The organism is Pseudomonas sp. BS-2016 (assembly GCF_001806145.1).
Classification (GTDB): domain Bacteria; phylum Pseudomonadota; class Gammaproteobacteria; order Pseudomonadales; family Pseudomonadaceae; genus Aquipseudomonas; species Aquipseudomonas lundensis.
Genome location: NZ_MLCT01000021.1, coordinates 1 through 57,671, shown reverse-complemented (window position 1 = coordinate 57,671; position 57,671 = coordinate 1). Strand labels below are relative to the sequence as shown.

The following is a 57,671-nucleotide window of genomic DNA, read 5'->3' as shown; positions in this document are numbered from 1 at the left end:
TCAGCCAACCTCGCCTTCACCGGCACCTTGGTTGAGCCTCCGCTGTGCACCATCAATAACGGGAACACCCTGACCATCGACTTCAAGGATGTAGGCGTCAATAAAGTCGATGGCATCAATTATCGGCAACCGGTGAACTACACCATCACCTGTGCGGGCAGCACACTGCCCTGGGAAATGATTTTGACCGTCAAAGGGACCGCCACCTCATTTGAACCCTCAGCGGTGCAAACCAGCGTGACAGACCTTGGTGTGCAACTTCTGCAAAATGGCCAGCCCTTTACACTCAACACGCCCATGGTCATCAATCCTGCTTCACCGCCCGCACTGGAAGCCGTGCCGGTCAAACGCCCCGGCACGACATTGAGCGCAGGCGGCTTCAGCGCAGCGGCCACGTTGCTGGCTGAATACCAGTGAGGGGAAGGAGCATGGTGTTTGTACGCCCGGCCAGCGGTTGGCGGCTGGTTGCTGCTGCATGGGTGTGGGGGCTGTCTATGATGATGGCCGATAAAACGCCCGCGGCGGATAACCTGAACTTCGTTGGCAATCTGGTGGCACAAGCGTGTTCGATTCGGCCCGGAGACGAGGCGATTGAACTGTTGTTCGATGACCAGTCCAGCCACTACCTCTACATCAATACCCGTACCCAAAGCGTGCCGTTTTACATTCACCTTGTCGGCTGTGATACCAGCATTGCCAACACCGTCACTGCCCTTTTTAGCGGGGTTGAAAACACTGAATTACCCGGCCTGCTGGCGCTTGCAACAGGCAGCCGCGCGCGCGGCATTGCAATCGGGCTTGAAAGCGCTGCAGGCCAGTTGTTGCCGTTAAATGTGACCAGCGATCCGTTTGTGTTGGCCGATGGCGATAACGTCATGAGCTTTCAGGCGTATGTGCGCGGCGAGCCCAAAGCGATAGCCAACCACACGATCCGGGCAGGGCGCTACAGCGCTGTTTCAACCTTTATGCTGGTTTACCCTTAACTTTCTAATCACGCATGCTGTTGGTTCAAATGAAGATAAATAACGTCACGATCCGGTGTTTGGGGGCTGTGTGCTTGCTGGGCATAACACCGTTCTCGAATGCCTGGAACTTGGTGAGCAAAGCCAATTCCGATCCGCATCCTATTGCATGGGATTTCATCAGCATTTCAGGCTCCGCCAGCGTCTTTGATAATGGCGTGCCCAATCAATATGTGGGCAATGTGAACTGTGGCTCAGGTTATTCGCAGTGCAGGTTTGGGCCAATGATCCTCAGTTTGCCGGGTTCTTACTTTCCTTTAGGCTGTGAACCTGTCTCGGGGGGTGGGCCGGCTTGTTATAACAATGCTGACACCGGTGTCATCGTAAAAAATGGCATACCTTGGGACGAGGCAATCAGTGCGTGGAGCAAGCGTTTTGGTTCGACAGTGTCTCGACCAAATGCTTACGCCTACTACACGTTTTCAAAGTCGCTCTGCACGCTGTGGGGCAATTATTCAACGGCGTATATAAATGTCACGTCCGGCTCAATGAGTTGTGGCGGTATCCCCTCACTCCCTAATCAGTGCACGGTCAGCGGTGGTGCCGTGGATTTGAATCATGGGCTTTTAAATACGGGCGAAATTACAGGTAAAAACGTAGAAGTTGCCCGACAAGTTAGCTGCACGCGGCGCACCTCGATTAAATACACGGTTTCGCTCGGTAATCCGGTTGATTTGGGGAATGGCATCAGCAGTTTAATTACCGTCAACGGGGTTGCGGCGGGGCAGTCCATTACGCTGCCCGGGGGATCATCTTCACTGCGGATTGCTTCAACACTGACGGATAAAGGGGCTATCCCCGGTGCGTTTTCCAAAACGGTCGTCTTGATTCAAAGTTTTTTGTAAAGCTGTCATGGCGGGGTTGTCGCACACTCTTTATTTGAAAGCGGGTTGATCTGTTTACTGACGTCAGCAACGTTTATGCCTTGCTCACTGCTTATGTATGAAGTTTCAGACAGATTTATCGGAAGTTTATGCAGCGGGTTGAAAGTGTAGTGCAGGGGTGAGTAAAAATACTTACCGTAATGGTTGGCGCGAGTATCGTGTGCTTCTATAGTCTAAACAGTGCGCTGCGTGGCAATGGTTCGGCACCGACGAGCTATTGTATTCAGACATTTTAAATACAGAAGCCTAAGCAGTTGTTTAGCTTATTAATAAGATCGAGTGGTCTTCACTGCTTTAAAAGAAGCACTGTCTGGATCTTTGGCGCACGACAAATAGAGCGTGTTCAACCAGATGAAACTGAACATTTTTTTAGCGTTTTTGTTAGGCCTGAATGCGCCTTCAATCGGCGCGTGGAACCTTGTCAGCAAGGTCAACGCTGACGCTCGTGGCCTGCCAGGCGCCGAAACCCTTGTCTCGGTAGCATCCGGTACCGCGAGTGCCTATCCGACAGCAGGCAACCCGTATCCGGGAAACGTTATATGCCTGAATGCCACGACGTGTCAGTTCGGGCCAATTTCTGCCAGCAGGCTCTACAACAGTCAGCGAACAATGACGGTGATGGGCTGCACCTCGTATTACAACTGCGGCGGGCAGATTACCGACACCAATGTGACGGTAAACACAGGCATGACCTGGGAAGAGGCAATTAAAGCGTGGGTCGACAAGCATGGAACGAGTGTCACCCGAACTCACGCCTATGCCTACTCAACCGCGACGGGATGGACGACGCAAATTTGCGCCGCTTGGGGCACCTATGGCGCCGCCTATTTCATGATGCCCGGGACAGATTCTTGTGCCACGCCACCCATACAGCCCAATCAGTGCGATGTTCTGGGCGCCAGCGTGGATCTGAATCACGGCGTGTTGAAAGTTGGAGAAATCACCGGCTCTACAGCCCAGGCGACACGACAGGTGACGTGTACGCAATCAGCGAATGTGCGCTATCTCGTGTCTGAAGGCAATCCAGTTGCTGTAGGGCTGGGCGTCAGTACAACGTTGACGGTAAACGGCGTGAAAGCAGGTGACATGATAAAGCTGCCAGCGGGCACTTCGAGCCTGACCATTGCCTCAACGCTGACGGACAACGGCGCACAAGCCGGTGAGTTTTCAAAAACAGTGGTGTTGATTCAAAGTTTTATGTGAGCGGGTTCCGTCGCTCCCTTAGGGCGCGTCACATAATCTGGCGCAATGCTGGATGCTTTCAAAGAAGGGCGCTTATCAAGGTCAGACGTATATCGCTGCTCATAATCTTGATGGGGTCTTTCACGCGGTATTTACGATTTATCTACAGCGGTTCACCTTGGGTGAGCGGCCAGCAGGAGCAACGATGAAATATATAATCGGTGTATGTTTGACGTTTTTCATGCAAACACTCTTGGCCTCGGATTGTCGAGTCGACGGCGGCCGGTGGATATGGATACCGACCCACAAAGTCGTCGACGTGCGCGTGCCCGTTAAAATCACTCCCGGTTCAAGGCGCATTCTGTTGGATGGCTATACTCTGGAGTGCATCTTTTCTTATGACAGTGGTCTTCCCGCTTCGGCCAGGGATTATTGGCATACCACCTTGAATGGCGTTGAGCCGGGCCCAAAACTAATGGGCCATACATTAGGACTTAATATTCATAACGTCGACTACGATGCCCCCGTTCGGCCGGGGATTCATATTGCGACCATGTATAACAATCATGTGCCCGCCAATATGCGCACGTATATGTACATTCTCAACCGGGGTGACCCCTCTAATCCCATTAATATTCGATATAACGATCTCATCGGAACCATACTCTTGAGGCAAACCAATAATACGGGTAAGCCTCCGGTGCCGGTGGTGCGCATTAATTTGATTGCGAACAACAGCCTGATCATTGAGCCCTCAACGTGTACGATCAATGGCAATCGGGCAATTGATGTGAACTTTAATCAAGTGGACCCCGCCGCCATCGGTGAAAGTTCTGCCAGCACATCGGTCACCAGAGTCGTGCGTTTAAATTACTCTTGCCCCAACCCAGGCATAACAATGCCCATCACCATCACATTCAAAGGGGTTTCATCGGCGTTCAATTCCGGGCTGCTGCACATGAGCAACCCGAATCTGGCGACGGGCTTGTTACGGGGCGGCGTGCAAATAGGGCCCAATCAAGCTTTCCGAACCAACCTCTACAACAGTTCAGGCGCGGACGATGTGACCTTCGCCCTGGTGCGTAAAAGTGCCACCACCCCGGCCAGCGGGAACTTCACCGGCAGCGCCACACTGGTGATGGGGTTGCCCTGACAGGCGCCTCAAACCCGATACACCTCGATCACTTCCAGCACCTGGGCCATGGCCTCGTATTGTTCATCCACCCGTTGGGCCAACTGGCTCCATTCAGGGCTGAGGCAGGCCTTTTCCAGCTGCTCGCAGCAGTGGGCCAGGTGGGTGGCCTTGATCATGCGGGCGCCACTTTTAACTTTGTGCGCAATTTCGCTCATGCCCGGCAGATCGTTTTTGGTGAACGCATTCAATAGCCCGCCCATGTCGTCTTCCAGGCTGTCGATCAAAGGCTCAAGCAAGTTTTTCAGGGCGTTGGCATCTCCGCCGGTCAAATGCTCCAGCGCTTCAAGGTCAATGAGCGGTGTAACCCCCGCATCATCCTGCTCGTTCTGCACATTGATGGGCGCCCGCTCAGCGCTGGCCAGACGGGCCTCCAGGCTGTGCAAGCTGATGGGTTTGAACAGGCAGTCATTCATACCCGCCGCCAGACAACGTTCGGCTTCTCCAATCTGGGCGTTGGCGGTGAAGCCGACAATCAAGATGGGAGCGTTATTGGCTGCCGCTTCTTCGGCCCGGATGGAACGGGTCATCTCGTAACCATCCATGACGGGCATGGCGCAGTCGGTCATGATCATGTCGAAATGACGGCTGCGCCAGATTTTCAAGGCTTGCGCGCCGTCTTCGGCTTCTATCGCCGAGTGGCCCAAATACCCCAGTTGTTGGGTCAGTAACTTGCGATTGGGCGGGTAGTCATCGACCACCAAGACGTTGAGCGGCCGCGCATTGCTTGACGGCAAGCGCGGGGCTGGCGCGACAGGTGTTTGCGACAGCAGCGTCACAATGTCGAACTGCATCGTGATGCACGTGCCTTTGCCCACGGTGCTGTTGAGCGACAAGGTGCCGCCCATCAAGTCGCACAGTTGACGGCTGATCATCAGCCCGAGCCCCGACCCGCCCGGTTTTTGCGCGCGGGTGTTGACTTGGGAAAAGGGGCTGAACAGGCGTTTTTGATCGCTGATGGAAATGCCGATGCCAGTGTCTTCAACTTGCACATTGAGTCGCAGCCGCTCGCCGTCCTCCGATCCTCTGGCCCGTACGCTCAGGCGCACCTGACCGGCATCGGTGAACTTGATGGCGTTGCTCAGCAGGTTGGACAGAATCTGTCGGAAACGCAGCGGATCAATCAATACGTCGAGGTTGATTTTGGGGTCCAGCTCGGCACTCATCTGTATCCCTTTTTGTTGCGCCATGCCCTCAAACACGCGCACGGTGGATTGCACCAGCGTCATCAACTGCGTGCGTTGCTGGTTGAGCGACATTCGTCCGGATTCGATTTGAGCGATGTCCAGAATGTCTCCGATCAGCTCAAGCAAGCCGTGTGCGGCTTCGGAAGCCACATTGATGGACGCTTTGTCCGCCACGCCTTGTTCGGCTTTTTTCATGGCCAGCTCCAGCATGCCGATCACGGCGTTCATTGGTGTGCGGATCTCGTGGCTCATGGTGGTCAGAAAATCGCTTTTGGCCAGGTTCGCCTGGTCGGCATGGTTCTTCGCTTCTTTGAGTTGTTCGACCAATTGCTGGCGCTCACTGATGTCGATCCAACCGCCGATGATGCCCATGACCGCACCATCGCTGCCGCGGTAGGGCAACACCCAGTGATAAATGGTCAGCACCTTGCCGTCGGGCAGGGTCAGCGAATGATCACGCAGCACCGGGCGCCCCTCTTGCATCACCTCCAGGTAGTCGGTGTGGTAAACCCGGCGCTGGTCTTCGGGGTTGAAGGTGGACTCCAGCAGGTTTTTGCCGATCACGGCTTCGCGGCTCACACCAAAGGCTTGCAGATACACCTCATTGCAAATCAGCAAGCGTCCCTCGCGGTCGCGCACATAGATCGGGTGCGGGGTGCCGTCGATCAAGGTGCGCATGAACGCCAGTTGGTCATTGAGGGCACGCTCGGCCTGATCGCGTTTTTGCACCAACCCCCGCAAGTAGGCAATCCACACCACCCCCACAGTCAGCACGCCCAACAGCATTAGCGTCACTTTGATCACCGTCGAGCGATTGCGTACCCAGTAGCGATTGTCCAGCACCACAGCGCTTTGCCAGCGGTTGGTCAGGGTGTCCATTTCCTCGGGGGAGATACTGGTCAGTGCTTTGCCCAGAATCGAGTACAGCGCGTGCGCGTCGGGGTGGATGGCCAGGGCGAACTGGGCAGGGGCGACCCCGACGGTGCTGCGGATGCGCAGGCGTCCGCTGTACTGCTGCTTGATCAAATAGCGGGCACTGATCAATGAGTTGATGGCTCCGTCCACCTCACCTTTGGCGGCCATGGCCAGCGCGTGCGCCGAGTTGGGCGCGGACACCAGATTGACCTTGGGAAAATTTTGCTCAAGGTAGGTCTGCATCAGGCTATCGGTCACCAGCGCCACGCGTTTGCCTTGCAGCTCATCGAGGGTGGCAGGGCTCCCGGGTTTCAATGGCGTGACCAATACAAACGGCGTGGTGAGATAGGGTTTGGTAAAGCGCAGCACATCTTGCCGGTTGCTGCTGGGGGTAAAGGCCGGTGTCAGATCGGCTTCACCCCGGCTGATCAGTTCGGTCAACTGGCTGACGGAAGGGCTGCGCACCAGATCAAACTTGAGCCCGGTGCGCACACTGATCTTGGCCAGCAAGTCCGCCGCCAGGCCGCTGAACATGCCATGTTCGTCATAAAAATTAAACGGCAGAAAATCCTCTGTAACGGCGACTTTCAGGCGCGGGTTTTGGTCAATCCAGCGTTGTTCGGCGGGTGAAAAGTGCAGCGGCCCGCGGCCCTCGAATTTCATGCCGCTGACGCCCCAGCGGCTCAGAATCGCGTACTGCTCATCGCTGGGGATGCGCGCCATGGCCGCATTGATCAGCCGCAGCAAACGCGGGTTGGGGTGATGCACGGCAAACGAAAAGGGATGGCCTTCAAGGCTGGAGAAATCCTTGAGGTACACGTTGTTCAAGTAGTTTTTGTTGATCAGGTAATTGGTACTGATCGCGTCCCCCAGATACAGGTCGGCCTGACCAAACGCCACGGCGCCGATGGCGCTGAGGGTTGAGGCGTATAACTGCACGTCGGCTTGCGGGTAAGCGGCTTTGACCTCCTCAACCGGCTGGTAGTGATACAGCATGGCCAGCCGCAGGCCATTGGGCAGCGCTTTGGTCCTCGGGTCATCGCCCATCCGGGTGACCAATACTGGCGTGTCCAGCGCATACGAGGAAGAAAAGACCAGTTGTGGATCAGCCATTTCATACCCGTTGGCGGTCCCCAGCAGGTCGATTTCACCCCGTTTCAACGCCGAGATCACGTCGCCCCGGGACGCGTAGCGACGCACCTTGAACGGGACTTGCAGCAAGTGGCTGAGCAGGCCGGCATAGTCCGCTGTCACCCCTTCAAAGTAATCACTGCCGGTGGAGATATCGAAGGGGGCGTAGTCCGGGGCGGAAGTGCCCAGCGTCAGTGCCGCTTTACCGGTTAACCATTGCCGGTCGCCTTCGCTCAGGTCCAGTGGCAGGACGTCGATGTGCGAGCGGGCCAATAACTGCAAATCAACAGGATCGGCCTGGCAGACAGACGTTATGCACAGCGACAAACAGAAGAAAGCATATCGCCGGGCTGACACGGTTTTCATTCGACCAAGTTATTGCGCTTGGCAAACTCGGCCAGGTACACCACCGATTTAATGTTGAGTTTGTTCAGGACGCGGGTCTTATACGTACTGACCGTTTTTTCGCTCAACAACATGGTTTCAGAGATTTTTTTATTCGAGTAACCCGACACTAAATATTGAAGTGTGCGCAGCTCACGGTCAGACAGTTTTTTTATAAGTTGTAGGTCGCTGGGTTTGTCATTGTCAGCAGTTGCGACATTGGCATCGGGGTCATTTAAATAAATACGGCCACTCATCACATGATTGATGGCCTGGGTCAGCGCATCGACATCTTCTGTTTTTTCAATGAAGCCGATGGCCCCCGCGCGTATACACCGATCTGCGAAAAACGCAGAGCCCTTGGACGTCAGAACCAATACTTTGATGGGCAAGCCGAGAATATTTAATCGCTTCAACACTTCGAGCCCATCGAGCTTGGGCATCGACAGATCAAGCACGATCAAGTGCGGTACATGAGAGCGCGCCAGGTCTAATGCTGTTGCACCATTGTCGGTTTCAGCAGCGATCTGGAAGTTGGCTTTTTCAAGTACCAATCTGACTATTCTTCGAATAAAGGGATGGTCGTCTACGATAAGGGCTTTACGCATGATTTCTCCTACAACTTCTCAAGAGTTCCTTGTAGGCTTTTGTCTTCAATGCTCACAAGTTGTGAAAGCAAAGCGCTTTTTAATGTTGCAAAGTTTAAACGTTATTTCAAATCATAAACATAGTTAATATTCGTGAGATGCCATTTTGAGCGTGCGCTGGCCTGTGGGTGAATGCGTTGGCACGCGAGTTTCCAGTTGTTGTTTTTCCTTTGTGTTTCAGAGAGTTCTTAATGATTTTTTAGAGTTTGCCGTTTGATTGCGCTGTAGTTGGTAGGAATTTTCTGAAATTTAAAATATATTTTTTATTTGCCTCAAGACTGATCTAAAAGACGGTTTAAGGGCGCTAGGTTTGCGCCCGATTACTACGGGCGGGCATAAAAAAACCGCGATCGGTGATCGCGGTTTTCAGGGGTTAACGCTTGGGGTCAGGCTTCGTCCAGCTCGGGCAATGCCGTGTCAATCGCCTTGGCAGGCTGTACTTCGTCATGGCGGCGAATGTACTTCCAGTCGTCCTCATCGATATAAATACCGTTAGGCCCGCTGCCGCCCTCAAGGTCGATGGCCACATGCGCACAGACCTGCGGTTTCACGCTCGCCAGAATCGGTACAAACCCCAACTGCAAGCTGGTTTCGAGCAGCGCGGTCTGGTTCTTTTCATCGATGTCCGCCGCCTCATCCAGGTAGTACGGCAAACGGATGCGCCCGGCCTGCTCGCGGTCCATCAAGTGCAGCAACAAATACATGTTGGTCAGCGCCTTGATGGTCATGGTGGTGCCGTTGGACGCAGCGCCGTCAATGTCGGTATGGATCACCGGCTGGCCGTTGACCTTGGTGATCTCGAACGCCAGTTCGAACAAGTCCTTGAGGCCCAACTGGTTATGGTTGGCGGCCACGAGGCGAGCCAGATACTCCTTGGCTTCCTCGTTTTTTGTGTCCTGTTCGGCGCTTTGGCTGAGGTCGAATACCGAAAGGGTTTCGCCTTCTTCGTACTGGCCAGCGCTGTGGATAATTTGATCGATGTGCTTGAGGGCTTCCTTGTTGGGGGCCAGCACGATGCGGAAACTTTGCAGGTTGGACACCTGACGCTTGTTGATCTCGCGGTTGAACAGCGCCAGTTGATGCTCAAGGCTGTCGTAGTCACTGCGAATGTTGCGCAACGTGCGGGCGATATCGGTCACCGCCGCACGACGCGCTTTGCCCAGGGTCAGGGCTTCTTCGGTACGGTGCGCGTAAGCGTTAATCAACAGTTGCAGGCGGCGCTCCATGTCGTCTTCGCTGTCGAACTTGGCCACGCCCTTCAAGCGCACTTGAGCATAAAGGGCTTCGATCTGGCCATCACAGCGCAGCAGGCCTTGCCACGTGTCCTGGTAGTCGTTGAGCAGCGGCAGCAGGTTGTCCATGGAGTCGTCGACCGGGTCCATGAACGGCGTACCGAACGGCAGGTCGGCGGGCAATAATTGACGGCGGCGCAGGCTGTCATCCAGCGTGCGCTGTTTGGCTTCCATGTCGCCCAGTTGACGGGCGACCAGTTGCAGCTTGGCCGACAGCTGTTGAACGCGCTCGGTGAACGCATCGCTGGAGCGCTTCAACTCGTCCTGGGCGGCTTCTGCCTGAGCCAGTTGTTCCAGTTTCTCGCCTTCCTCGGCACTCAGCGTCTGGCTGCGGCGGAAGTCTTCCAGCGCTTTTTGCGCGTCCAGTACCTGTTGGTAAAGCGACTCGGCTTCACTCTTGCTCGCCGCCCGATCAGACGTCACGGCTTGCTGGGTTTTGAGCTGCTTGAGTTCTTTGTCCAGACGCTCTTTTTGATCGCGTAACGCGGCCCGGTCTGCCAAGGCCTGCAAGGCAGGTGGCTCGATGTGGCTGAGGTCAATCGACAACCCCGGTGCTTCAAAGCGCTCGCCTTTGAAGCCGTCGAGGATCATCTCCAGTGATTTGACCCACGCGTCGCTGTCGTCCAGTGCAATCCCGTGTTCGCCCAGCGGCAGGCTGAACAGGGCGCTGTTGAACAGGCGCATCAGGCGCTCAACATCCTGTTGCGAAAACTCTTCGCGCAGGCGTGCGTAGCTGTTGTTGTCGGCGTGATCGAGTTGCTGCTTGACCGACTTCAGGCGTTTTTCCAGATCCCGGACCCGTTCGTCCAGGTCCTCGGCGCTGAACTGCCGCGATTGCGCCAGAGCACCGGCCAGTTCGTCGTGGGCGTCCTTGGCGGCGAGCAACTGCTGCTCCAGCACCTTCACATCGTCCACCAGGGCAAACCGGTGCTTGAGCACGGACAGCTCGCCCAACCAGCGCTGGATGCCGGAGATTTCACGCTCCAGGCGCATCAATTCCTGAGTGCTGCTGCGCTGATCGTTTTGCAGCGCGTCTTGCTCGTGACGGTAGTGCTCGGACTGGGCCAGCAGCTCTTCTTTGCGGGCCCCCGAATAGTCCTGCCACGTACCGAGCAATGAGTCGAGCAGGGGAGACAGGCGGTGCAACTTGCCGCGCAGCAGATCGCGCTGGCGCACCCCGGCCGCCAGCGACTCAACCAATGGCCCGGCACCGACCAGGGCGTTGTAGTCCTGCTCCATGCGGCGTACGTCGCGGAAGGCCTCTTCACAAGCGGCAATGTAATCCACACTGCCCGAGCGCAGGCTGTGCTCGAAGGCATCGAGGAACAGCTGCTTGAGTTTGGCGGCGGTGATTTCGCGCATGTGCAGCAGGTTGATAAACAGCGCGCGGAAGGTCTTCAGGCTTTGCTCGCTGGTGGAGCGCAGCGGGATCAGCGTCAGGTCCAGCGGGATGGACGTGTGGCCGCCCACCAACAGGCGCCGCAGTTCATCGGGTTTGAGTTCGTAGGCTTTAAGGCCGTTGCGCTCAAGGTTGTTGAACAGCTCTTTTTGCCGCAGGCAGGTGTCGTCTTTTTGGTAATGCGCCAGGTCCAGTTGACCGGCGTAGGCAAAAAACTGGTGCCCGAAACCGCCGCCCGGGCCACGGCCGACCACGCCAATCACGTGCGGGCCATGGGGCAGCGACACTTCGACGAGGATGTAGCTGGTGTCGGAGGCAAAGTAAAAACGCCGCGATTGTTCGAGGCTGTACTTGCCGAAGCTCATGTCCGACATGCGCGCCAGAATCGGGAACTGCAAGGCGTTGATCGAGGCCGATTTGCCCAGGTTGTTGGCCCCGTACACCGACAGCGGGTGTTCCAGCGGGAACAGCCCGAGGCTGTAACCGGCAGTGTTCAACAGGGCAAAACGGCGTATTCCGTAGCGTTCCTGGCTCATGCATCCATCTCCTGTTGCTCGGCGGCAATGGCACGCGCCAGTGCGGCTTCTTCGTCTTCTTCCTCGACCTCGGGGTCGTCACCGGCCAGTACGGGCGTCGGCAGCGGCAAGATGCTGTGCAGGCTGGCGGCCAGATCGCGGTCTTGTTGCACCGACAGGCACACATCCAGAAAACGGTGCATCGGCGGCAGAAAGCGGTAAATGCCGTTTTCTTCACCGGCAAAGCCGAGCTGGGTCATGCGGCGCATGATCTTCTCTTCCAGCTCGTCCTGAGTGGTGACCTCGGCCTGTACGAACAGGTCGCGGTATTTTTCCAGCAGCGCGGGCAGTTCGTCGCGGCCCAGGCTGCCGCCATCGAGCACGGCAATCGGGTCGCGGCCCTGATCGGCCAGGTGCTCGACAATGATGAACGTGAACAGCGCCAGACGCTGTGCGGTCTTGTTCACCTGGGCGGTGGCCGTGTCGGGGACGAAGTAATAAAAACCGCGGGTGTCACACACCAACTCAAAGCCCAGCGCCTTGAACAGCGCGCGGTATTGATCCTGGAAATTCGACAACTGCGCGTACAGCTCGGGGTCGCGCCGGCTGACGTGATAGCCCTTGAACAGTTCGCGAAAAATCGGTGCCAGTTGGGACAGTTCAGACAGATCAAGATGCATGGAGAGGGCTCGCAGTAGGCTCGGTTGCGTCTTCGCTACGTGACAGCAGGGCGAAAGAGCGCAAGCTGACCACGTGTTCGTGGGTGTGATACTCGCGGCGTTCGAGACGCTCGCGCACGAAGCGTTTTTCCCGCGACAGGCGCGAGAACCAGTACAGCAATTCGTCGGTGTCGCCGTCGGGCTCTTGTGCCAGCAACCAGTTCATCAAGTCCGGCATGGGCAGTGCATCGCTGCAGCGGTCGAGCATTTCTTTGACCGTGCGCGGCGCCTTCGGGGCTTCGCCGCCTTTTTGGGTTTTGTGCGCCTTGGGGAACCGCGCAGGTTTTGGCTCGAAGCGCGCCAACGCATACACGTACGCTTCCACTTGGCTGGCGCTGCCCAGAAAGGTGCTTTGCGGGCGGGTGAACATCGGCATCGCCGCTTGTGGCACGGCGTCCAGCCCTTTACGGCGGATCGCGGCCAGTGCCAGCGCCGCGCCGCGGGTCACGGCATTGTGGCGGCGGGCTTCTTCGCGCAACGGCAACAACAGCTCGCGCGCATGGCGCAGGGTGAGTTGAGCGCTGGTTTGCATTTCGAGGATCCGCGCGTGGGTACGCAGCAGCATGTCGTCGTCGACCAGGTGGCCGAGGCGCTGCTGTTCGCTGAGCATGCGCAGCAGCACGTTTTCAACCTTGCGCACACCTTGCTCGAAGGCGCCGTCGGCGTTGACCAATTGAATCATCGGCTCAACGTATTCATCCCATGTCGCCAGCACTTCGGCATACCGCTGGCGCAACGGGATTTGCCGGTCGCTGGTCTTGGCACGTTCTGCCACGGCCACCAGCGCCTGCTCATCGTTGGCCAGTTTTTTCAGTACGTCGCGCACGCGCATGTCCAGCAGACGCAGTTGACGCGCCAGATCGTTGCCGTCGCGGATGTCGAACGCATCCTGGATATACCCCGCCAGACGCTCAAGGTGGCGCAGGTAGGCTTCGATTTCCAGGCACAGGCCGAGGCGGTGTTCGCGCCGCAAATAGGCCAGGAAGTCATGGATTTGCGCATTCAGCTCGAAGCGGTTCGGGCTTTTGGCGACCGGCACCAGAATGTCGAGCCGGATCCAGCTGTCGAGCACGTTGGTGATGTCTTGAGGGGTGCTGTCCAACTGATGCGCCGCCAGTTGCAGGCGCAGTTCGCTGAGGCTCAACGTGCCTTGGTCGAAGTGTTCGCACAAGGGCTCAAGGAGTGCCCAGTGCTCGGCGAGGGCACGTAAAACGCGCTTGGGTTCGATCATGGGAAGGCCGGTCGATTGGCAATGAAAGGCGGCGATTGTACTGCGCACATCTTCCCTTGGCGATCTGCCGCCCGAGCGCCTGCCCACCGTTTAGCGATCAACTGCGGGCGGGAAGGGCAGAAGGGCGGTAGAATCCCCGTTCTTTTGTTATCCACAGATGGCCGACCCTTGTTGAACGAGTCCCGCCGCCGCGCTTATTTGACTGCCATGCAGGTGGTCACCTGGTTACCGCGCACCGAATTGCCGTTCGCCGCCCCGTCGCGGCCTGAACTGCTGGTGGTCCCCGAGCCGCCCGCAGCGCCGGTCATGGCGCCGCCTGTTGCCCAGGTGGCGGCGGTGCCGAGCAAGCCTGCCGAACGCCCGAAGATCGAAGTGCCACGCCCGTCCGTCACCCCGCGTGCAGCGAGCAAACCGGTCGCCGAAGCCGACGCTGCGCCCGTGGTGGCCAAAGTAGTGCCCTTGCCGGCGCCGCGTTTTGCGTTGCAATTGCTGCGCGCCGGTCGCTGCCTGGTGCTGGTGGAGTTACCCACAGGCGGCGCGTTCCAGAGCCGCGACCCGGCTTACCTGTTGCTCAAAGACATGCTGCGCGCTGCCGGACTGCCGGATAGCCCGCAAATCATTGGCGAGCCGATTCGCTGGCCGTTGCTGCGCCGGGGCAATGTCGATCAGGGCCCGGAGGCCGCACGGGAATTTGTACAGGGTTTTTTGATGGCGCGCCTTGAAGACATCGAGTGTGCGTGTTTATGGCTGATCGGGCTGCCTGCCGTGCGTTTTGCGGGCCAAGCCAATGCCGAAGCCTATCACCGCGATCTGGACATTGAAGGGCTGGGCTGCGTCTGGGCGCTGCCGGGTCTTGAATTATTAATGGATGAGCCACACCGCAAAGCGGATGTGTGGCAAGCCATGCGCCGGCTGATGGCGCGCTGGAAACCAATCAATGAGTGACGCTGTAACTTTCCGCCCGATGACCGAGGCGGACCTCGATGCCGTGTTGAAAATTGAATACGCCGCCTTCAGCCACCCCTGGACGCGCGGGATATTCCTCGACGGGCTGGGCAAGTACCACATCTGGTTGATGTTTGAAGGCGAGCAGCAAGTGGGGCACGGTGTGGTGCAAATCATTCTCGATGAAGCGCACCTGCTTAATATCACGGTCAAACCCGAAAGCCAGGGCCGAGGCCTTGGGCTTAAATTGCTGGAGCACTTGATGTCCATTGCTTACCAGCATGACGCCCGCGAGTGTTTCCTTGAGCTGCGCGACAGCAACACCGCCGCGTTCAAGTTGTACGAGCGTTTTGGCTTCAACGAAATCGGCCGCCGCCGGGACTATTACCCGGCCGTGGGCGGGCGCGAAGATGCCGTGGTCATGGCGTGTACGCTGGTTGACTGACGGCATCGCCCTGGCAACAACCCGTTCCATAAAGGCACCCGTACAAGACCCGGCGTCAACCGCCTGTTCACGGGAGCAATGCCCCCTCTCCCTTGGGGAGAGGGTCAGCCGAGGGGCGTTTATTCCTTGCGGCCCACCGGATCAATATCCGCCAGCTCAGCTTCATCCAGGCCACGACCTGCGCCGATCTCGTCTTCATTGACGACGCTCAAATCCCAGTCTGCCGCGCCACCCTCTTCTTCAAGGGCTTCGTAGGCATCCCGGGCACCGTCTTCAGGTATTAGCATGTCGGCGTCCAGATCGTCCGGGCTGGAATCACGCCCCGGCAGCGCCGCGCCACTGATTTCGCGGTTGCGCGGTCGATGCTCGCCCACATGGCGCGTGTACTCTTCATCGGTCACCAGATCGTCCAGTGATTCATGTGTGTCCACAGGGTCGTCAAAGTCGAGCGGTTCCACCGAGCCCATGCGGTCTTCGGTGTCGTCGATGTCCAATGGTTCTTCTGCCCCGAACGGGCGACGTGAATCGGTCATGGTAAATCCTCATACTGTGGGGCCTTGCCAGGGGCTGTTCGCGTTGCATTGCATGCCGCGTTGCTGGGTTACAGATAGCCGGGCAAGGTTCAGAGCAACACCCAAACCCCGTGGGGTTTCATCGCGGCTACTATGAAACGGCAACAGACCCTAGGGTGGACTGTAGTCAAGCGTGAAGATTCCACCCGATTGATCGCCGGATTTGGCATTTGCCCACGTGACGTCGACCGCCGGTCGGCTGTCAAAGCTGAGCATCAACTCTTGAGGCCTTACCGCATGAACGAACTACAAGACCTGATTGATAACAACGCGCGCTGGGCCGATGCGATCAAGCAGGAAGATCCCGAATTTTTCGCCAAGCTGGCCCGCCAGCAAACGCCGGAATACCTATGGATTGGTTGTTCGGATGCCCGTGTACCGGCCAATGAGATCGTCGGCATGTTGCCCGGCGATCTGTTTGTGCACCGCAACGTGGCCAATGTTGTGCTGCACACCGATTTGAACTGTTTGTCGGTGATTCAGTACGCCGTGGATGTATTGAAGGTCAAACACATTCTGGTCACTGGCCACTACGGCTGTGGCGGCGTGCGTGCTTCGATGAAGGACCAGCAGTTGGGGCTGATCGACGGCTGGCTGCGCTCGATCCGCGACCTGTATTACGAAAATCGCGACGTGCTGGCGCTGTTGCCCACCGAAGAAGAACGCGTAGATCGTTTGTGCGAACTCAACGTCATCCAGCAGGTGGCCAACGTGGGTCACACCAACATTGTGCAAAATGCCTGGCACCGCGGGCAGAGCCTGTCGGTTCACGGGTGCATCTACGGGATCAAGGATGGTCGCTGGAAGAGCCTGAACACGACCATCAGCGGGCTTGACCAATTGCCGCCGCAGTACCGTTTGCGGCCGGTCAATCCCGTTTAACGATCGCGGTTCATCCTGCCCCTCTCCCACAGGGAGAAGGGCAGGGCGAGGGGTTAGGGCATCACCGGCGCCACATAAGTCAGCGTCGTGCCCAACGCCCACAGCAAAAACAGCACCAGTGGCGTGTGCACCAGCAATTGCACGAACGAGAAACCGATCAGGTCCCGTGCTTTCAAGCCCAGTACACCTAGCAGCGGCAGCATGTAAAACGGGTTGATCAGGTTCGGCAAGGCTTCAGCCGCGTTGTAAATCTGTACCGCCCACCCCAAGTGATACTCCAGATCATTGGCGACTTGCATCACGTAAGGCGCTTCGATAATCCATTTGCCACCCCCCGACGGGATGAAGAAGCCCAGCACCGCCGAGTACACGCCCATCAACACGGCGTAGGTATCGTGGGACGCAATCTGCACAAAGAACGTGGAGATGTGATGCGCCAGGGTTTCGCCGTTTGTGCCCTTGACCACCGTCATTAGGGCCGCAATCGAGCCGTACAGCGGAAACTGGATCAGCACCCCGGTCGTGGTCGGCACGGCGCTGGCCACGGCATTCAGAAAACTGCGCGGGCGCCAGTGCAGCAATGCACCGAGCATCAGAAACAAAAAGTTGTAGGTGTTGAGGCCTGAAATGGCGCTGATTGCCGGTTTGCTCGAGAACTCGTGGAACAACCAGCCCGCCGCCAGCAACACCAGCAAAAGGGTCAGCACCGGACTGTATTCCAGCCACTCGCCGGGTCGCGTGCGCGCCGGCAGTTTGGGGAGGCTGAAGGCCGGATCAACGCCGCAGGCCGCCGCATCCCGGGCCGATTCCGGCCCCGGCGCCGTGGCGTAGGCAACGATCAGCGACACCACCACCAGCGCCGCCAGCAACACACCGGATTGCCACAGAAAGATGGTTTCAGTGAACGGGATCACCCCGGTGATTGCCAGAATTGAAGGCGGCAGGCTGGCGGGGTTGGCCTGCAACTGCGCGGCCGAGGATGACAGCCCCAGCGCCCACACCGCCCCCAATCCCAGATAGGCGGCTGCACCGGCGGCGCGATAGTCCATGCGCAGGTTCGTGCGGCGGGCCAGCGCCCGCACCAGCAACCCGCCGAACACCAGCGACAACCCCCAGTTGAGCAACGACGCCACCATCGAAATCAGGGCGACCCAGCACACCGCCTGTCGGCCGTTTTTCGGGACGTGTGCCAGTTTGTCGATGAGTTTGACCGCAGGCGGTGAGCTGGCCACCACGTAGCCGCCAATCACCACGAAGCACATTTGCAGGGTGAAGGGGATCAGGCTCCAGAAGCCGTCACCGAACGCCTTCGCGGCATCCGTGGGTTTGGCACCCATCGCCAGGGTGGCCAGTGCCACGGTGATCACGGCGACGGCGGCAAACACCCAGGAGTCAGGGAACCAGCGCTCCGCCCAATTGGAGCAGCGCAGGGCAAAGCGGGCATAACGGCTGGATTCAATCTCAGCGGCCATGGGAAGTACCTCGTTGTTCTTATGATTATGGTGACGCCTGCGCGCAGCCTTTCAGAGCGTCAAGGCATCAGCGGCGGCGGGCCAATACAGTAAATCAATCGACGGGGATTTCCGATGGGCAGTCGCTTTGAACCAACTCGCGAGGTCTACAGTCACTGCCTGTAAGCGGCAATGGTGCCGTTGTGTAACGACCTCACTACAAGGAGTTCACGATGAAAGAGCAAACGTGTGATTGTCCGGACTGCAACTGCAAAGTGGGTGCCCAAGGCGTGGAGCGCGACGGGAAACAGTACTGCTGCAAGGCGTGCGCCGATCATCACCCCGACGGTCAGGGGTGTGCGTCATCCAGCGGTTGCCATTGCGGCGATAAACGCTAAATGAGCTGAGTGCAGACTCGCGCAGTCGTGGACTGCGCGTTTGCGCCACTGCCCTTCATGTTGAAGCCAGGCGCCATTTCACGTTGGCAATGCCTTTTCGTTCCATTTGCGCGCGATCGAGCTTTTTGGCGGCTTCGCGTTCATTGCGGGCAATGCGTTCAACCCCAGCGTCACAACCCGCCCAGTACCAGGCCGTGAGATTGTCCAGCGCGGCGTGGCGGATGATGAATGACTTGGGCTCGCCATGCAGCGTGTAATCAATAATGAATAATTTTGCCGAGTTCATGATTCAGACATTTCTCCCTGTGTTGAGTAAGTGAGTCTGTGGCTTTCAAAAAATTCACTCCAATTGACGGTCGCCGCCATCGGTTCAGGGCTATCTGCCAGTGGACTGATGTGGATCCATTAAAAGGTGAATTTTTTTGATGAGCGGTCGTCTCACCCTCTCTAGAAAATCGGCCTGACGCCGATGTCGTGGTATGCAGCCCCCATTCCCTCAGGTATCCCATGTTTAACAAACGCATGAAGCAAGAGCTAGCGGCTCTTCGTGAAGAATTGTCCAGCCTGCAGCAAGTCAGAGAGAGCCTGGACAGCGAAATGCTGGTGCTCTCGCTGGGAGCGGATGGGCGCATCGAGACGGCGAATCACAACTTCACGCAAGAAATGCAGTATGCAAACAGTGCGCTGGTGGGGCGGCACATTGATGAGCTGGTGCCTGCGCACCTGAAAAACGACGAACATTACCGTCGGTTCAAAACGGCGATGACCCGCAACGAGCATTTCAGCGGCACCGTGCGTTTGTTGCGCGGCAATGGCCAGGAGGCATGGCTGCGCTCGATCATGCAGCCGATTCTGGATTCCAGCGGGCGTGTGCTGCGGATTTCGATTTTCTCCAGCGACCTGACGCGCACCATCGAAACCTCCCGCGACCACGAAAACCTGATGAGTGCCCTGTTGCGTTCCACGGCCGTGATCGAGTTCAACCTCGCTGGCGAAGTGCTGACGGCCAACGATCGTTTTCTGCACGGCATGGGGTACACCCTGGCGCAAATTCAGGGCAAGCATCACAGCCTGTTTTGCACGGCTCAGGAGCAGAACAGCGCTGAATACGAGGCGTTCTGGAAGCGGCTCATTGCCGGTGAATTTGTTGCCGGGCGTTTTCAGCGCGTTGACAGCCATGGCCGTGACGTCTGGCTTGAAGCCTCGTACAACCCTGTGCGTGACGCCAATAACACCCTGTACAAAGTGGTCAAGTTCGCGACGGTGATTACCGATCAGGTCCACCGGGAGCAGGCGGTTTCAGAGGCGGCGGGTATCGCTTACAGCACGTCTTTGCAAACCGATGAAAGCGCCCAGCGCGGCACCAAGGTGGTGACCCAGGCCGTTGAGGTCATGCGGGATCTGGCCAAACACATGCAGCAGGCCGGCGATGGCATCGAAGCCCTTAACGACCAGTCGCAAGTGATTGGGAGCATCGTCAAAACCATCAGCGCGATTGCCGAGCAAACCAACCTGCTGGCGCTCAACGCCGCGATTGAAGCCGCCCGCGCCGGGGAGCAGGGGCGCGGTTTTGCGGTGGTGGCCGACGAAGTGCGGCAATTGGCCTCGCGCACCAGCAAAGCCACGGAAGAGATCATCAACGTGGTGCGTCAAAACCAGGACATGGCGCGTGACGCCGTGACCCTGATGGCCGACGGCAAATTGCAGGCCGAACAGGGGCTGGCATTGGCGGCGGAAGCGGGCACGGTGATTGTCGAAATTCAGGACGGCGCGCAAAAAGTGGTGGATGCGGTCGGGCAATTCGCCAACCAACTGTCGACCTGAGTCGTGATGCACGAGGGTTGCGCATAAGAAAAGTAACCTTCGAGTGACGGAAAAAGAACGTCTGGGAGTAAACTCTGCGCTTTCCAAAGGAGTTTCTATGAGTCTCTACCAGTCGAGCATTCTGGCTAAACCTATCCCTTCGCAAGCGCGTTACCTGTTTTTCGCCCTCAAGTCAGTAGAAGCATTGCCGGCTGCACTCGACGTTCTGTCGCAGTGGGTGGACGGCAAAAGCGTGGTGGCGGGGTTTGGCTCGCCGCTGGTAATGGCGTTGGGGGCTAAGGTTCCAGGCTTGCGCGTCTTTCCGGCACTCAATGCCATGGTTGAAAACCCGTCGACCCAGCACGCCCTGTGGTTGTGGCTGTTGGGTGATGACCGTGGCGAGCTGCTGCATCGCAGCCAAAAAATCGAGACGGCGCTGGCGTCAGCCTTCAACCTGCTGCAAGTGACGGAAGGCTTCCGCTACGGCACCGACCGCGACCTGACCGGCTACGAAGACGGCACGGAAAACCCGGTGGACGATGCAGCGGTTGAGGCCGCCATCGTTGCCCATGCAGGCCCGGGCCTGGACGGCGGCAGCTTTGTTGCGATCCAGCAGTGGCAGCATGATTTGAACGGTTTTGCGGCGCTGCCGTCCGAAGAGCAAGACAACATCATGGGCCGTCGCATGAGCGACAACGAGGAACTGGACGACGCGCCAGCGTCCGCCCACGTCAAGCGCACTGCCCAGGAAAGCTTCACACCTGAGGCCTTTATCGTGCGCCGCTCGATGCCGTGGACTGAAAACGGCAAGTCGGGCCTGATGTTTGTCGCCTTCGGTCGCACCCTCAACGCCTTTGAAGTGCAACTGCGCCGCATGAGCGGCATGGAAGACGGCATCATTGATGGTCTGTACCGCTACAGCCGACCGCTCAATGGCGGCTATTACTGGTGCCCACCGATGAAAGATGGCCGCCTGGACCTCGCAGCGGTGTGCGCGGGCTAACCCGTTTTGGTGTTCTCCCCCTGCCTTGGCTGAACCGTTTTTTTAAGGTTTGTCTGATGTTTCACATGCTGCTGGCTCCCTAGGCTGGCAGCATGAAGCTCAAACAGTTTTTCCGTCCGTTAGATGCCTCGTTCTCGACCTCAATCGCAGCGCGTACGTTGCTGCGTTCTTTTTTCGTGGCGTTGCTGCTTTCGTTGTTCGGCGGGCTCTATGTCTATGTGAATTCCAGCTTTGACCGGGAGATATCCAAGCGTCGCGGCTACATGAGCGGCGCCATTCTCGAAGCCCAGCGCTTTTTTACCGGCCATGAAATTCTCCTCAAGAACTTGAGCTTGTCGGCGGTGCGCAACACCAGACCCGCCCCCCCTGAAGCGCAAGCAGACAGCGACGAGTTCCAGCTGGTGTTGGGGCAGGGCGCCCATTCGTGGAGCCTGTGGCAAACGTCCCGCGAACTGGATTACCTGCGCAGCCAAAAAATAAACCTGCTGTACGTCAAGGCGGGCAACGCTTTGCAGGCCGAGCGCCTGACGCAGGCGGCACTCAACCCCGTGGCAGTGAACCAAGACGTATTGCGTCAGCTCAAGGCGCTTGAGCACTCGCAGGCGACGGTCACCGGTGAGCATTGGTTTAACGCCACGCCGAATCTGGTTATGACAGAAAGCTCGGCGCTGTACCTGTTTACCTTGCTCGACAAGCGTGACCCGGCGTCAGGCTGGCTCGGACTGGAGATCGAAGGCGCGGATATTTCCGCGGCCATGGACCGCAAGCACGCGGGTGACTTTGTCGTGCTCAATGCACGGGGGGAAGAAATCTTCGCCAGTGCCTTGAACCCTGGCCTGCGACAGGCCCTGCAACGGTTTCCCGGTGATCGGCATTTTGGTTTTACCGGCGACGGGCTGTTGCCCGATTACCTGATCATGCGCAACCAATTGGGGTATGCCGACCTGCACGTGGTGTACTCGATGGAGTTCAGCCACTTGCTGCTGGCCATGCGCGAGCCGTTGTTGATTGCCCTGCTGCTGGGGTTTGGCAGTGCGCTCGGGATGGGCTTGCTGGTGCGGCGCATTGAGCGGCAGTTAATCACCCCGGCGATTTACCGCAAACAGGCCCTGATCGAAAGCGAGGCGTTCAGCCGCGCGGTGATCCAGACCGCCCCTGTCGCGTTGTGTGTGCTGCGTCGCGCCAACGGTGCCGTGGTGCTGGAAAACACCCTCGCCCAGCATTGGCTGGGGCGCGGCCGTGAACGCGATGAGCTGTGCCATGAATGGATCGATCACGCGTACAACAACGACGGTATTCATCGCATCGATGAATTTTCGGTGGCGGGGCGTCATCTGCACATCAGTTTTGTCGCCACCCGTTACAAGGGTGAAGACGTGTTGCTGTGTGCATTCAGCGATATCAGTGCGCACAAGGAAGTCGAACTGGCGCTGGAGCAGGCCAAGCGAGAGGCCGACAAGGCCAATGAAGCCAAAACCCTGTTCCTCGCCACCATGAGCCATGAAATCCGCACACCTTTATATGGCGCGCTGGGCACCCTGGAATTGTTGGGCCGCACCCAGCTCAACCCGCGGCAACAGGAATACCTGCACGCCATTCAGAATTCGTCGTCGACCTTGTTGCAGTTGATTTGCGACGTGCTCGACGTGTCGAAAATCGAGGCCGGGCAATTGGCGCTGGAAGTCAATGAATTCGCACCGCTGGACCTGATTCAAGAGGTGGTCAACGGCTATTCGGCCGCTGCGCAAAGCAAGGGGTTACAGTTGTACGCACACATCGACCCGCACTTGCCCGATCAACTGATCGGAGATGGCCCGCGGATCCGGCAGATCCTCAACAACCTGTTGAGCAACGCGGTCAAATTCACCGAAAGCGGGCAGATCGTGGTGCGGGTCAACGTGCAAAGCCGGATCGACGAGCGCGTCACCGTGCTGTGGCAAGTCACGGACACCGGGCAGGGGATCGCGCAGCAAGACCAGCCGTTCCTGTTCGACCCGTTTTACCAGACCGGCAACCGCGCCAATGTGATTACCGGCACCGGGCTGGGCCTGTCGATTTGTCAGCGCTTGACGTACCTGATGAGCGGCAGCATGCGGGTGGTCAGCGAGCCGGGGCTCGGCAGCAGCTTTACCTTGACCTTGCCGCTTGAGCAGAGCAACGCGACGCCCGTGAGTGCACTGGTCGAGTTGTTGCCAGAAACGGTGTTTGTGGTGTCGTCGATGCAGGAAATGGCCGAGAACATCTGTGGCTGGTTGCGCCGCTGGGGCGCGAGGGCGCAAGTGTTGCGGGCGGGCATGGACATCAGCGACAGCAGCGCCGTGCTGGTTGAACTGCACCCCGGCGAATACCAGCAGCACCTTGCGCCCGACTGGCCGGGGCCGGTGATCGTGGCCTGCGGCAATGTCTGCTTTGCCCCGCCCGAGCAAGAAACACCGCAATGGCACGTCAACTTGAGCTACTTGCAAGACCTGCGTCGCGCGGTCAGCCAGGCTCAGGGGTTGAGCCCCTATGCGCGGCCTGTCGGGCCGGGCACCCGTGTCTACAAACCGCTGGGCCTGCATGTACTGGTGGTCGAAGACAACGCCATCAGCCAGTTGATTCTCAAGGATCAGCTTGAAGAGCTGGGCTGCACGGTGGATCTGGCCTCGGACGGGCTGGAGGCGCTGGCGCTGTGGCAACAGTCGACCTTTGACCGGGTGCTGACCGACGTCAACATGCCCCGCATGAACGGCTATGAACTGGCCACGCAATTGCGCCAACGCGATAGCAGCGTGCCGATCATCGGCGCGACCGCCAACGCTCAGCACGAAGAGCGCGAGCGCTGCCTGGCGGTGGGCATGAATGAATGCCTGGTCAAACCCTTTGGCCTCAGTGCCCTATTTACCTGCCTTGAGCAAACCGGGAGAAAGTCTCATGCCGTATAGCGTTCTGATTGTGGAGGACCATCCTTTCCAGCATGAATACTTGCTCAACTTGTTCCGCGACCTGGGCAACATTCGTGTCGAAGCCGCCCGCGACGGCAATGAAGCGTTTGAGTGGCTGCAAAAACAACCGTTTGATCTGGTGCTCACCGACTTGCTGATGCCGGGCATGGACGGCGTGCAATTGATTCAGCGGCTGGCGTCTTTGCCACACAAACCTGCCCTGGCGATCATGAGCGCGGCTTCGCGGCGGATGATTGTCAGCGCCAGTCTGGTGGCGCAAAGCATGGGGTTGAGCGTGGTGGGGCAGTTGTCCAAGCCGGTCGTGCCGCTGGCGGTGCGTACGTTGATGACCACGCTGGATAAATTGATCACCACCGATCAACCCGTCGCCCGCGAGCCACTGGTGCTGGAGCGCGAAACCCTGCGTGAGGCCATGCGCAGCGGGGCGTTACAGGCGTGGTTCCAGCCGAAAAAATCCCTGCACGACGGGCATATCGTGGCCGCCGAGGCGCTGGCGCGTTGGGTCCATCCTGAACTGGGGTTGCTGATGCCGGCTGATTTCCTGCCCTCGCTGGTGAGCCTGGGCCTGGAAAAAGAGCTGTTGCTGCTGTTCATCAAGCAAACGATTGCTGCCCAGGCGAGCTGGACCAGTCAGGGGTACGACATCCCGGTGTCGATCAATTTGCCCACCCATTTGCTCGACGACGATGACCTGGCGGATGCGCTTCATGATTACGTGCGCGCGCAAGGCGGGATCCCGGCGAAACTCGCTTTTGAGCTGATGGAGTGCTCGACCACGCAGGACATCAGCAAGTATTACGCGGGCGCCTGCCGGTTGCGCATGAAAGGGTTCGGGCTGGCACAGGACGACTTTGGCCAGGGATTCAGCTCGTACTTCAACTTGGTGTCCACGCCGTTCACCGAGTTGAAAATCGACCGGGCGCTGGTACACGGGTGTGTGGAAAACGAGAACCTAGCGTCGGCGCTGGCCAGTATCGTTGCGCTGGGGCGGCAATTGGGGCTCGAAGTGGTGGCCGAAGGGGTTGAAAGTCAGGAAGAGCTGGCCTTGTTACGCAAGCTCAACTGTGACCGGGTGCAGGGTTTTCTCATCTCGCGTGCCGTATCATCGGGCCACTTCGGCCACCTGCTGCACGAAGACGCACCGCCGCGACTGCACTGACCTCACCCTCGGCATCCCGTTGTTTCTAAAAGGTGAAGACCGCACGCATCGGCCGGCTTGCGCTCGACTAAGCTTCGAGCCAGCGCCGGTCAGACCCTCACGTAAATTACAGGACGTACCATGACCACCGACAGCACCTCACTGGGCAAACTCGCATTGAGCTCCATGCGCTTGAACCGTGGCGTCCTGATTTTGGTCGGGGTGGCGGTCGTGCTGGTCGGCACCTGTGCGTGGGCGTTGCAGCGTTTGCTGGACGTGGAAGTGAACAAGGTCGATTACCATTTTTCACGGCTGGTCGAGAGCCTGAATGAAAACCGTCTGTTTTTAAGCAACGTCAACAGTGCGGTGAATGACGCCCAGGATGTACTGACCAAGAACATCACCCCGCTGCAAAGCACGTTGGTGTTTCATGGGGCCGGGGTGAACATTTACGAAGGCAAAGAGTTTTCGTTTTCGACCCCCTTCAACCTGGCACAAAGCGACGCGAGCGAGACGGTTAGCCAAACGGCCTTTTCACTGGGCATGCACTTGGCCAACTTCTATAGCGAGTTTTGGTCAGGCTCGGTGGTCACTTCACCACAATTGTTTCTGTTGCCGTCCGGGCATGAATTCACCCTTGCCGTGCCCGCCATCGGCGCCCGTCGCGGGCATGCGGCGATCCTGAGCCTTGAGTCGTATCTGGAAACCAGCAAAGGCCTGTTGCAACTGTTCAAGGAGCGCCAATCCGCGCTGCAAGAAGGGCAGGTGTATTGGGCCAATACGGGCAATGTCAGTGAAGGCAACGCCAAGGTGTTCGGGTTTATAAAAATCAATTTGCCGACCCGGTTTCTGCGGGTTGAAGGTGATGATCGCGAAGTGCTGCTGGCCGCGTTGATCAATGTGCGGCGCCTGTCGGAAACCCCCACCAGTGTGGACACCCCGGCGTTTGATGATTTGACCCTGATTGCACCCTCGGGCGAGGTGTTGCTGGGGCGTCGTGATGAAAACAACACGCGGCCCGACGGCATGCGCTTCACCTCCAGCGGGCTGGAAATGAAAGTCGCCAGCGACGGTGACGAGCGTTGGACGGCGGTGTACCGGATCAGCTATGACAGTTTTTTTCATTACGCAAAATGGCAGTTGTTGAGCATTTTCGGCGTTGCCTTGCTCTGCGTTTACGTGGGCTGGCTGGTGAACCGCTGGTATCGGTTACGCGTGGTGCGCCCGGCCGAGCAGGCGCATCGGCGGGTGATTGAAAGCGAAATCTTCAGCCGCGCGGTGATCGACACCGCGCCCACCGGTTTGTGCGTAGTGCGTCAGTCCGATAACCGGATGTTGCTGGCCAACAAACGGGCGCAAGCATGGCTGGGCAACTCTCAGTACATCTCACGCTTGATCCGCGAGCAGCAAGCCGATATGGGGGAAGCGTGCGTTGAGGTGGGCGGGCGCTACTTGCACGTCAGCTTTAGCAGCACGCGCTACCAGGGGCAGGACGTGATTGTGTGCGCTTTCAGCGATGTGACCGGGCACAAGGACGATGCCGCCGCGTTGACCCGCGCCCGGCAACAGGCCGAAGAGGCCAGCCAGGCCAAGACTACCTTTCTGGCTACCATGAGCCACGAAATCCGCACGCCGCTGTATGGCGTACTGGGCACCCTCGAATTGCTGGAACTGACACCACTGGACAAGCGCCAGCAGGTGTACCTGAACACCATTTCGCGTTCGTCCTCCACCTTGTTGCAGTTGATCAGCGACATCCTGGATGTGTCGAAGATTGAGGCGGGGCAAATGGCGCTGGAGCCGGGGCGGTTCTGCCCGCTCGACATGGTCGAGGACGTGGTGGATGCCTACGCTGCAGCGGCCGAAGGCAAGGGGCTGCAAATCTATGCCTGCATTGACCCCCAGGTGCCCGATCAGTTGGATGGCGACCAGTCGCGCATCCGCCAGATCCTTAATAACCTGCTCAACAACGCGATCAAGTTCACGGACTATGGCCGCGTGGTGCTGCGCCTCAAAGTGGTGCAGCGCGACACCCAGCACGTGACCTTGCAATGGCAAGTCACCGACACCGGCGTGGGGATTTCCGAAGCCCAGCAGCAGCGCTTGTTCGAACCGTTTTATCAAGTGTTCAACGGCCACTCGGCAGGCGGCACAGGGCTTGGACTGTCGATCTGCATGCGCCTGTCCGAGTTGATGGGCGGGCAACTGCGCGTGGTCAGTGAGCCGGGCCTGGGCAGTAGTTTCAGTTTGCTGCTGAGCATGCCGATTCTGGAGGGAACATTACCGGCCGTCAGTGACTTGCAGTTGCGTCCGACGCCGGTGTACGTGCGCGCACCGGTCACCGAGCTGGCCGAAACCACCTGCGGCTGGTTGAACCGCTGGGGCGCACAGGCCTTGGTGGCGTCTGCCGGGCCGATCAACCTGTCGCCGGGCGCGGTGTTAGTGGATTTGCTGCCCGGCCGTCATGGGTCGCTGGAATGGGACGGCCCGCGCGTGATTGGCGTGCCGGGTGCCGGGCAGCCCGAGCACACGCCCCAGGGCTGGCAAGTGGGTGTGCACATGATCCGTGGGCTGGCACGGGCGGTGATGCTGGCCCAACTCGGGCGGGTCGCTGCCGACACCGGGCGGGTGCCTTTGATCCGCGAGAAGCTGGCGCTGCGCGTGCTGGTGGCCGAAGACAACCCGATCAACCAGACCATCCTCAAAGAGCAACTTGAAGAGCTGGGCTGTCGCGTGGTGCTGGCGTCCCACGGGCAGGAAGCGCTCAGCCTGTGGTCACCGGACGCCTTCGACGTGGTGCTGACTGACGTCAACATGCCGATCATGAACGGTTACGAACTGGCCGGTGCCATTCGCCAGCAGGATGCCCACATCCCCATCATCGGGGTGACTGCCAACGCCATGCGCGAGGAAGGCGAGCGGTGTATCGCCGTCGGCATGAACGCACGGATGGTCAAACCCATGACCTTGCAAACGTTATGGACCGAGCTGAACCGCGCGTGCGACATCGGCACGCCAGACGCGTTGCCGGAGGCCAAAACCGTTGCAATGGGTCATGATCACGCGCCCGTCGACGCCCCGATTGTGGTCAGTGCGCGCATGCGTGACTTGTTTATCAACACCATGGGCGCGGACATCACCACCGCGCAGCAAGCGTTGACGGAGCGTGACAGTGACGCACTCAAAGCGCGGCTGCATTGCATCCGTGGTGCGCTGGCCGTGGTTCAGGCCCATGCGCTGGCCGAAGGTTGCGGCGAACTTGAGCGCCGCCTCGAAGGTCATGTACTGGATGAGTCTTTGCACAATCAGATCGAGGTCTTGTTGGCGCGTATCAAGCGCGCCGTCGCCGCTGTCTGATATTTTCGTTTTCCCACGCCACCGATTGAGCCGTTCACCGTGTGATGGCTCTTTTGACAGGATGTACCTGTGCCAAAAATAAAAGTCGTATTAGCAGATGACCATCCGATTGTGCTGATGGGCGTTAGCGAGCTGATCGAGCGCGACGAGCGTTATGAGATCGTGGGCCAGGCTCAGACCTCCACAGAGCTGATCGAGCAGTTGCAGCGCTTGCGGCCCGACATTGTGGTCACCGACTACAGCATGCCGGGGGATGAAACCTACGGTGACGGGGTCAAGCTCATCGAATACCTGATCCGGCACTTTCCCGAGGTCAAGATTCTGGTGCTGACCATGCTCACCAACAACCTGATCCTGTCGCGACTCTATGACTTGGGGGTGGGCGGGATTATTTTGAAAAACGGCGACTTGAACCAGATCCCGCTGGCGCTCGGTGCGTTGGCCAAAGGCGATAAATGGCACAGCAAAGCCGGTCAGGGGGCGGCCAGCGTGGTCGAGCGCTCAGATGCGGTGCAGGCGCGGATTGCCAGTCTGTCAGTCAAGGAGTTTGAGGTGCTGCGCCGGTTTGCCTCGGGCATGAATGTGCGTGATATCGCTCACTCGCTTAACCGCAGCGTGAAGACCGTGAGTTCGCAGAAGGTCTCCGCCATGCGCAAGCTGGATGTGGAAAACGACCACGCCTTGCTGACCTTCTGCATCAGTATGAATCTGATTTGAACCGTGGCGGTTTCAGGGGTGGAGCACCGGGGCGGTGCCGGTGTGGAAGTGGCCGCCGTCATCGACCCAGGTAAAACTGACGTTGAGCCCTTGAGGGTTAATCTGGCTGCCGGAGGCCATGGGGTAACGCTTTTCACCAAAGGGCGGCGCCATCATGTCGAGGGTTTGCGGCACCGCCATTTCTTGGTGGCGGTCGACCAGGCGCAGTGACGCCATCGACGCGTGATACGGGGTCGGATTGCGCAGCACCAGCACCCAGTGTTCGCCCTGCTGCTCCAGCGTGAAGGTCAGCTTGGCGGGCATTTCATCCGGGGTGGAGGGCAAGTTTTTCGGGCGATAAAAAATCTTCATCTGGGTGTTCATGGCCAGCGCTACAGCCGCTTCAGGGGCGGGCGTGGCACCGGATTTCGGGGCGATTTCATAGAGGTTGAGCCAAAACACCGATTCGCGGTCCTTGGGCAACGCATCGCCGTTATAAAGAATGCGCAACCCCTGAACCGCCCCTGGCTGCATGCGAAAGACCGAGGGCAAGGCAATCATCGGAGACGTGCTTTTCTCGGGGGGTTGCTGATCTTCGCCATCATTGACCCAGGTTTGCACCACCACCGGATAGGGGTTGATGTTGGCCAGCATCAGCGAACGTTCGGTTTGCCCTTGTTCGTAAATCACCCGCGTGCGGGACGCCATGACGCCCGCCTGCGCCGGGAGAATGAACACAAACAGCAGGCCGATCAGCATCAGGCGCGTGAGGATGAGGGTTATTTTTTGAGTCATGATTACTGCACCTTAACGAGAACATAGGCGGTGGCATTCACCTTGCCCGGTGTGGCTTTGCGGCCCGGCAGGGTTTTGAGTACCGCGGTCAGTGTCTGTGTGTACGTGGTGTAACCCGAGGCTGCGCTGCCGTTGGCGCTGGCTCCGTCCTTGACCGGGTACCAGCCGCTGGCATTTCCGCCCCCGGCGATCCCGGTGCCCAGAAAATTCATCGCTTTGCCGTCCTTGTTCAGGGCAATGCCTACCCCGGTGGCGATGGTGGGGTCGGTGCCGTAGCCGTTGGAAACCAGATGCGTCACCCCTTGTGTCCCGGTCAGCAACCCCAGCTCCACGGCCTTGGCATACGCAGCTGAAGAGACTTGCACGCCCAGCGCGGTCTGATTGGTGTTGACTCCCGACACCGCCTGATCGCTGCATTCAATCTCGATGCTGAAATCGCTTTCGCGGGTCATGTTGTCGTTCAGTTCCTGGGCCGTGACCGGCGGGAACACCACCAGCGGCGTGACATTGCGCGCGACGCAGGTGGCGGTGTAGCTGATGGAGGCCGCGCTGCGCATGCCAAAGCCGATGCCGTTGTACTGGCCCCAGAAGGAATAATGGGTATTGGAGTCGGTGCCCACGGTGTCGGACTTATAGCCTGGCCCCTGAAATTGCACATAACCATTGGGCTGGGTGCAGGTGTAGCTGTAGGTGCCGCTGCCACTGGCAGCCGCCATGCCGCCGCAATAGTTACTGCCGCTGCCGGATGTGGGCGGCAGGCTGGAGACGCGGGCCAGATCCGCTTGCACCATGCTCAGGTGCTTGGGTTTGATTTGCAGCTTGGTGCCGACCACGTCGTATTGGGTGATTTTGCTTTGCTGCCAGTAGCGGGTGAACACTTTGCCGGAGTTGAGGTGCGTCAGCTTGAGCCCGACATAGGGGAAGTAGGTGGCGTAGTAGCCGGGCAACCCGTCATTGGTCGCGGTACCGGCGCCGTTGCCGATTTCCCAGTAGCCACCGACCCGGTCATCGCCGTTGGTGGCAAACACTTCATACAGCTCGTCCTTGTCCGCCAGGTCGCATTCCCACAGCACCGTCTCGCTGTTGAGGCCCGTGGCGGTGGCGCTGTCCACAATCGTCGTGCCCAGCGGCGTCCCCACCGGTTGCAGGTAGGTGCTGGTGAGGTTGACCCGGCCAAAGTTGATTTGCGCCGAGTAAGGGTCCAGCACGGTGATGCCGTTGTAGACCCGTCGGCACGTGGCCTCAGCCGTGGGAAGCAAGCCGAGTGTCAGCGCCAGCAGCAGTAACTGATTCAATCGTGGGCGTAAGGTGAACATAAGAAAGCCTCGATTTTCGGGGGTGAATTAACGCGATGAATCCACTGGGCGGCAGTCGCTGGTCACACGCAGCAAGGGCTGGTCCAGATCGCGTCCGGAGACGTCGTAGTGCAGGGCGCATTGCTCTTCAGGGCGATCGCCCCAGCGCAAGGTCAAGGCGCCTGCTGGCTTCTCGCTGCGCAAGTAGGCCTGGCTGCCCTGACCCACCATGCCGATTACGCTGCCGGTTTCATCAAGTACATCCGCGCCCATCGGTACGGCCTGGTTGTCGGGCAGCAGGGCCTTGACCAGCAGGGCGTTACCGCTGCGGGTCTTGAACGTGATCTTGACCGCGGCACCGGCGTACGGCGCCACCCGGCGCTGGCCATCGTCGAGTTCGGTTTTCTGGTTCATGCCTTCCGGGGTGATGGCCACGGTGTTGTAGCGGTAAGGCGTGAGGGCTGGCACCAGGGCATAACCCGAATCATCAATGGTCGTGCCTTGGCTGTTCATGACTTTTGCACCGCTGGCGCCTTTGGCTTCAATCAGCGCAAAGGTATCGCCCAGATAAGGGCCGAAGGTCACGCCGCCGCTGTGCAGTGCCACCGCGCCGCGGGCGCTGCCGGACGCCTGCCAGTAGTCTTCACCCTTGGACGCGCTGAGGGCGAGGCTGGTCTTGGGCAGGCGTTTTTGCAGGTTGCCGCTCCAGGTGTTCTGTTTTTGTTCGGCGTCGCGGGACACATCCACGCCGTAGCTCAGGGTCTGCTCGGCCCCGGCGGTGCCGGACATTGAGGTCTGGTACACGTTGCCGTACGTCGAGCTGTGGCTGACGGAACTGCTCAACGTCGGTGTGTTGCTTTTCGACGGGCTGCCCAGCGGGAACGAGACCGAGAGCAACGTGACTGTTTCAGTCGTGCCGGGGGAGGCCGGGTTCCAGCGGCCGCCGTTGACGTTATTGCCCGCGTTGTGGCCGTCATAGCCGCCGTTACGGGTGTTCTCGACACTGCCGGTGGACTGGCGCGAGACCGACAAGTTGAAGCTCACCGAGTTTTGCAGGGTGTTGGCATAACCCAATTGCAGTTGCGTGTCGCGCTCGCGGCCGTTGCGGTAATCCTGAGTCGAGCCCGACACATAAATCGAACCGTAGGATTCCAGGCTCTGGTTCACGGATACTTCGAAGCGCGAGCGTTGCAGGTAGCTGGCCGAGTCCCAGGTCTCACCTTTGTTCAGGGATTCGCGCACACCGAGCACGTCGCCCAGGTCGCGATACCCGGCGGTTGAGTAGCGGTAACCGGCAATCGACAGCGTGGTGTTGGTCGGTGCGAAGGTGCGGCTGTACGACAGGCGTGCCATCCAGCCATCGACCAGCCCTTCTTGCGGCATGTCGGCGCGCGAGTAGGTGGCATCAAGACCGAACGCCCCCAGCCAGTTGGCATAGACGCCACCGAACACCAGCGCCTGGTAGCCGTCCGCGACCCGCAAGCCGGTGTTGGCCGTGAGGGTGTTGGTCAGGCCGCGTTGATAGGTGAATTCGCTGAACAGGTCGTTATCGCCCACGTCGCTGGTCTTGCCCACGGCCGCGCTGTAGCGCGAGGTGCCCGGGCGCAGGGATTCCGGCACTGCCGAGAACGGCACGCTGAAGCGGCTGATGCTGCCGTCGGCTTCCTGCACCGTGACGTCAAGGTCGCCGTTGTAATTGGTGGCGTACAGGTCGCTGATTTCAAACGGCCCCGGCGCGACGGTAGCTTCGTAAATGTCATTGCCATTCTGGCGCACAGTGACCTTGGCGTTGGTCTTGGCAATGCCGCGCACCGTCGGCGCATAGCCGCGTACCGATTCGGGCAACATGCGCTCGTCGGAGGTGAGTTGTACCCCACGAAACCCCAGCCCGGAGAAGAAACGCCCCGAGGTGTAACCTTCGCCCGCCGTCAGTTCACTGCGCAGGCTGGGCAGAGCACGTTGCACATACGTGCGGGTAGCGTTCCAGTCGCTGCCGTTTTTCGAGTCATAGCGCAGGGACGCTTGCTGGCGCAGGCGCCACATGCCCAGGTTCAGGCCACTGTTGAGCGCCACATAGCTGGAGTCCGAGTCCTGGGCATGACTGGCGCTGCGGCTGACGTGGTACTGGTTGGCGCTGTAGTTGATGAACCCGATGGTGTTGCCCGCGTCCAGGTTCTGCGGTGACACATAGCCGCGCGGCACCTGCAGCATCAGGCTTTGCGGCATGCTGATGTCGAGGCGCAACTGAGCGAAATCGAAATGGCTGCTGGCGCCTTTGACCGTGTCCCCGAGCAACGGGCATTGGCTGCCGGGGGTGTCGGTGATCGCCGTGGCCAGCACGCCCGCGCCTTCCAGCAGCGCCCGTGGCAGGCAAGGTTGCACATCGCCCTGCGCCACGGCGACAAACTGCACCGGCACGCGCTCGACAAAACGGTCATTGAGGTACAGGTCGACCGTGTAGTGGCCGGGATCAATGGCGTTGATGGTGTTAAAGCGCGACAGGGAGCCGCCGCCAAACATCATGTTGTCGTCGAACTGGTAGTCGTCGCTGGTGCTGGCTGAATCGGTTTGAGCCTGTGCCGTGCCCGCCGTCAATGCGCCACACAGGATCGACGACGACGCCAGCAACATGGCCCACAACCAGCGGCTATGCGGGGCGCGGGTGCGGATCCGGCAGGGGATGTATTGAGCCACGGACATGTGTAGTTCCCGAGGTTACTGAACAGGCTGGTCGGTGGTGACGTCGGCGCCGTAATCGTTCACCAGCGTCAGGCGCAGTTGATTGCCGGCGCTGGCCCCTTTGACCGGCCATTGCACCTTGGAGAAGGGCGGGACCATCACGGCCTTGGCCACGTTGACCGGCTTGCCGCCCACCAGCAGGTTGGCCTGGCGGATAACCGCGTGATAACCGCTGTTGTTTTCAGCGCTCAGGTGCTGGTTCGAGCCGCTGCCTTGCAGGGTGAAGGTCATCGATCTGGCGATGTCTTCGGGGTTGCCGCGAATGCTTTGCGGGCGATAAAAGATCTTCATCCGGCTGCTCACGGTGAGCATCAGCTTGTTGGCTTCCATGTCGTGAGCCTTGAGCGCGGGCATTTGCATGAAGTTGATGTAGAACACCGACTCACGGTCTTGCGGCAGGTCCTTGCCGGTGTACACCAGACGCACGATTTGCCCGGCCTTGGGGTTCATCCGGAAAATCTGCGGGCTGGCGATAAAAGGGGCGTCAGCGGTTTGTGGGGTCGACGCCGGGTCGCCCTTATCCACCCAGATCTGCACCAGATTGGGGTACGCGTCATGGCTGGTGAGTTGCAGGGCTTTTTCGCGAATGGCGGCGGGGTAGATCACCCGCGTGCCGCTCATGACCACACTGGCCATCGCGCTCTGGGCAAGCGTTACGCCGATCAGCAAACCGACGGACAGGGCTAAGCGTTTCAGGCAGGTCATGGCCAACTCCTTCCGAAAGGCTGGGAAAACAGAAAAGGACAAGCGAGGTGCGGACCCGCCGCTTCGCAAGGCGCGAAGACGGCAGGTCAGGGGGTTACGCTTACAGGTAGTCGAGGGCGTATTGAGCCGACGCTGAAACGGTACCGGCCGTGGCAGCGCCGGTGCTGATGTAACGCGCAGCGAAGTCGTGGCTGGTGGCGGTTTCGTCTTTTTTCAGCACCAGGCCTTCAACCGACGTCATGCCGCTCAGGGTGATCGGCGTGCCACCGCTGGCATCCAGCAACTGGATTGCAACGTTTTGCGCCGTTCCGGTGTTGCCCAGGTTGCCGCCTGTGTTGACGTTGGCACCCAGGAACGTGGTGCGAATGTTCAGGTCGCCCGTGGTGGGGGCGGTGCAACCCGTCACGGCGATGGTGAAAGGCGTTTCACCGGCGAACTTGCCTGCGGTGTCCAGATCACTGGATGCCACGGTGGGCAACACCACGATCGGGCTGCCAGCGTTACCGTTGACCGACACCTGGCACGTCTGGTCAGACACCTGGCCTTTGAAAGTGATGGTGTTTTGGCTGGCGGCGAACGAGATCGCCGGGAATGCCGTCATCGCGATGAGCAGAGCAGTACGCTTCATAGTAATAATCCTGATAACTGGAGATGAGGCTCGAGCCCAACCCATTCTTCGTGGAGTCGGTCAGGAGCAGATTCAGCCAGTGCAGGTTATCGGGGGCAGGACCGGGCTTTAATCAGACGATTCTTAAAAGGCCGTGGCGGACGATTGAGACGGGGGATTTGCCCCAGGCAAAAAAAATGGCTGACCGTGCGGCAAGCCATTTTTCGGTATGGGTACACGGTCTTTATCAACCGGGGTTTGACGCGACGGTCACCTCTGAGGTCCAAGGGCAAGGGGGCGCCCAAACCAGCGAAAAACGCTCATCCGCTCACGCGCGTCGACTTCGTGTTCACAACGGTGTGGAGAGCGAAAACGGAATGCGCAGTTCCCCGACAGGCCCAGTATCGCGGCCGCACATTTCGTCGTGCACGCAGTGCTGCACCAGCACGCACGGAAATGCCGGCACGGTGTGCAGCACCTGCCGCAGGTGGGGGATTGAGCGCAGGTGCATCGGCTGGGCCGCCTCGTCAAGCAAGGTGAACTGGCCGTGATCCAGGCGGATTCGTGCCAGATAAACACCACCTTCGAGTGACAGCAGCTCCAGCTCGCGTATTTCGCTGTTGGCCGCATGTTGGGTGAGGGTGTGCAGGTTCATGCTTCACTCCTTGCCTACCAGGGCAGGCGTTGTCCATCGTAAGCAAAGAAATGGCCGCTGTCGGCCGGAGTCAACTGGTCAATCAAGGTCAGTAATCGGGCCGCGGCAACGTCTGCGGGACGGGCGGTGTCGGCGACGCGGAAAGGATGCGACAGCCCCGAGATGACCGTGCCCGGGTGCAGGCTGAGCAAGCGGCTGTGCGGACGAGTGCGCGCCAGTTCGATGGAGGCAGTCTTGATCAGCATGTTCAGCGCGGCCTTGGAAGCACGGTAGGCGTACCAGCCGCCCAAACGGTTGTCGCCAATGCTCCCGACTTTTGCTGAGAGCATCGCCATCGCGCCGCGCGGTGCGAGCAGTGGTAGAAAGTCGCGCAACACGATGGCCGGCCCCAGCGTGTTGACTTGAAACACAGCCTGCAGCGCCTCGGGTTCGAGGGCGCTGATGCTTTTTTCCGGTTTGATCCCCTCGCGATGGAGCAGGCCGGCCGCGTGTACGATCAGGTGATACGGCGCTTCGGCTGCCAGTTCGGTGGCGGCGCTGGCAATCGTTTCGGGACGTTCAAGGTCCAGCTCGGGCACGGTATGGCGCCCTATCGCACGAACCCCGGCGCAGCGCGGATCTTGCCTCAGGTGTTCGCAAAACGCCGTGCCGAGGGCGCCGCTGGCGCCGATCACCAGCGCGCGATAGCCGTCGTCGAGGGAGGTCATGGTCACGACGTGGTTCATTGGCTCACCCCGGCGCCCTGACGGCGGAAGAATATCGTCACCTGACCCACCTCAACCCCGAACTTGGACATACTGGTGCGGTTGATTAACGTGTCTTCGTCCATCAAGTACATCCAGTCGTCCATGCTCATTTCGTAGGTCGAATCATCGACCGGCAGGTTCAGGCGGTACCGCCAGTGCAACGTGTTTCCGGCGATTTGGCCGTTGGCGATACCCACCACATCCTCGGCGCGGCCGCTCCAGCGTCCCTGGCCCTCGGGCGTGAGGGTCCAGACGCGGCGTTGGCGGGTGCCGTCGCTGTAGAGGAAGCGCTCGTCGAGAATCAGGTTGTTGCCCTCGCGACGGCTGACGATATTGACCTCGAAACGCTTGACCACCTCACCGCTGCGCTTTTGAAACATCCCCCAGGCTTTGACGGGCTGGCTGAAAAACTGCTCCAGATTCAACGCCGGTTGCTGATCCGCGTACCGGGCGACATCCACACCGGTACAACTGGTGATGCTGAGGGCCAGCGCCAGTAACAGCAGTAATCGTTTCATTGCCTTTCTCCCTGAAGCACGCGGCTCACGCGTGCGAAGCATCGCGCCATCGGTGCGTTCGGTGGGCAGTCCCGGTAGAGGGTTCTGCGTCGGCCTTTTGGGTCAGTATCAACCCTCATCTAAATACTTGTACAAGCCCAATCGACTTGTATAGGCTTTATTCAAGATAGGCTGAAAAAAAATCAACTGACAATCCATCGGCAATCTTTTTATGCAGAGGCGAAAACCTCACCTTGCTGAGCACGAGGCTGCCTGCGGCTCACCAGTGCGGTGGGGGCATGTGCGATAGCTTTGGGCACGTTATTCAAGGGGCCTTATCAGGCCAGAAAGCGGTTAGCGCCGATGGAGTAGCGACTGTGCTGCGTAGGTGTTTTGAATGGGTTGCGCTGGATTGGGGGGGGCACGTCGATTCGAGTTCGTAACGACGGAGGTAGACGTGGGATGCACGGAGGGGGAGGTATGGAGAGAGACAAGGAGAAACCCCCAGACACAAGAAAGCCCGCACTAGGCGGGCTTCTTGTACTGTTTATAGACTCATTGAGACATCTGTAAACAAGCGTTTGGTGGCTACACAGGGACTTGAACCCCGGACCCCAGCATTATGAATGCTATGCTCTAACCAACTGAGCTATGTAGCCAATGGCGCGCATTATTCCTTCGAGCAGGGCATGTGTCAAGCAAATATCTTAAAAAATTCTTTGTTCAATCAACCGCTTAAGAATTTACGGCGTTTGGATGGCAATATCCTGTTAAAAAATGGCACATTGACCGACCTGCAAGTGCGCATTCACCTGATGTACGGAAAGTCTCATGGCCCTTAGCAACGCTCAAACAACAACAACGACTGCCTCACAAACGCCTCAAACCAGCCCGTTGGTGCTACGCATTATCGGTGCAGTGGCGCTGGCGCATCTGATCAATGACTTGATTCAAGCCGTTCTGCCTTCGATCTATCCGATGCTCAAGGCCAAATATGACCTGACCTTTACCCAGATCGGCCTGATTACCCTGACCTTCCAAATGACCGCCTCGCTGTTACAGCCCTGGGTAGGTTATTACACCGATCGCCATCCCAACCCGTTGCTCTTGCCTGCGGGCATGGTGTGTACGCTGGTGGGGATTTTGATGTTGTCCCAGGTCGGCAGTTTTCCCTTGATCCTCCTGGCCGCCGCGCTGGTGGGCATCGGTTCGTCGACCTTCCACCCCGAGGCTTCACGGGTGGCGCGTCTGGCCTCAGGCGGGCGCTACGGTTTTGCACAGTCTACGTTTCAGGTGGGCGGTAATGCCGGTTCTGCGTTTGGTCCTTTGCTGGCAGCATCGATCATCATTCCATTCGGGCAAGACAATGTGGCCTGGTTTGGCCTCTTTGCGCTGTTCGCCGTTGGCTTGCTGTATGCGATCAGTCGTTGGTATCGCAGCCACTTAAACCTGTTCAAGCTCAAAGCCGGGCAAAAGGCCACCCACGGGCTGTCTAAAAATCGGGTGTTGAGCGCGTTGGTCGTGCTTGGGCTGCTGGTGTTCTCCAAATATTTCTATATGGCGAGCCTGACCAGCTACTACACGTTCTTCCTGATCGAGAAGTTCGGCGTCTCCATCGCCAATTCGCAGATGTACTTGTTCCTGTTCCTCGGTGCGGTGGCGGCCGGTACGTTTTTTGGCGGTCCGATCGGCGACCGCATCGGGCGTAAAGCCGTGATCTGGTTCTCGATTCTGGGTGTAGCGCCGTTCACTTTGCTGCTGCCCTATGCGGACTTGTTCTGGACCAGCGTGTTGAGCGTCATCATCGGCTTTGTACTGGCCTCGGCGTTCTCGGCGATTGTGGTGTATGCGCAGGAATTGGTGCCAGGCAATGTGGGCATGATTGCCGGTATCTTCTTTGGCCTGATGTTTGGTTTTGGCGGGATCGGTGCGGCGCTGTTGGGCCATCTGGCGGATATTCACGGTATCGAATACGTGTACACCTTGTGCTCATACCTGCCGCTGCTGGGTGTGCTGGCGATTTTCCTGCCGCGGACCAAAAAGGTCTGATCCGCGCAGGTAATCAGCCTCAGCGCTTAAACAGTGGGTTTGTCGTTTTGGGTGGTGAAGCCAAACGTCAGCAGGGCACTTTCAACCGTGCTCATGTGTTGCAGGCACAGTTGCCACGGCGCGGACACCGCATCGGCCACTTCATTGGGCGCCACGGGAAGCAATACCGGGCGCTGGTTGTCGCTGGCGATGGCCGCGCAGCCTGACGCCACACTGGCCAACCGTTCGTGCAATGACGCTGGAGGCGGGCCTTGTTCCTTGCGCAAGGCATCGGCAAAGGCCTCGGCGAACAGTAGCGAGCTGGCGTACAGGCGCACGGCATGGCGTTCGTAGCGGCTGGCAATGTCTTTGACTTCCCGTGATACAAAGCGCCCGCGTAACGTCCAGCGCGCCGTATTACGGGCGCTGCTGATGCCGGTTTCCAGAGCAATCAGGCTGTCATGGGCGGCCGAGAAGATCAGCACGGCATTTTTGGCTTTGTTGGCGTCGTTCTCTTCCAGTGATTGCAGGCTTTTACCGAAACCTTTCGCCAGCTTTTCCAGCAAGTCCTTTGCCGAGCTGTCGATGATCCCGATGGGGTTCGGGGTCAGCAGGATCTGACTGAACACCAGCCCGACACCCGCGCCCACCAGCACGTCCATCATGCGCACAACACCGGCGCTTTCTGGCCCCACAGCCAGCATCAGCACGGCTGAGACGCCCGCTTGAATCGGTACGACAGCGCCCAGGCCATACAGCGCTGCAATGGCGATGGCGGAAAACGTGGCAAATCCGATCCGCAGCAGGGGATAGCCGTCAGGCAGCCAAAGCGCGGCTTCCCCCACGATGATCCCGGTGGCCACCCCGACCATCAGTCCTACTGCCTGTTTGCCATGGCTGGGCAGGCCGGGCGCCAGGCACACGACAGCGCTGATGGCTGCAAACACCGGGTGTTCATGCCCCAGGAAATGCACCGCCAGAATCCACGCCAGCGCGGCGGCAATGGCTGAGGCCAGCGCATCACGCCAGCCGGAGGCCCAGCGGGTTTTGATTTTTTCGACCAGCGAATCGATAGAGCGTGTCAGGAAGTTGGGGCGGGCGATCATTCAGGCTCCTGAAATTGAACAATGGTGGTGATAACCATAGACCTTCGCGTGCCGATAGCGTGCGCCAAGGTGCCGCCGTCCAACTCAGAGCCAAAAAAAACCGCGCCTGAGCGCGGTTTTTTACGTGTGGTGTTTACACGTTGAAGCGGAAGTGCAGAACGTCACCGTCTTTAACGATGTAGTCCTTGCCTTCCAGACGCCATTTGCCAGCGGTTTTGGCACCGGCTTCACCCTTGTACTGGATGAAATCGTCGTAGGCGATGACTTCGGCGCGGATAAAGCCTTTTTCGAAGTCGGTGTGAATCACGGCGGCGGCTTGCGGGGCCGTTGCGCCTACTTTTACAGTCCAGGCGCGTACTTCTTTAACACCTGCCGTGAAGTAGGTTTGCAGGTTCAGCATCTGATAACCGGCACGGATAACCCGGTTCAAGCCCGGCTCTTCGAGGCCCAGCGCTTCCAGGAACATGTCCTTTTCTTCGCCTTCTTCCAGTTCTGCGATTTCCGCTTCGATCTTGTTGCAGACCGGAACGACCAGTGCACCTTCTTCTTCGGCAATGGCCATGACCACGTCGAGGAACGGGTTGTTCTCGAAACCGTCTTCAGCGACGTTGGCGATGTACATAACCGGCTTGGTGGTCAGCAGGTGGAAGCCACGGATGATGGCTTTTTCGTCTGCCGACATGTTCTTGATCAGGCTGCGGGCTGGTTTGCCTTCGGTGAAGTGGGCGATCAACTGCTCCAGCAGAGCCTTTTGAGCCACGGCTTCTTTGTCGCCGCCTTTGGCGTTGCGCGCCACTTTCTGCAACTGCTTTTCGCAGCTGTCGAGGTCAGCGAAGATCAGTTCAAGGTCGATGATTTCGATGTCGCGTTTCGGGTCAACGCTGTTGGAAACGTGAATCACGTTTTCGTCTTCAAAGCAGCGGACTACGTGAGCGATGGCATCGGTCTCACGAATGTTGGCCAGGAACTTGTTACCCAGGCCTTCACCTTTGGAGGCGCCAGCTACCAGGCCCGCGATATCGACGAACTCCATGGTGGTCGGCAGCACCCGCTCCGGGTTCACAATGGCAGCCAGCGCGTCCAGACGCGGATCGGGCATCGGCACGATACCGGTGTTCGGTTCGATCGTGCAGAAGGGGAAGTTCTCAGCCGCAATACCGGATTTGGTCAGGGCGTTGAACAGGGTGGACTTACCGACGTTAGGCAGGCCGACGATGCCGCAATTGAATCCCATGGTGTTTTCCCCGAGGAGTAGAGTCAGGCCTTCTGGCTGTGCAGGTTTTTCATCGCACGGTTCCATTCCCCGGCGAGGATATCCGGCAGCACGCCGAGGGCAAAATCGATGCTGGCATCCAGTTTTTCCTGTTCGGCGCGCGGCGCGCGACCCAGGACAAAATTGGAGACCATGCTGGCGACGCCTGGGTGGCCAATGCCGAGCCGCAGACGGTAGAAATTATTGTTGTTCCCCAGTTGCGCGATGATGTCACGCAGCCCGTTGTGACCTCCATGGCCGCCGCCCAGTTTGAGCTTGGCAACACCTGGCGGGAGATCGAGTTCGTCGTGGGCCACCAATATGGATTCCGGCGCAATCCGGAAAAAACCGGCAAGCGCCGCAACGGCCTGGCCGCTTCGGTTCATATAGGTGGTGGGAATCAACAGACGAACATCCTGACCTTGATGGCTGAATCGACCGGTCAGGCCAAAATACTTACGGTCTGCAACGAGGTTAACCCCGTGCGCGGACGCGAGACGCTCAACAAAAAGGGCCCCTGCGTTATGCCGGGTCTGTTCGTATTCGGTGCCTGGATTTCCCAGGCCAACGATCAGTTTTATGGCGGTCACGACAAGGGCCCTTCTATGGAGTTGTGGATAACATCGCCGCTGACAGCAGCGGCGAAAACGGACAAAAAAGCGGGTTTACATGAGTAAACTTCGCGATCTTGTCCGCTTTACTCGCTGCGTGTTAGCTCGCGATGTTCCTCAAAACTCCAGACAGAGTAATGAATTACTCTGCTTCAGCTTCTGGTGCAACACGTGGAGCGTGAACGTTGGCTACTGCCAGGTCGTTACCGTGTGCCAGTGCTACGAACTCAACGCCTTTAGGAGCGGTGATGTCCGACAGGTGAATGATCGAGCCGACTTCGGCGTTAGCCAGGTCAACTTCGATGAATTCAGGCAGGTCTTTTGGCAGGCAGGAAACTTCGATTTCAGCAACAACGTGCGAGATCTCGCCGCCTTTCTTGATCGGAGCAGCTTCACCAACGAAGTGAACTGGAACGATTGCAGTCAGCTTCTGACCGGCAACAACGCGTACGAAGTCAGCGTGCATCACGTGGCCTTTGGCCGGGTGACGCTGCAGCGCTTTGATGATTACGTTTTGCTTGGTGCCGCCAACAGTCAGTTCGATAACGTGGCTGTAAGCCGCTTCGTTTTCGAGCAGTTTGGCAACTTCTTTAGCCAGCAGGCTGATGGATTCAGGGGCTTTTTCGCCACCGTAAACGACAGCTGGAACCAGGCTTGCGAGACGACGCAGGCGGCGGCTCGCACCTTTCCCCAGGTCGGAACGCACTTCAGCATTCAGAGTAAATTCGTTCATGTTGTATCTCCAAAATAACCACATCCGGCCTAGCGTTTGCGACCAGCGCTATGGACGGTATGGGCAAAAAAGCCCCGCCCCAACAGGCTGTTGGGGCGGGGCGCTTTTCGTCAACGAGGCATTCGAGAAGGGCAGGGCCCTTATCGGAACATCGCGCTGATCGATTCTTCGTTGCTGATGCGGCGAACCGCTTCAGCCACAACCGGTGCGATATCCAGTTGACGGATACGCGAACAGGCTTGTGCGGCAGCGGACAGCGGAATGGTGTTAGTCACCACCAGCTCATCCAGCATGGAATTTTCGATATTCTCGATTGCCCGACCCGACAGCACAGGGTGTGTGCAGTAGGCGAACACTTTGGCAGCGCCATGCTCTTTCAAGGCTTTAGCCGCGTGGCACAGAGTGCCGGCGGTATCGACCATGTCATCAACCAGAATGCAGGTACGCCCTTCGACATCACCAATGATATGCATCACTTCCGAGTGATTGGCTTTCTCACGGCGTTTGTCGATGATACCCAGATCAACGCCCAGGGATTTGGCAACAGCACGTGCACGCACGACGCCGCCGATATCCGGGGACACGATCATTAGGTTTTCAAAGCGCTGATCTTCGATGTCATCCACCAAAACTGGGGAGCCATAGATGTTATCTACAGGAATATCGAAGAAACCCTGGATTTGGTCAGCATGCAAATCAACCGTGAGAACACGGTCAATGCCGACAACGGTAAGCATGTCAGCCACAACTTTTGCGCTGATAGCCACACGTGCGGAACGCGGACGGCGATCCTGACGGGCATAACCAAAGTAAGGAATAACAGCAGTAATACGAGTCGCTGAGGAGCGGCGGAAGGCATCAGCCATCACGACGAGTTCCATCAGGTTATCGTTGGTCGGAGCACAAGTCGGCTGAATGATGAAAACGTCTTTACCGCGGACATTTTCATTAATCTCAGCGGTAATCTCGCCGTCGGAAAACTTACCGACAGAAATGTCACCGAGTGGGATATGCAGCTGACGTACGACACGCCGAGCCAGATCGGGGTTAGCGTTCCCCGTAAAGACCATCATCTTGGACACGCGCAGTACCTGAAGGCTGAGGGTAACCTGGATGAGTATAAGAAATGGCAGGGGCGGCTGGATTCGAACCAACGCATGGCAGGATCAAAACCTGCTGCCTTACCGCTTGGCGACGCCCCTGTATCTGTTGCTACGAGTACCGTGTACCCGTTTCCTTTGACAGATCTTGTAGCTTGCGATGCAACATCGAAACGTTGCTTCCTTTCGCTACAAACCCTGTAAGGGTGTCTGCAAGAAGGTGCAGGACTTTATCAGCATCTGCTTCGTTTGGGAAGGCCCCAAATATACAACTTCCAGTTCCAGTTAATTTTGCTTTGGTATATTTACCTAACAAATTCAAAGCCTTACGTACATCTGGGTAAAGCTCCGTTACTACTGCTTCGCAGTCGTTTCGGCTGTTTCCCTTGGGAACGGGGCGCACTTTAATGGGCAAAGAGTTACGTGTCAACAAAGGATGCGAAAAAATTTCTGCTGTGCTTACAGAGACTTGCGGGACGAGCACGACGTACCACGGTTCTTCCGGGTATTCGGGTGACAGTTTTTCGCCAACCCCTTCGGCGAAAGCGGCATGCCCGCGAACGAAAACCGGTACATCCGCGCCCAGGTTCAACCCCAGTGCCGCCAGTTGATCCTCGCTCCAGCCCAGCCCCCACAGATGATTGAGGCCCAGTAATGTGGTGGCGGCATTCGAACTTCCGCCGCCGATTCCGCCCCCCATGGGCAAAATTTTATTGATCTGGATATCGATGCCCAGCGTGCAACCTGATTGCGCCTGAAGTTGTCGAGCCGCTTTCACGATCAGGTTGTGGTCGTGCGGCACGCCTGCAAACTCAGTGAGGAGGCGAATCTCACCGTCCTCTCGCACTGAAAACGTCATTTCATCGCCATAGTCGAGGAATTGAAACAACGTTTGCAGTTCGTGATAGCCATCTTCACGGCGGCCGAGAATGTGCAGCATCAAATTCAATTTTGCCGGGGAGGGCAAAATCAGTGGATCGTTTTGCATGTCATTGTCCCAACTGACGGGGTTGCCAATCTTTCACCACCAAGGTGACGTCCAAATCTTTCCCGTGCAGTTTTACGCGCTCAGGGAGCCAGAAGCCGTTCTGCTCGACGTAACTCAGGTATTCGATTTTCCAGCCGTCCTGTTCCAGTTGGCCCAGGCGGCTGTCTGCATTCAAGGCAACGCGGCTTTTGCTGCCCGGCGCCGGCAAGCCGCGAACCCACCAGACCAGGTGCGACACGGGCAGGCTCCAACCCAGCTGTTCGCCGAGCAACTCTTCAGGAGAAGAGGCTTCGTAGCGGCCCTGATTGGCCACTTCCAGCGTGACATTGCCCGGGCGCCCGGTCAGGCGGGCAGCGCCACGGCCTAGCGGGCCTGACAAGCGAATGTCGTAATAATCCTGGCGTTGCAGCCAGAACAACGTGGCGCTGCCGGAGTCTTTCGGGGCGCGGATGCCGACTTTGCCGTTGATCTGCCAACCGTCGAGTTGGGTCAAATGCTGTTTATGTGCTGACCACAATGTCGGGCTGCCATGGCCTTCGACCGATTCACGGGCGCCAAACATGGAACAGCCGGCCAGCAAGGCGATCAGGCTAAAGGCAATAAGGTGTCGCAGGGTGCGATAACGCATGATTTAAAGAGTCTCGGATCCGGTCAAGCGCAAAACGGTTTTGCGCAGGATAGGGCTTTCTGGGTTGTCTTTAAGGAACTTGGCCCAGATTTGCCTGGCTTCACGCTGTTTGCCATTGGCCCAAAGCACTTCGCCCAAATGCGCGGCGACTTCTTGGTCCGGGAAGCGATCCAGCGCCTGACGCAATAACCGCTCGGCTTCATTCAAATTGCCGAGGCGGTAATTGACCCAGCCCAAGCTGTCGAGCACGGCAGGGTCGTCGGGGTTGATGTCATAAGCCTGTTGAATCAGCGCTTTGGCTTCGGCGTAACGTGTTGTCCGATCTGACAGGGTGTAACCCAGCGCGTTCAATGCCATGGCATTGTCAGGTTCGCGGGCGATGATGGCACGCAGGTCCTTCTCCAGTTGAGGCAGGTCATTGCGCTTCTCGGCGAGCATGGCGCGCGAGTAGAGCAAGTTCAGGTCATCCGGGTACTGTTTCAGCGCTTGCTGAAGGACATCCCATGCGCGGTTTGTCTGATTATTCGCACTCAGCGTTTCTGCTTCGATCAAAAACAGCTGAATGGCGTAATCGGGTTGCTCGTCGCGGGCCGCCGCCAATTTGGCAGAGGCTTCTGTGCCGCGACCGTGGCTGATCAGGATGTCGGCCTGTCGCAGTTGGGCGGGCAAGTAGTCATTGCCGGGGCCGACTTGAGCGTATTCGATCAACGCGCCTTGGGGGTCGTTGCGCTCTTCAGCGATACGCCCGAGGTTCAAGTGCGCCGCGTCGACATGGCTGTCGCGTTCGATAAGCGTTTGCAAATACCCTTCGGCTTCATCCCAGGCTTTGCCTTCGAGGCACACCAGCGCCAGAGAAAAGCGCAGTTCGTCGTCTTCTGGGTATTGCTGGACCAGGCTGGCGAATTGCGCCTTCGCCTCATCCATGCGGTTTTGCTCAACCAGCGCGCGGGCGTAGGTGAGCGCCAGGCGTTTGTCTTGCGGGTATTGCTGAATGCTTTTCTTCAGTAGCGGCAGGGCTTCATCGCCGCGATTGAGGCTTTGCAGGATTCTGGCCCGCAACAGCACGGGGGCGACTTCACCGGCTTGCGGCGGATTGTTCTCCAGTAACTTGAGTGCGCCTTCGGCGTCTCCATCCTGCTGCATGAGCAAGGCTTTACCGAAAATCAGTTGACCGTTGTCCGGATGCCGGGCGAGCAGGCTGTTGAAACTTTTCAACATGCCGCTGCGGGTTTCGGGGTCTGATTCAGAGGCTGACAACGCTAAAAAGTCGAAGTGAGTATCGCCCTTGGCTTGCAGGACTTTTTCCATGTACACGATGGAATCGTCGTAACGGCCGTTGCGCGCCAGTTGAATGGCGGCGGCGCGTTGAGCTTCAAGGTCGTCCGGTGCGTTTTTGGCCCAGATCAGCGACGTGTCGAGTGCGGCCTGATCGGCGCCCAGGTACTCGGCGATGCGAAATGCGCGCTCGGAAATGCCCGGGTCCTGAGTATTGATGGCCTGGGTCACGTAGTTGTCCAGCGCAATGTCCAGACGATTACGTTGCCCTGCCAGTTCGGCACTCAATAGGCTGTACAGCGTGTCTTCGCTGAAAGAGCTGTAGACCTTTGGCTTTTCGGGCACAGAAGTGGTGTCTTCAACCGCGGACGATTCATCCGGCGACGTGGGAGCCAAGGCCTGGCAGCCACTGAGGAAGACAAGAGCAAGGAGCAACGCGGAGGATCTATTCATATAAGAGAAGGGCGACTTACCTGCGGTCGGGGCATCATGACACATGCGAAAGGGCAAACCTAACGGCTGCGACTATCGATATCAGGATGCAGATGATGGCTAATTGGGCGTCAACAGACCTTAACTATAGAGACAATAGTCAGCAATGGTTGTTCTGAATCTGGCGAAGTAGGACAATTGCCGGCTTCTCGTCATCATCAGCGATCTTGAATGGCCTTCCTCGCACTCGGTATTAACCACAAGACTGCTTCAGTAGACGTCCGCGAGCGCGTGGCTTTTACCCCGGAGCAGTTGGTTGAGGCCTTGCAGCAGCTCTGCCGACTGACCGACAGTCGTGAAGCTGCGATCCTCTCAACCTGCAATCGCAGTGAGCTGTATATAGAGCAAGACCAGATTTCAGCCGATACCGTCCTGAAATGGCTGGCCGATTACCATCAGCTCGACCTTGAAGAATTGAAGTCTTGCGCCTACATCCATGAAGACGATGCTGCCGTTCGTCACATGATGCGTGTGGCCGCAGGCCTCGATTCACTGGTGTTGGGCGAGCCGCAAATTCTCGGCCAGTTGAAGTCGGCGTATGCCGTGGCGCGTGAGGCGGGCACCGTCGGGCCGCTGCTGGGGCGCCTGTTTCAGGCCACGTTCAACTCGGCCAAGCAAGTGCGCACCGACACGGCCATCGGCGAAAACCCGGTTTCCGTGGCGTTTGCCGCGGTCAGCCTGGCCAAGCAGATTTTCAGTGACTTGCAGCGCAGTCAGGCATTGTTGATAGGGGCTGGCGAAACCATCACCCTGGTCGCCCGACACCTGCATGACTTGGGGGTCAAACGTATCGTGGTTGCTAACCGTACGCTGGAGCGTGCCAGTCTGTTGGCCGAACAGTTCGGCGCACATGCCGTGTTGTTGTCGGACATTCCTCAAGAGTTGGTGCACAGCGACATCGTCATCAGCTCGACGGCCAGTCAGTTGCCTATTCTCGGTAAAGGCGCGGTTGAAAGCGCGCTGAAGCTACGCAAGCACAAACCCATCTTCATGGTCGATATTGCTGTTCCTCGCGATATCGAGCCAGAAGTCGGCGAGTTGGACGACGTTTACCTCTATACCGTCGACGACTTGCATGAAGTAGTGGCTGAAAACCTCAAGAGCCGCCAAGGCGCTGCTCAAGCCGCTGAAGAGCTGGTCAGCATCGGCGCCGAAGAATTCATGGTGCGTTTGCGTGAGCTGGCGGCCGTGGATGTGCTCAAGGCCTACCGCCAACAAGGCGAACGCCTGCGCGATGAAGAGCTGCAAAAAGCGTTGAAAATGCTGGCCAATGGCGGCAACCCTGAAGACGTGCTGGCCCAATTGGCGCGCGGTCTGACCAATAAATTGCTGCACGCGCCCAGCGTGCAGTTGAAAAAGCTTTCCGCCGAAGGCCGCCTCGATGCGCTGGCCATGGCACAAGAACTTTTTGCCCTCGGTGAGGGCTCATCGCATAGCTCTGCGGATAAAAAATCGTAATGAAAGCGTCATTGCTTAATAAGCTGGACATCCTCCAGGACCGTTTTGAGGAACTGACCGCATTGCTTGGCGATGGCGAAGTTATCTCCGACCAAACTAAATTCCGCGCTTATTCCAAGGAATACGCAGAAGTTGAGCCCATTGTTGCCGTGTACGGCCAGTGGCTGAAAGTTCAGGGCGACCTGGAAGGCGCTCAAGCCTTGCTCAAGGACAGCGACCCCGACATGCGTGAAATGGCTGTCGAGGAAGTGCGCGAAGCCAAAGAGCGACTGATTGAACTCGAAGGCGACCTGCAGCGCATGTTGCTGCCCAAAGACCCGAACGATGGACGCAACGTCTTCCTCGAAATCCGGGCGGGAACCGGGGGCGATGAGGCCGCGATTTTTGCAGGCGATCTGTTTCGCATGTATTCCCGTTATGCCGAACGGCGTGGCTGGAGGCTGGAAATCCTGTCGGAAAACCCCGGTGAGCATGGCGGTTATAAAGAAGTCATTGCGCGGGTTGAAGGCGAGAACGTGTATGGCAAGCTGAAGTTCGAGTCGGGCGTTCACCGTGTTCAGCGAGTCCCGGCGACTGAATCCCAAGGGCGTATTCACACCTCGGCCTGCACCGTCGCGGTATTGCCTGAGCCTGACGAACAGGAAGCGATCGAGATCAACCCGGCCGATTTGCGCGTCGACACCTACCGTTCTTCGGGCGCGGGTGGTCAGCACGTCAACAAGACCGACTCCGCTATCCGCATCACGCACTTGCCGTCGGGCATTGTGGTGGAGTGCCAGGAAGAACGCTCCCAGCATAAAAACCGTGCGCGGGCGATGTCGTGGCTTTCAGCTAAATTGAACGACCAGCAAACCAGCGCCGCCGCGAGCGCGATTGCCAGTGAACGCAAACTGTTGGTGGGGTCGGGAGATCGCTCCGAGCGCATTCGCACCTACAACTTTGCCCAAGGCCGAGTGACTGACCATCGCGTCAACCTCACGTTGTACTCACTGGATGAAGTGCTCGCAGGCGGCGTCGAAGCCGTGATCGAACCGTTGTTAGCGGAATATCAGGCTGATCAACTGACAGCCCTGGGTGAATAAATGACCATCATTGCCAGCTTGTTGCGCGCCGCCCAATTGCCCGATTCGCCGACGGCGCGTCTGGATGCAGAGCTGTTGTTAGCAGCCGCCCTGGGCAAGTCGCGCAGTTACCTGCACACATGGCCCGAGAAAATTGTCAGCAGCGAAGCCGCACTGACCTTTGCTGACTTCCTGCAACGCCGCCGCGCGGGCGAACCCGTGGCCTACATTCTGGGGCAGCAAGGTTTCTGGAACCTCGATCTGGAAGTCGCCCCGCACACGTTGATCCCGCGTCCGGATACCGAACTGCTGGTGGAGACGGCCCTGCAATTGCTGCCTGCAACCCCGGCCAGCGTGCTGGACCTGGGCACCGGCAGCGGCGCCATCGCCTTGGCCCTGGCCAGTGAACGCCCGGCCTGGAAGGTCACGGCCGTTGATCGCATCCTCGAAGCCGTGGCGCTGGCAGAGCGCAACCGGCAGCGCCTTGAATTGAATAATGTCACCGTGCTCAACAGCCATTGGTTCAGCGCGTTGGCAGGCCACCGTTTTGATTTGATCATCAGCAACCCGCCTTACATTGCGGCCGGGGATGTGCATCTGGATGAAGGCGACGTGCGTTTCGAGCCCGAAAGTGCGCTGGTCGCCGGTGCTGACGGGCTGGATGACATTCGTGAGATTGTCGCCGCAGCCCCGCACCACCTGAATGCCGGGGGCTGGTTGATGCTTGAACATGGTTACGATCAGGCGCCTGCCGTGCGTGACCTGTTGCAGGGCGCGGGATTCGTCGAGGTTGAAAGCCGCAAAGACCTGGGCACTCACGAACGTATTACGTTGGGTCGCCTGCCGTGCTGACCGATCAGGAACTGTTGCGCTATAGCCGACAGATCCTGTTGCAACAGGTCGATATCGCCGGGCAGTTGGCCCTCAAAAACAGCCGTGTATTGATCGTCGGCCTCGGCGGGCTAGGCTCGCCGGTGGCGTTGTACCTGGCCGCGGCGGGGGTGGGCGAGTTGCACCTGGCTGACTTCGACAGCGTCGACGTCACCAACTTGCAACGCCAGATCCTGCACGACACGGCCAGTGTCGGTGAGAGCAAGGTCGACTCGGCCCTGACCCGGCTTACCGCGATCAACCCGGCGATCACCCTGATTGCCCACCGTACGGCGCTGGACGAAGACTCATTGGCCGATGCAGTCGCCGCCGTGGATCTGGTGCTCGACTGTTGCGACAACTTTGGCACCCGTGAAGCCGTGAACCGGGCGTGTGTGGCGGCGCGCAAGCCGTTGGTGAGCGGGGCTGCCATCCGCCTGGAAGGCCAGTTATCGGTCTTCGATTCGCGCCAGCCTTCCAGCCCCTGTTACCACTGTTTATACGGGCACGGCAGCGAAGATGAATTGACCTGCAGCGAAGCCGGCGTCATCGGCCCGCTGGTGGGGTTGGTGGGCAGTTTGCAAGCCCTTGAAGCCTTGAAGCTACTGGCCGGTTTTGGTGAGCCGCTGGTCGGTCGACTGCTGTTGATTGATGCCCTCGGCACGCGTTTTCGCGAGCTGCGGGTCAAGCGTGACCCGGCGTGCAGCGTGTGCGGTTCAACCCATGAGTGAGGCACCGATTGGCGTCTTCGACTCGGGCGTCGGCGGCTTGTCAGTGCTCAACGAGATTCACGCCTTACTGCCCAATGAGTCGCTGCTGTACGTCGGTGATTGTGGGCATATTCCGTATGGCGAGAAATCCCCGGAATTTATCCGCCAGCGTTGTGCGGTGATTGCCGACTTCTTTCAGCAACAGGGCGCCAAAGCCATCGTGCTGGCCTGCAATACCGCCACGGTGGCGGGTGTGGCAGATTTGCGACAACGCTATCCGCACTGGCCAATCGTTGGCATGGAGCCTGCCGTCAAGCCTGCTGCGGCCGCGACCCGAAGTGGCGTCGTGGGGGTTCTGGCCACCACGGGCACGTTGCAGAGCGCCAAATTTGCCGCCTTGCTGGACCGGTTTGCCAATGATGTGCGCGTCATCACCCAGCCTTGCCCCGGGCTGGTGGAATTGATCGAAACCGGCGACCTGCAAAGCCAGGCCTTGCGCTCACGGTTGCAAGGCTATGTCGAGCCGCTGCTGGCTGCCGGGTGCGACACGATCATCCTGGGGTGTACCCACTATCCCTTCCTCAAGCCTCTGCTCAGTCAGATGCTCCCGCCGTCGATCTGCCTGATCGATACCGGTGCGGCTGTCGCCCGTCAATTGCAGCGTTTACTCCGTGAACGTGGGCTTTTGGCCACTGGGCCGGCTCAAGAAACCCAGTTCTGGACAAGCGCCTTACCTGAACAGATGAGAAATATCCTACCTGCACTGTGGAATAAGTCTGGCGTTGTGCGAAGCTTTGCCCTGTAGAAAAATGTGTGTCCGTTCAAATGGGTTGAACTTTCACGTTGTGATCGGATTCATAACGCCTGCCTGATGGGGCACACAACAAATGACCTATGCATACGAAAATAGGATTTTCTTATGAAGCGCTTTTTAGGCTTGGCTGCTCTCGCAGCAACGGTTCTGGGGCACAGTTACACGGCACAAGCGGCCGGTATCGAGTTTGGGGTAGGGCATACAAGCCAATCGAGCATGACCTATCGCCTGGGTTTGAAGTCCGATTGGGACAAGAGCTGGCTACAAAGTGATGTCGGTCGCCTGACCGGCTATTGGGACGGTGCTTACACGTTCTGGGATGGCAAGAAGTCATCCAGCAGTAACAGCCTGTCGTTCTCCCCTGTATTTGTGTACGAATTTGCCGGCGAAACGGTGAAGCCTTACATCGAAGCGGGGATCGGCATGGCGTTGTTCTCCAAGACCGAAGTGGAAGAGCAAAAGCTGGGCACCGCGTTCCAGTTTGAAGACCGCATTGGTGTTGGCCTGCGTTTCAACGGTGGTCATGAAGTCGGGATTCGTGCGACGCATTACTCCAACGCCGGGCTTTCCAGTACCAATGACGGGGTTGAGAGCTACGCCCTGCATTACACAATGCCGCTGTAACCTCAGCGATACGCGGTGGCAATGCCTTGACGCTCGTTGAGGCATTCAACCTCACCCATTTCGAACTCGCGGCAAATCAGCGGACGCTTTTCGTAAATGGTGCACATCATGGTGTTGCGGTCCAGGGCTGCACACCAGCCATCGTCCAGGCGCAACATCACTTCGCCTCCCCAGTCATCGGTATCGATAAAACGCTCGGGCACACCCGTGTCGGTGATCAGCATCACTTCGAGCTGGCAACAGCACGCCGCGCAGGTCGAGCACGTGACGGCGGGTTCGGTTATTTCAGTCAACGGGATGGTGGTCATAGGCGCGCAGTGTAAGGCAGTGCCGCATCAAGGTGTGAAACAGCTGACAGCTGCACCTATCCGGCCGGGTGAGAAAATTTACCTGCCAGCCATTGCAGGGTTGGGAACAACGCCCCCCAAACAACCCCCAGCCCGATCAGGGTTGGCCACAGGCCCAATGGAAACGCCACGGCGTCCAGGCGCTGCCCTGCATAGTACGAAAGCGGACCTGCCACGGCGCCCAGCACTGCGCAAAGCCAGAGCGGTTTCGCGGTCCACGCCAGGCAATGATTCAAGGTAGTGGCCAACAGGGCCCACAGCAGCATCAGCCAGAACGGGATGATCTTTCCTGGACTGTCGAATGCAAACACGCCCGCGTTCAACAGAACGCTGTCGATGACGCTGCCCAGCACGCACACCAGCAGCACTAGGCGGATGTCAGCTTTTATCCACAGCACTTGAATAACCAAGGCCGCGCCTGCCAGCAGGAGCCAGGCGCTGTGGCCGCCCAGCACGCAGGCAAACCAGCCGACCTGAAACAGCGCGGCGTTGGCCAGCGTCTTGTTAAGCATCGAGTCGGCCCAACAGCGGTTCGAGAGTGGCGCCCGGTTTGGCCAGCAGCAATTGCGCGGTGCCAATGCTGCGCTCCAGAAAGCCGCCTTCGCAGTAGCACAAGTAAAACTCCCACAGCCTCAGGAAGTATTCGTCGTAGCCCAACTCAGTCAAACGGCCATGGGCGCGTCGAAAATTCTCGCGCCACAGGTGCAGGGTTTTGGCGTAATGCAGGCCGAAGTCTTCCATGTGCATCAAGTTCATGTCGGTGTCCTGGCCGACGATTTCGAGCATCTTCTGCACGCTGGGCAAAGCGCCGCCGGGGAAAATGTAGCGCTGGATAAAATCCACACTGCGTTTTGCCTGCTCATAGCGTTGTTCGCGGATGGTGATGGCTTGCAGCAGCATCAAGCCGTGGGGCTTGAGCAAGTGGGAACACTGTTTGAAATAGCTGGGCAAAAAGCGGTGACCGACTGCTTCGATCATTTCGATGGACACCAGCTTGTCGTACTGCCCTGTCAGATCACGGTAATCCTCAAGCAGCAATGTCACTTGATCTTGTAGGCCAAGTGCATGGATGCGCGCGAGGGTGTAGTCGTACTGCTCCTTGGACAAGGTCGTGGTGGTGACTTTGCACCCGTATTGCTGAGCGGCAAACAACGCCATGCTGCCCCAGCCCGTGCCGATTTCCAGCAAATGGTCGTCGGCAGTCAGCCCGAGTTTCTGACAGATACGCGCCAATTTATTGAGCTGCGCCTGCTCCAGCGTGTCGTCGGGCGTAAGGAACTGGGCGGCGGAATACATCATGGTCGGGTCGAGAAACTGCTCGAACATCTCATTGCCCAGATCGTAGTGCGCGGCAATGTTTTTCTGCGAACCCTTGCGCGTGTTGCGATTGATCCAGTGCAGGCCCCGAATGAATGGGCGGCTCAGACGCGCCAGTCCTCCTTCCATGGCATCCAGCACTTCCATATTGCTGACCAGCACACGGATCACTTTTGTGAGGTCCGGGGAACTCCAGTAGCCATGGATAAAGGCTTCTCCGGCGCCAATCGAACCGTTGCTGGCGATCATGCCCCACACGCTGGCGTCGTGGATGTGAACCTCCGCCACAAGCCCCGCGCCATGGTCGCCGAATGTCCGGCGCTCGCCTTTTTCGACGACGGTCAGGTGGCCGTTTTTCAACTGGGCCAATTGGCGCATCACCCCGCGGCGCAATAGCGCGCTGGTCAGATTATGGGTACTCGACGATGACGATTTGCTCACCAGGCTAGGGCTTTTCATGGCGTTGTTCCTTGTTATGCGCAGTAGCAATGCGAAAGGCGCCATCGGCGGCCTGATGGGAAAAAATCGGTGTGCGCTTGAGAAAAAGCCGCATGGCTTGCCAGTAAATCGCCACGCACGTCTTCGCCGTCATCCATGGGAACTGGCGCACATAGCGATGCAGTCCCGCACGGTCCAGCGACGTGCGTTGCAGATTGAGGGTGGCATCAAACAGTTTTAACTCACCTTGCCAGTCGGCCATGTGGACACCGAGGCGCGCGTCGGGCGCGCTGAAGCTCATGCGGTATTGCAGATCGCGCGGCAAAAACGGCGACACATGAAAAGCCTTGGCCACGGCGACGTGCTGAAAACCATCACCTTGCGCCGGGAGAACATAGTGATAGCGCTCGCGCCAGGGCGTGTTGGTCACTTCGCACAAGACAGCAGCCAAGGTGCCGTCAGCCTCAAAGCAGTAAAAAAAACTCACCGGGTTGAATGAAAGCCCCCAACTGCGCGGTTGCGTGAGCACGCGGATTGCGCCTTGCGGGGTGCGCCCCAACGCGATACCGACTTGTTGGCGCACCGCGTCGATCAGGCGCATGCCCGTCTGGGTGTACGTTTTCAGGTAATCGGTTTCACGGAAAGAGAAGGGCGCCAGTCGGCTTTTTCCGGCCAAAGGGGAGAGGCCCACGACCGCCTCTTGTTCATCCAGGTCGAGATAAAGCAGCCCGATGCGGTAACGAAATGCATGGGCGGTGGGCGCGAAGCGCCGGTGGGCGATCCACCCGGTATACAGGGCGCTGTTCATAAGCGATGCCCGAAGGCGTTGGTCACACGCAGGGCGCTGACCACACCATCTTCATGGAAACCATTGGCCCAGTAGGCACCGCAAAAATAGCTGTTGTTCGCGCCCAGCAGTTCTTGCCAGCGCGCTTGTGCGGCAATGCCCTGCAAGCTGTATTGCGGGTGGGCATAGGTAAAGCTGGCCAGCACTGTTAGCGGGTCGATGGCTGAAGTTTGGTTAAGACTGACGCAGAACGTGGTTTCGCTCTGAATACCTTGCAGGATGTTCATGTTGTAGGTCACGGCAGCGCGTTTTTGTACGGCTGACCCCAGGCGATAATTCCAACTGGCCCAAGCGAGTTTTCGGTCAGGCAACAGGCGCGTATCGGTGTGCAGCACAACATCGTTGTCAGCGTAGGGCAGGGCGCCGAGGATTTCCTTTTCGGCCGTTGAGGGCTGGGCCAGCAAGGCGAGGGCCTGATCGCTGTGGCAGGCAAAAATCACTTTGTCGAATCGCTCAACACCGGCTGCCGTGTGGATCAGTACGCCTTGCTCGTAGCGCTCGACCTGAGTCACTGGGCAATTAAGGTGAATTCGATCAGCAAAGCCGGCACTCAGCGGTTTGACGTAAGCACTTGAGCCTCCTTCAATCACACGCCATTGCGGGCGATTACTGACGCTGAGCAGGCCGTGGTTCTTAAAGAAACGTACGAAAAATTGCAGGGGAAACGTCAGCATGTCGGCCAGTGACATGGACCAGATAGCGGCGCCCATCGGCACGATGTAGTGCTCAATGAAACGTTCGCCATAGCCGCGCTGTTGCAAATAGTCGCCGAGCCGGGTGTCAGCAGCGATACGCTGCTCGTCCAGGTCGCGGACGGCTTCGCGGTTAAAACGCAAAATGTCGCGCAACATGCCCCAAAAAGCAGGCGACAGCAGATTGCCGCGCTGGGCAAACAAGCTGTTGAGCGTATTGCCGTTGTATTCAAGCCGCGTGTCCGTATCGTGCACGGAGAAGCTCATTTCAGTGGCGTTGGAGCGCACCCCCAGTTGGTCCATCAGTTTGATGAAATTGGGATAGGTCCAATCGTTGAAAACGATGAATCCCGTGTCGACCGCATAGGATTGCCCGTTGACGTCAACAGTGACGGTATGGGTGTGGCCGCCGACCCAGTCGCTGGCTTCAAACACCGTGATGTCGTGGGTCTTGTGCAGTAAATAGCCACAGGTCAGGCCTGATATGCCGCTGCCGATAATCGCGATTTTCATGGGTGTGGTTGCTCGCCATTACGCGCAAGACGTTTGCCCAGCGCCACTTGCATGCGCTTGGGCAGGCTGGACAACAGGCGCAACAGCGCGATGAAAGGGGTTGGAAATGCGATCTCCAGCGGGCGTTTCTCCAGACGTTGGGCAATATGGCTGGCTGCTTTGTCGGCTGGCCAGCGCATAGGCATCGGAAAGTCATTTTTTTCAGTCAGCGGCGTGTCCACGAAGCCCGGGCTGACGAGGGTAACGTCCATCCCTTCATGGGCAAGATCCAGCCGCAGGGATTCCAGCAAGTAACGCAGCCCCGCCTTTGACGCGCCATAGGCGCCTGCCCGTGGCAGCGCCCAATAGGTGACGGAGCTCACAACGCCCACCAGATGTGGGCGCGAGCCGGCG

At 58.5% G+C, this 57,671-nt stretch carries 52 protein-coding genes, 2 tRNA genes and 1 pseudogene (1 of these 55 running past the window's edge); 23 read left to right on the top strand and 32 right to left on the bottom strand.

All coding sequences use genetic code 11. The annotated features are described in order from the left end of the window. The 5 genes from BKD70_RS13015 to BKD70_RS13000 form a co-directional block, all read left to right on the top strand. A protein-coding gene (locus BKD70_RS13015) for a fimbrial protein (protein ID WP_047273288.1) crosses the window boundary here: on the top strand, nt 1-417 show its 3' portion. Its footprint begins 63 nt before the window's first position; 417 of the gene's 480 nt are visible here — the last part of the coding sequence; its start codon lies beyond the left edge, outside the window; its stop codon occupies nt 415-417. 11 nt (nt 418-428) lie between these two features. After that, nucleotides 429-983, top strand: a complete 555-nt coding sequence (locus BKD70_RS13010; RefSeq protein WP_052892138.1) for a fimbrial protein — start codon at nt 429-431, stop codon at nt 981-983. 113 nt (nt 984-1,096) lie between these two features. Beyond that, nucleotides 1,097-1,867, top strand: a complete 771-nt coding sequence (locus tag BKD70_RS24755) for a hypothetical protein (RefSeq protein ID WP_139047490.1) — start codon at nt 1,097-1,099, stop codon at nt 1,865-1,867. Nucleotides 1,868-2,257: 390 nt separating this feature from the next. Further along, a complete protein-coding gene (locus tag BKD70_RS13005; protein WP_047273289.1) occupies nt 2,258-3,109 on the top strand; it encodes a hypothetical protein in 852 nt (283 codons plus the stop codon). A 184-nt stretch (nt 3,110-3,293) separates the two neighbouring features. Then, nucleotides 3,294-4,241 carry a fimbrial protein gene (locus tag BKD70_RS13000; RefSeq protein WP_047273454.1) on the top strand — a complete coding sequence of 316 codons (948 nt, stop codon included), beginning with the start codon at nt 3,294-3,296 and terminating at the stop codon, nt 4,239-4,241. Nucleotides 4,242-4,249: 8 nt separating this feature from the next. Here BKD70_RS13000 and BKD70_RS12995 read toward each other — a convergent pair whose 3' ends face one another. The 5 genes from BKD70_RS12995 to mksB all read right to left on the bottom strand — a co-directional run bounded on the left by BKD70_RS12995 (nt 4,250) and on the right by mksB (nt 13,700). Further along, complete coding sequence (locus BKD70_RS12995) at nt 4,250-7,786, bottom strand: ATP-binding protein (protein ID WP_240478005.1); 3,537 nt, start codon at nt 7,784-7,786, stop codon at nt 4,250-4,252. An 89-nt stretch (nt 7,787-7,875) separates the two neighbouring features. Continuing rightward, entirely contained in the window at nt 7,876-8,505 is a 630-nt protein-coding gene (locus BKD70_RS12990; protein WP_047273290.1) for a response regulator transcription factor, read from the bottom strand. A 425-nt stretch (nt 8,506-8,930) separates the two neighbouring features. After that, on the bottom strand, nt 8,931-11,771 hold the full coding sequence (gene mksF, locus BKD70_RS12985) for an Mks condensin complex protein MksF (protein WP_047273291.1): 2,841 nt from the start codon (nt 11,769-11,771) through the stop codon (nt 8,931-8,933). Further along, nucleotides 11,768-12,430 carry an Mks condensin complex protein MksE gene (gene mksE / locus BKD70_RS12980; protein ID WP_047273292.1) on the bottom strand — a complete coding sequence of 221 codons (663 nt, stop codon included), beginning with the start codon at nt 12,428-12,430 and terminating at the stop codon, nt 11,768-11,770. The genes mksF and mksE overlap by 4 nt, the downstream gene beginning before the upstream one ends. Then, the gene (gene mksB, locus BKD70_RS12975; RefSeq protein WP_047273293.1) at nt 12,420-13,700 is read right to left on the bottom strand and encodes an Mks condensin complex protein MksB; all 1,281 of its coding nucleotides are present in this window, start codon (nt 13,698-13,700) and stop codon (nt 12,420-12,422) included. Before mksB ends, mksE begins: the two co-directional genes overlap by 11 nt. Before the next feature lie 168 nt (nt 13,701-13,868). Between mksB and BKD70_RS12970 the strand changes: the two genes are divergently transcribed. After that, nucleotides 13,869-14,645: a hypothetical protein gene (locus BKD70_RS12970; RefSeq protein ID WP_047273294.1), complete on the top strand. Its 777-nt coding sequence runs from the start codon at nt 13,869-13,871 to the stop codon at nt 14,643-14,645. Continuing rightward, entirely contained in the window at nt 14,638-15,090 is a 453-nt protein-coding gene (rimI, locus tag BKD70_RS12965; protein WP_047273295.1) for a ribosomal protein S18-alanine N-acetyltransferase, read from the top strand. Before BKD70_RS12970 ends, rimI begins: the two co-directional genes overlap by 8 nt. Nucleotides 15,091-15,209: 119 nt before the next feature. Here rimI and BKD70_RS12960 read toward each other — a convergent pair whose 3' ends face one another. After that, nucleotides 15,210-15,623: a hypothetical protein gene (locus BKD70_RS12960; RefSeq protein WP_047273296.1), complete on the bottom strand. Its 414-nt coding sequence runs from the start codon at nt 15,621-15,623 to the stop codon at nt 15,210-15,212. 276 nt (nt 15,624-15,899) lie between these two features. Between BKD70_RS12960 and can the strand changes: the two genes are divergently transcribed. Then, nucleotides 15,900-16,544: a carbonate dehydratase gene (gene can / locus BKD70_RS12955; RefSeq protein ID WP_047273297.1), complete on the top strand. Its 645-nt coding sequence runs from the start codon at nt 15,900-15,902 to the stop codon at nt 16,542-16,544. Between the two features lie 53 nt (nt 16,545-16,597). Here the strand turns inward: can and BKD70_RS12950 are convergent, their stop codons facing one another. Then, entirely contained in the window at nt 16,598-18,016 is a 1,419-nt protein-coding gene (locus BKD70_RS12950; protein WP_047273298.1) for a short-chain fatty acid transporter, read from the bottom strand. Nucleotides 18,017-18,228: 212 nt separating this feature from the next. Between BKD70_RS12950 and BKD70_RS24265 the strand changes: the two genes are divergently transcribed. After that, nucleotides 18,229-18,393, top strand: a complete 165-nt coding sequence (locus BKD70_RS24265) for a metallothionein (protein ID WP_080960279.1) — start codon at nt 18,229-18,231, stop codon at nt 18,391-18,393. A 55-nt stretch (nt 18,394-18,448) separates the two neighbouring features. On the opposite strand, the gene BKD70_RS12945 is transcribed toward BKD70_RS24265, so the two are convergent. Then, nucleotides 18,449-18,679 (bottom strand): DUF6555 family protein, encoded by a 231-nt coding sequence (locus BKD70_RS12945; protein WP_047273299.1) that lies wholly within the window; start codon nt 18,677-18,679, stop codon nt 18,449-18,451. 221 nt (nt 18,680-18,900) lie between these two features. Here BKD70_RS12945 and BKD70_RS25660 point away from each other — a divergent pair. The 7 genes and pseudogenes from BKD70_RS25660 to BKD70_RS12915 all read left to right on the top strand — a co-directional run. Next, a pseudogene (locus BKD70_RS25660) lies at nt 18,901-19,677 on the top strand (PAS domain-containing protein); the annotation flags it as partial. 108 nt (nt 19,678-19,785) lie between these two features. Next, a complete protein-coding gene (locus BKD70_RS25655) occupies nt 19,786-20,217 on the top strand; it encodes a methyl-accepting chemotaxis protein (RefSeq protein ID WP_371057820.1) in 432 nt (143 codons plus the stop codon). Between the two features lie 97 nt (nt 20,218-20,314). Beyond that, the gene (locus tag BKD70_RS12935) at nt 20,315-21,199 is read left to right on the top strand and encodes a Dyp-type peroxidase (RefSeq protein ID WP_047273301.1); all 885 of its coding nucleotides are present in this window, start codon (nt 20,315-20,317) and stop codon (nt 21,197-21,199) included. Between the two features lie 92 nt (nt 21,200-21,291). Further along, nucleotides 21,292-24,123, top strand: coding sequence for a response regulator (locus BKD70_RS12930; protein WP_047273302.1), 2,832 nt, complete (start codon nt 21,292-21,294; stop codon nt 24,121-24,123). Continuing rightward, nucleotides 24,113-25,303 carry an EAL domain-containing protein gene (locus BKD70_RS12925; RefSeq protein ID WP_047273303.1) on the top strand — a complete coding sequence of 397 codons (1,191 nt, stop codon included), beginning with the start codon at nt 24,113-24,115 and terminating at the stop codon, nt 25,301-25,303. The genes BKD70_RS12930 and BKD70_RS12925 overlap by 11 nt, the downstream gene beginning before the upstream one ends. A gap of 120 nt (nt 25,304-25,423) precedes the next feature. After that, on the top strand, nt 25,424-28,639 hold the full coding sequence (locus BKD70_RS12920; RefSeq protein ID WP_047273304.1) for a hybrid sensor histidine kinase/response regulator: 3,216 nt from the start codon (nt 25,424-25,426) through the stop codon (nt 28,637-28,639). 69 nt (nt 28,640-28,708) lie between these two features. Beyond that, entirely contained in the window at nt 28,709-29,356 is a 648-nt protein-coding gene (locus BKD70_RS12915) for a response regulator (protein WP_047273305.1), read from the top strand. A 12-nt stretch (nt 29,357-29,368) separates the two neighbouring features. Here BKD70_RS12915 and BKD70_RS12910 read toward each other — a convergent pair whose 3' ends face one another. From BKD70_RS12910 to BKD70_RS12870, 9 genes are all read right to left on the bottom strand, one after another. Further along, on the bottom strand, nt 29,369-30,130 hold the full coding sequence (locus BKD70_RS12910; RefSeq protein ID WP_052892140.1) for a molecular chaperone: 762 nt from the start codon (nt 30,128-30,130) through the stop codon (nt 29,369-29,371). Between the two features lie 2 nt (nt 30,131-30,132). Then, nucleotides 30,133-31,446, bottom strand: a complete 1,314-nt coding sequence (locus tag BKD70_RS12905; protein WP_047273306.1) for a fimbrial protein — start codon at nt 31,444-31,446, stop codon at nt 30,133-30,135. A gap of 27 nt (nt 31,447-31,473) precedes the next feature. Next, nucleotides 31,474-34,056 (bottom strand): fimbria/pilus outer membrane usher protein, encoded by a 2,583-nt coding sequence (locus BKD70_RS12900; protein ID WP_047273457.1) that lies wholly within the window; start codon nt 34,054-34,056, stop codon nt 31,474-31,476. A gap of 84 nt (nt 34,057-34,140) precedes the next feature. Next, the gene (locus BKD70_RS12895) at nt 34,141-34,869 is read right to left on the bottom strand and encodes a molecular chaperone (protein ID WP_047273307.1); all 729 of its coding nucleotides are present in this window, start codon (nt 34,867-34,869) and stop codon (nt 34,141-34,143) included. Nucleotides 34,870-34,969: 100 nt separating this feature from the next. Next, the gene (locus BKD70_RS12890) at nt 34,970-35,497 is read right to left on the bottom strand and encodes a fimbrial protein (protein WP_047273308.1); all 528 of its coding nucleotides are present in this window, start codon (nt 35,495-35,497) and stop codon (nt 34,970-34,972) included. Nucleotides 35,498-35,825: 328 nt separating this feature from the next. Then, a complete protein-coding gene (locus BKD70_RS12885; RefSeq protein ID WP_047273309.1) occupies nt 35,826-36,131 on the bottom strand; it encodes a DUF6482 family protein in 306 nt (101 codons plus the stop codon). Nucleotides 36,132-36,145: 14 nt separating this feature from the next. Further along, nucleotides 36,146-36,856 carry an SDR family NAD(P)-dependent oxidoreductase gene (locus BKD70_RS12880; RefSeq protein ID WP_047273310.1) on the bottom strand — a complete coding sequence of 237 codons (711 nt, stop codon included), beginning with the start codon at nt 36,854-36,856 and terminating at the stop codon, nt 36,146-36,148. Continuing rightward, nucleotides 36,853-37,395, bottom strand: a complete 543-nt coding sequence (locus tag BKD70_RS12875; RefSeq protein ID WP_047273311.1) for a DUF3833 domain-containing protein — start codon at nt 37,393-37,395, stop codon at nt 36,853-36,855. The genes BKD70_RS12880 and BKD70_RS12875 overlap by 4 nt, the downstream gene beginning before the upstream one ends. A gap of 561 nt (nt 37,396-37,956) precedes the next feature. Continuing rightward, nucleotides 37,957-38,033, bottom strand: a tRNA-Met gene (locus BKD70_RS12870). A 172-nt stretch (nt 38,034-38,205) separates the two neighbouring features. Here BKD70_RS12870 and BKD70_RS12865 point away from each other — a divergent pair. Then, the gene (locus BKD70_RS12865) at nt 38,206-39,423 is read left to right on the top strand and encodes an MFS transporter (RefSeq protein WP_047273312.1); all 1,218 of its coding nucleotides are present in this window, start codon (nt 38,206-38,208) and stop codon (nt 39,421-39,423) included. A gap of 26 nt (nt 39,424-39,449) precedes the next feature. Here BKD70_RS12865 and BKD70_RS12860 read toward each other — a convergent pair whose 3' ends face one another. The 9 genes from BKD70_RS12860 to BKD70_RS12820 form a co-directional block, all read right to left on the bottom strand. Beyond that, nucleotides 39,450-40,508 carry an aromatic acid exporter family protein gene (locus tag BKD70_RS12860; protein ID WP_047273313.1) on the bottom strand — a complete coding sequence of 353 codons (1,059 nt, stop codon included), beginning with the start codon at nt 40,506-40,508 and terminating at the stop codon, nt 39,450-39,452. 133 nt (nt 40,509-40,641) lie between these two features. Further along, on the bottom strand, nt 40,642-41,742 hold the full coding sequence (gene ychF / locus BKD70_RS12855) for a redox-regulated ATPase YchF (RefSeq protein ID WP_047273314.1): 1,101 nt from the start codon (nt 41,740-41,742) through the stop codon (nt 40,642-40,644). Between the two features lie 23 nt (nt 41,743-41,765). Next, nucleotides 41,766-42,350: an aminoacyl-tRNA hydrolase gene (gene pth, locus BKD70_RS12850; protein WP_047273315.1), complete on the bottom strand. Its 585-nt coding sequence runs from the start codon at nt 42,348-42,350 to the stop codon at nt 41,766-41,768. A gap of 163 nt (nt 42,351-42,513) precedes the next feature. Next, the gene (locus BKD70_RS12845) at nt 42,514-43,104 is read right to left on the bottom strand and encodes a 50S ribosomal protein L25/general stress protein Ctc (protein WP_047273316.1); all 591 of its coding nucleotides are present in this window, start codon (nt 43,102-43,104) and stop codon (nt 42,514-42,516) included. Nucleotides 43,105-43,244: 140 nt separating this feature from the next. Beyond that, on the bottom strand, nt 43,245-44,186 hold the full coding sequence (locus BKD70_RS12840; RefSeq protein ID WP_003208392.1) for a ribose-phosphate pyrophosphokinase: 942 nt from the start codon (nt 44,184-44,186) through the stop codon (nt 43,245-43,247). A 45-nt stretch (nt 44,187-44,231) separates the two neighbouring features. Continuing rightward, nucleotides 44,232-44,306, bottom strand: a tRNA-Gln gene (locus tag BKD70_RS12835). Between the two features lie 10 nt (nt 44,307-44,316). Then, complete coding sequence (gene ispE, locus BKD70_RS12830) at nt 44,317-45,192, bottom strand: 4-(cytidine 5'-diphospho)-2-C-methyl-D-erythritol kinase (RefSeq protein WP_047273317.1); 876 nt, start codon at nt 45,190-45,192, stop codon at nt 44,317-44,319. 1 nt (nt 45,193) lies between these two features. After that, entirely contained in the window at nt 45,194-45,820 is a 627-nt protein-coding gene (gene lolB, locus BKD70_RS12825) for a lipoprotein insertase outer membrane protein LolB (protein ID WP_047273318.1), read from the bottom strand. A gap of 3 nt (nt 45,821-45,823) precedes the next feature. Further along, complete coding sequence (locus BKD70_RS12820; RefSeq protein WP_047273319.1) at nt 45,824-47,548, bottom strand: tetratricopeptide repeat protein; 1,725 nt, start codon at nt 47,546-47,548, stop codon at nt 45,824-45,826. 210 nt (nt 47,549-47,758) lie between these two features. On the opposite strand from BKD70_RS12820, the gene hemA reads away from it, so the two are divergent. The 6 genes from hemA to BKD70_RS12790 all read left to right on the top strand — a co-directional run bounded on the left by hemA (nt 47,759) and on the right by BKD70_RS12790 (nt 53,124). Beyond that, on the top strand, nt 47,759-49,045 hold the full coding sequence (gene hemA / locus BKD70_RS12815) for a glutamyl-tRNA reductase (protein ID WP_047273320.1): 1,287 nt from the start codon (nt 47,759-47,761) through the stop codon (nt 49,043-49,045). Next, complete coding sequence (gene prfA, locus BKD70_RS12810) at nt 49,045-50,127, top strand: peptide chain release factor 1 (RefSeq protein WP_047273321.1); 1,083 nt, start codon at nt 49,045-49,047, stop codon at nt 50,125-50,127. Before hemA ends, prfA begins: the two co-directional genes overlap by 1 nt. Continuing rightward, nucleotides 50,128-50,958 (top strand): peptide chain release factor N(5)-glutamine methyltransferase, encoded by an 831-nt coding sequence (prmC, locus tag BKD70_RS12805; RefSeq protein ID WP_047273322.1) that lies wholly within the window; start codon nt 50,128-50,130, stop codon nt 50,956-50,958. After that, a complete protein-coding gene (locus BKD70_RS12800; RefSeq protein WP_047273323.1) occupies nt 50,952-51,707 on the top strand; it encodes a molybdopterin-synthase adenylyltransferase MoeB in 756 nt (251 codons plus the stop codon). Before prmC ends, BKD70_RS12800 begins: the two co-directional genes overlap by 7 nt. Next, the gene (gene murI / locus BKD70_RS12795) at nt 51,700-52,491 is read left to right on the top strand and encodes a glutamate racemase (protein ID WP_047273324.1); all 792 of its coding nucleotides are present in this window, start codon (nt 51,700-51,702) and stop codon (nt 52,489-52,491) included. Before BKD70_RS12800 ends, murI begins: the two co-directional genes overlap by 8 nt. Before the next feature lie 114 nt (nt 52,492-52,605). Beyond that, nucleotides 52,606-53,124, top strand: coding sequence for an acyloxyacyl hydrolase (locus BKD70_RS12790; protein WP_047273325.1), 519 nt, complete (start codon nt 52,606-52,608; stop codon nt 53,122-53,124). Between the two features lie 2 nt (nt 53,125-53,126). Here BKD70_RS12790 and BKD70_RS12785 read toward each other — a convergent pair whose 3' ends face one another. The 6 genes from BKD70_RS12785 to BKD70_RS12760 all read right to left on the bottom strand — a co-directional run. Next, nucleotides 53,127-53,432 carry a YkgJ family cysteine cluster protein gene (locus BKD70_RS12785; protein ID WP_047273326.1) on the bottom strand — a complete coding sequence of 102 codons (306 nt, stop codon included), beginning with the start codon at nt 53,430-53,432 and terminating at the stop codon, nt 53,127-53,129. 56 nt (nt 53,433-53,488) lie between these two features. Next, nucleotides 53,489-53,983, bottom strand: coding sequence for a DUF2878 domain-containing protein (locus BKD70_RS12780; RefSeq protein ID WP_047273327.1), 495 nt, complete (start codon nt 53,981-53,983; stop codon nt 53,489-53,491). After that, a complete protein-coding gene (locus tag BKD70_RS12775; protein WP_047273328.1) occupies nt 53,976-55,247 on the bottom strand; it encodes a cyclopropane-fatty-acyl-phospholipid synthase family protein in 1,272 nt (423 codons plus the stop codon). The genes BKD70_RS12780 and BKD70_RS12775 overlap by 8 nt, the downstream gene beginning before the upstream one ends. Beyond that, the gene (locus tag BKD70_RS12770; protein WP_047273329.1) at nt 55,234-56,034 is read right to left on the bottom strand and encodes a DUF1365 domain-containing protein; all 801 of its coding nucleotides are present in this window, start codon (nt 56,032-56,034) and stop codon (nt 55,234-55,236) included. The genes BKD70_RS12775 and BKD70_RS12770 overlap by 14 nt, the downstream gene beginning before the upstream one ends. Beyond that, nucleotides 56,031-57,278, bottom strand: coding sequence for an NAD(P)/FAD-dependent oxidoreductase (locus BKD70_RS12765; RefSeq protein ID WP_047273330.1), 1,248 nt, complete (start codon nt 57,276-57,278; stop codon nt 56,031-56,033). The genes BKD70_RS12770 and BKD70_RS12765 overlap by 4 nt, the downstream gene beginning before the upstream one ends. Continuing rightward, nucleotides 57,275-57,671, bottom strand: a 397-nt coding sequence (locus BKD70_RS12760) for an SDR family NAD(P)-dependent oxidoreductase (protein ID WP_139145779.1), incomplete at its 5' end; no start/stop codon positions are given. The genes BKD70_RS12765 and BKD70_RS12760, both read right to left, overlap by 4 nt.

Bases quoted from the DNA above. Each gene is read 5' to 3' on its own strand.
- BKD70_RS13010 (WP_052892138.1), top strand. From the start codon at position 429: ATGGTGTTTGTACGCCCGGCCAGCGGTTGGCGGCTGGTTGCTGCTGCA.
- BKD70_RS13005 (WP_047273289.1), top strand. From the start codon at position 2,258: ATGAAACTGAACATTTTTTTAGCGTTTTTGTTAGGCCTGAATGCGCCT.
- BKD70_RS13000 (WP_047273454.1), top strand. From the start codon at position 3,294: ATGAAATATATAATCGGTGTATGTTTGACGTTTTTCATGCAAACACTC.
- BKD70_RS12990 (WP_047273290.1), bottom strand. From the start codon at position 8,505: ATGCGTAAAGCCCTTATCGTAGACGACCATCCCTTTATTCGAAGAATA.
- mksF (WP_047273291.1), bottom strand. From the start codon at position 11,771: ATGAGCCAGGAACGCTACGGAATACGCCGTTTTGCCCTGTTGAACACT.
- mksE (WP_047273292.1), bottom strand. From the start codon at position 12,430: ATGCATCTTGATCTGTCTGAACTGTCCCAACTGGCACCGATTTTTCGC.
- mksB (WP_047273293.1), bottom strand. From the start codon at position 13,700: ATGATCGAACCCAAGCGCGTTTTACGTGCCCTCGCCGAGCACTGGGCA.
- rimI (WP_047273295.1), top strand. From the start codon at position 14,638: ATGAGTGACGCTGTAACTTTCCGCCCGATGACCGAGGCGGACCTCGAT.
- BKD70_RS12960 (WP_047273296.1), bottom strand. From the start codon at position 15,623: ATGACCGATTCACGTCGCCCGTTCGGGGCAGAAGAACCATTGGACATC.
- can (WP_047273297.1), top strand. From the start codon at position 15,900: ATGAACGAACTACAAGACCTGATTGATAACAACGCGCGCTGGGCCGAT.
- BKD70_RS12950 (WP_047273298.1), bottom strand. From the start codon at position 18,016: ATGGCCGCTGAGATTGAATCCAGCCGTTATGCCCGCTTTGCCCTGCGC.
- BKD70_RS24265 (WP_080960279.1), top strand. From the start codon at position 18,229: ATGAAAGAGCAAACGTGTGATTGTCCGGACTGCAACTGCAAAGTGGGT.
- BKD70_RS12945 (WP_047273299.1), bottom strand. From the start codon at position 18,679: ATGAACTCGGCAAAATTATTCATTATTGATTACACGCTGCATGGCGAG.
- BKD70_RS25655 (WP_371057820.1), top strand. From the start codon at position 19,786: ATGCGGGATCTGGCCAAACACATGCAGCAGGCCGGCGATGGCATCGAA.
- BKD70_RS12935 (WP_047273301.1), top strand. From the start codon at position 20,315: ATGAGTCTCTACCAGTCGAGCATTCTGGCTAAACCTATCCCTTCGCAA.
- BKD70_RS12930 (WP_047273302.1), top strand. From the start codon at position 21,292: ATGAAGCTCAAACAGTTTTTCCGTCCGTTAGATGCCTCGTTCTCGACC.
- BKD70_RS12925 (WP_047273303.1), top strand. From the start codon at position 24,113: ATGCCGTATAGCGTTCTGATTGTGGAGGACCATCCTTTCCAGCATGAA.
- BKD70_RS12920 (WP_047273304.1), top strand. From the start codon at position 25,424: ATGACCACCGACAGCACCTCACTGGGCAAACTCGCATTGAGCTCCATG.
- BKD70_RS12910 (WP_052892140.1), bottom strand. From the start codon at position 30,130: ATGACTCAAAAAATAACCCTCATCCTCACGCGCCTGATGCTGATCGGC.
- BKD70_RS12905 (WP_047273306.1), bottom strand. From the start codon at position 31,446: ATGTTCACCTTACGCCCACGATTGAATCAGTTACTGCTGCTGGCGCTG.
- BKD70_RS12900 (WP_047273457.1), bottom strand. From the start codon at position 34,056: ATGTTGCTGGCGTCGTCGTCGATCCTGTGTGGCGCATTGACGGCGGGC.
- BKD70_RS12895 (WP_047273307.1), bottom strand. From the start codon at position 34,869: ATGACCTGCCTGAAACGCTTAGCCCTGTCCGTCGGTTTGCTGATCGGC.
- BKD70_RS12890 (WP_047273308.1), bottom strand. From the start codon at position 35,497: ATGAAGCGTACTGCTCTGCTCATCGCGATGACGGCATTCCCGGCGATC.
- BKD70_RS12885 (WP_047273309.1), bottom strand. From the start codon at position 36,131: ATGAACCTGCACACCCTCACCCAACATGCGGCCAACAGCGAAATACGC.
- BKD70_RS12880 (WP_047273310.1), bottom strand. From the start codon at position 36,856: ATGAACCACGTCGTGACCATGACCTCCCTCGACGACGGCTATCGCGCG.
- BKD70_RS12875 (WP_047273311.1), bottom strand. From the start codon at position 37,395: ATGAAACGATTACTGCTGTTACTGGCGCTGGCCCTCAGCATCACCAGT.
- BKD70_RS12865 (WP_047273312.1), top strand. From the start codon at position 38,206: ATGGCCCTTAGCAACGCTCAAACAACAACAACGACTGCCTCACAAACG.
- BKD70_RS12860 (WP_047273313.1), bottom strand. From the start codon at position 40,508: ATGATCGCCCGCCCCAACTTCCTGACACGCTCTATCGATTCGCTGGTC.
- ychF (WP_047273314.1), bottom strand. From the start codon at position 41,742: ATGGGATTCAATTGCGGCATCGTCGGCCTGCCTAACGTCGGTAAGTCC.
- BKD70_RS12845 (WP_047273316.1), bottom strand. From the start codon at position 43,104: ATGAACGAATTTACTCTGAATGCTGAAGTGCGTTCCGACCTGGGGAAA.
- ispE (WP_047273317.1), bottom strand. From the start codon at position 45,192: ATGCAAAACGATCCACTGATTTTGCCCTCCCCGGCAAAATTGAATTTG.
- lolB (WP_047273318.1), bottom strand. From the start codon at position 45,820: ATGCGTTATCGCACCCTGCGACACCTTATTGCCTTTAGCCTGATCGCC.
- BKD70_RS12820 (WP_047273319.1), bottom strand. From the start codon at position 47,548: ATGAATAGATCCTCCGCGTTGCTCCTTGCTCTTGTCTTCCTCAGTGGC.
- hemA (WP_047273320.1), top strand. From the start codon at position 47,759: ATGGCCTTCCTCGCACTCGGTATTAACCACAAGACTGCTTCAGTAGAC.
- prfA (WP_047273321.1), top strand. From the start codon at position 49,045: ATGAAAGCGTCATTGCTTAATAAGCTGGACATCCTCCAGGACCGTTTT.
- prmC (WP_047273322.1), top strand. From the start codon at position 50,128: ATGACCATCATTGCCAGCTTGTTGCGCGCCGCCCAATTGCCCGATTCG.
- murI (WP_047273324.1), top strand. From the start codon at position 51,700: ATGAGTGAGGCACCGATTGGCGTCTTCGACTCGGGCGTCGGCGGCTTG.
- BKD70_RS12790 (WP_047273325.1), top strand. From the start codon at position 52,606: ATGAAGCGCTTTTTAGGCTTGGCTGCTCTCGCAGCAACGGTTCTGGGG.
- BKD70_RS12785 (WP_047273326.1), bottom strand. From the start codon at position 53,432: ATGACCACCATCCCGTTGACTGAAATAACCGAACCCGCCGTCACGTGC.
- BKD70_RS12780 (WP_047273327.1), bottom strand. From the start codon at position 53,983: ATGCTTAACAAGACGCTGGCCAACGCCGCGCTGTTTCAGGTCGGCTGG.
- BKD70_RS12775 (WP_047273328.1), bottom strand. From the start codon at position 55,247: ATGAAAAGCCCTAGCCTGGTGAGCAAATCGTCATCGTCGAGTACCCAT.
- BKD70_RS12770 (WP_047273329.1), bottom strand. From the start codon at position 56,034: ATGAACAGCGCCCTGTATACCGGGTGGATCGCCCACCGGCGCTTCGCG.
- BKD70_RS12765 (WP_047273330.1), bottom strand. From the start codon at position 57,278: ATGAAAATCGCGATTATCGGCAGCGGCATATCAGGCCTGACCTGTGGC.